General features: G+C 71.9%; 51 protein-coding genes and 1 pseudogene (3 of these 52 running past the window's edge). 17 read left to right on the plus strand and 35 right to left on the minus strand.

The annotated features are described in order from the left end of the window. Positions 1-1599, plus strand: the 3' portion of a protein-coding gene (locus ACIRVK_RS25440; RefSeq protein ID WP_404250782.1) for a glycosyltransferase family 2 protein. It extends 384 nt beyond the left edge of the window; the window shows 1599 of its 1983 coding nt (coding positions 385-1983); its start codon lies beyond the left edge, outside the window; it ends in the stop codon at positions 1597-1599. A gap of 15 nt (positions 1600-1614) precedes the next feature. On the opposite strand, the gene ACIRVK_RS25445 is transcribed toward ACIRVK_RS25440, so the two are convergent. Both ACIRVK_RS25445 and ACIRVK_RS25450 read right to left on the minus strand, forming a co-directional pair. Next, positions 1615-3327, minus strand: a complete 1713-nt coding sequence (locus ACIRVK_RS25445) for a hypothetical protein (protein ID WP_404250784.1) — start codon at positions 3325-3327, stop codon at positions 1615-1617. 93 nt (positions 3328-3420) lie between these two features. Continuing rightward, positions 3421-4050, minus strand: a complete 630-nt coding sequence (locus ACIRVK_RS25450) for a hypothetical protein (protein WP_404250786.1) — start codon at positions 4048-4050, stop codon at positions 3421-3423. Between the two features lie 158 nt (positions 4051-4208). Between ACIRVK_RS25450 and ACIRVK_RS25455 the strand changes: the two genes are divergently transcribed. Together ACIRVK_RS25455 and ACIRVK_RS25460 are read left to right on the plus strand one after the other, a co-directional pair. Further along, positions 4209-6860, plus strand: a complete 2652-nt coding sequence (locus ACIRVK_RS25455) for a two-component regulator propeller domain-containing protein (RefSeq protein WP_404250788.1) — start codon at positions 4209-4211, stop codon at positions 6858-6860. Between the two features lie 247 nt (positions 6861-7107). Further along, positions 7108-8409: an alpha/beta hydrolase gene (locus tag ACIRVK_RS25460; RefSeq protein WP_404250790.1), complete on the plus strand. Its 1302-nt coding sequence runs from the start codon at positions 7108-7110 to the stop codon at positions 8407-8409. Between the two features lie 451 nt (positions 8410-8860). Here ACIRVK_RS25460 and ACIRVK_RS25465 read toward each other — a convergent pair whose 3' ends face one another. Further along, entirely contained in the window at positions 8861-9727 is an 867-nt protein-coding gene (locus tag ACIRVK_RS25465; protein WP_404250792.1) for an LLM class flavin-dependent oxidoreductase, read from the minus strand. A 261-nt stretch (positions 9728-9988) separates the two neighbouring features. On the opposite strand from ACIRVK_RS25465, the gene ACIRVK_RS25470 reads away from it, so the two are divergent. Then, positions 9989-10513, plus strand: a complete 525-nt coding sequence (locus tag ACIRVK_RS25470; RefSeq protein WP_404250794.1) for a hypothetical protein — start codon at positions 9989-9991, stop codon at positions 10511-10513. Here ACIRVK_RS25470 and ACIRVK_RS25475 read toward each other — a convergent pair. The 5 genes from ACIRVK_RS25475 to ACIRVK_RS25495 form a co-directional block, all read right to left on the minus strand. Next, positions 10506-10958 (minus strand): hypothetical protein, encoded by a 453-nt coding sequence (locus tag ACIRVK_RS25475; RefSeq protein ID WP_404250796.1) that lies wholly within the window; start codon positions 10956-10958, stop codon positions 10506-10508. The two genes, ACIRVK_RS25470 and ACIRVK_RS25475, sit on opposite strands and share 8 nt — an antisense overlap. Positions 10959-11028: 70 nt before the next feature. After that, positions 11029-12462, minus strand: coding sequence for an NAD(P)/FAD-dependent oxidoreductase (locus ACIRVK_RS25480; protein WP_404250798.1), 1434 nt, complete (start codon positions 12460-12462; stop codon positions 11029-11031). After that, positions 12455-13630: an MAB_1171c family putative transporter gene (locus ACIRVK_RS25485; RefSeq protein ID WP_404250800.1), complete on the minus strand. Its 1176-nt coding sequence runs from the start codon at positions 13628-13630 to the stop codon at positions 12455-12457. Before ACIRVK_RS25485 ends, ACIRVK_RS25480 begins: the two co-directional genes overlap by 8 nt. Then, positions 13627-14229 carry a toxin gene (locus tag ACIRVK_RS25490; protein ID WP_404250802.1) on the minus strand — a complete coding sequence of 201 codons (603 nt, stop codon included), beginning with the start codon at positions 14227-14229 and terminating at the stop codon, positions 13627-13629. Before ACIRVK_RS25490 ends, ACIRVK_RS25485 begins: the two co-directional genes overlap by 4 nt. A gap of 426 nt (positions 14230-14655) precedes the next feature. Further along, positions 14656-15342 (minus strand): ANTAR domain-containing protein, encoded by a 687-nt coding sequence (locus ACIRVK_RS25495; RefSeq protein ID WP_404250804.1) that lies wholly within the window; start codon positions 15340-15342, stop codon positions 14656-14658. 351 nt (positions 15343-15693) lie between these two features. Here ACIRVK_RS25495 and ACIRVK_RS25500 point away from each other — a divergent pair, with 351 nt between their 5' ends. Further along, positions 15694-16041, plus strand: coding sequence for an STAS domain-containing protein (locus ACIRVK_RS25500; protein ID WP_404250806.1), 348 nt, complete (start codon positions 15694-15696; stop codon positions 16039-16041). Beyond that, complete coding sequence (locus ACIRVK_RS25505) at positions 16038-16979, plus strand: anti-sigma factor RsbA family regulatory protein (RefSeq protein WP_404250808.1); 942 nt, start codon at positions 16038-16040, stop codon at positions 16977-16979. The genes ACIRVK_RS25500 and ACIRVK_RS25505 overlap by 4 nt, the downstream gene beginning before the upstream one ends. 12 nt (positions 16980-16991) lie before the next feature. On the opposite strand, the gene ACIRVK_RS25510 is transcribed toward ACIRVK_RS25505, so the two are convergent. The 4 genes and pseudogenes from ACIRVK_RS25510 to ACIRVK_RS25525 form a co-directional block, all read right to left on the minus strand. Then, a complete protein-coding gene (locus ACIRVK_RS25510; RefSeq protein ID WP_404250810.1) occupies positions 16992-18029 on the minus strand; it encodes a rod shape-determining protein in 1038 nt (345 codons plus the stop codon). 188 nt (positions 18030-18217) lie between these two features. Further along, the gene (locus ACIRVK_RS25515) at positions 18218-19672 is read right to left on the minus strand and encodes an acyl-CoA synthetase (protein WP_404250910.1); all 1455 of its coding nucleotides are present in this window, start codon (positions 19670-19672) and stop codon (positions 18218-18220) included. A gap of 237 nt (positions 19673-19909) precedes the next feature. Further along, positions 19910-20356 (minus strand): annotated as a pseudogene (locus ACIRVK_RS25520) (O-methyltransferase); the annotation flags it as partial. 20 nt (positions 20357-20376) lie between these two features. Beyond that, on the minus strand, positions 20377-21423 hold the full coding sequence (locus ACIRVK_RS25525; RefSeq protein WP_404250812.1) for a MerR family transcriptional regulator: 1047 nt from the start codon (positions 21421-21423) through the stop codon (positions 20377-20379). Between the two features lie 146 nt (positions 21424-21569). Between ACIRVK_RS25525 and ACIRVK_RS25530 the strand changes: the two genes are divergently transcribed. Next, positions 21570-22439, plus strand: a complete 870-nt coding sequence (locus ACIRVK_RS25530) for a RimK family alpha-L-glutamate ligase (RefSeq protein ID WP_404250814.1) — start codon at positions 21570-21572, stop codon at positions 22437-22439. Between the two features lie 14 nt (positions 22440-22453). On the opposite strand, the gene ACIRVK_RS25535 is transcribed toward ACIRVK_RS25530, so the two are convergent. The 10 genes from ACIRVK_RS25535 to ACIRVK_RS25580 form a co-directional block, all read right to left on the minus strand. Continuing rightward, positions 22454-23080, minus strand: coding sequence for a hypothetical protein (locus ACIRVK_RS25535; RefSeq protein ID WP_404250816.1), 627 nt, complete (start codon positions 23078-23080; stop codon positions 22454-22456). Next, the gene (locus ACIRVK_RS25540) at positions 23055-23858 is read right to left on the minus strand and encodes an FkbM family methyltransferase (protein WP_404250912.1); all 804 of its coding nucleotides are present in this window, start codon (positions 23856-23858) and stop codon (positions 23055-23057) included. The genes ACIRVK_RS25535 and ACIRVK_RS25540 overlap by 26 nt, the downstream gene beginning before the upstream one ends. 14 nt (positions 23859-23872) lie before the next feature. Next, positions 23873-24151, minus strand: a complete 279-nt coding sequence (locus tag ACIRVK_RS25545) for a Trm112 family protein (protein WP_404250818.1) — start codon at positions 24149-24151, stop codon at positions 23873-23875. Beyond that, complete coding sequence (locus tag ACIRVK_RS25550) at positions 24148-25053, minus strand: hypothetical protein (protein WP_404250914.1); 906 nt, start codon at positions 25051-25053, stop codon at positions 24148-24150. The genes ACIRVK_RS25545 and ACIRVK_RS25550 overlap by 4 nt, the downstream gene beginning before the upstream one ends. Positions 25054-25074: 21 nt before the next feature. Further along, positions 25075-25815 (minus strand): class I SAM-dependent methyltransferase, encoded by a 741-nt coding sequence (locus ACIRVK_RS25555; protein WP_404250820.1) that lies wholly within the window; start codon positions 25813-25815, stop codon positions 25075-25077. Further along, complete coding sequence (locus tag ACIRVK_RS25560; protein ID WP_404250822.1) at positions 25812-27206, minus strand: condensation protein; 1395 nt, start codon at positions 27204-27206, stop codon at positions 25812-25814. Before ACIRVK_RS25560 ends, ACIRVK_RS25555 begins: the two co-directional genes overlap by 4 nt. Next, complete coding sequence (locus ACIRVK_RS25565; RefSeq protein ID WP_404250824.1) at positions 27203-31660, minus strand: alpha-(1->3)-arabinofuranosyltransferase; 4458 nt, start codon at positions 31658-31660, stop codon at positions 27203-27205. Before ACIRVK_RS25565 ends, ACIRVK_RS25560 begins: the two co-directional genes overlap by 4 nt. Beyond that, positions 31657-32382 carry a class I SAM-dependent methyltransferase gene (locus ACIRVK_RS25570; RefSeq protein ID WP_404250916.1) on the minus strand — a complete coding sequence of 242 codons (726 nt, stop codon included), beginning with the start codon at positions 32380-32382 and terminating at the stop codon, positions 31657-31659. Before ACIRVK_RS25570 ends, ACIRVK_RS25565 begins: the two co-directional genes overlap by 4 nt. A 113-nt stretch (positions 32383-32495) precedes the next feature. Next, positions 32496-33644 carry a glycosyltransferase family 4 protein gene (locus ACIRVK_RS25575; RefSeq protein WP_404250826.1) on the minus strand — a complete coding sequence of 383 codons (1149 nt, stop codon included), beginning with the start codon at positions 33642-33644 and terminating at the stop codon, positions 32496-32498. 194 nt (positions 33645-33838) lie between these two features. Beyond that, entirely contained in the window at positions 33839-34816 is a 978-nt protein-coding gene (locus ACIRVK_RS25580; protein ID WP_404250828.1) for a DUF3068 domain-containing protein, read from the minus strand. 163 nt (positions 34817-34979) lie between these two features. Here ACIRVK_RS25580 and ACIRVK_RS25585 point away from each other — a divergent pair, with 163 nt between their 5' ends. Beyond that, positions 34980-35132 carry a hypothetical protein gene (locus tag ACIRVK_RS25585; RefSeq protein WP_404250830.1) on the plus strand — a complete coding sequence of 51 codons (153 nt, stop codon included), beginning with the start codon at positions 34980-34982 and terminating at the stop codon, positions 35130-35132. A gap of 3 nt (positions 35133-35135) precedes the next feature. Next, positions 35136-36377: a helix-turn-helix domain-containing protein gene (locus ACIRVK_RS25590; RefSeq protein ID WP_404250832.1), complete on the plus strand. Its 1242-nt coding sequence runs from the start codon at positions 35136-35138 to the stop codon at positions 36375-36377. On the opposite strand, the gene ACIRVK_RS25595 is transcribed toward ACIRVK_RS25590, so the two are convergent. Next, a complete protein-coding gene (locus tag ACIRVK_RS25595) occupies positions 36378-37412 on the minus strand; it encodes an NAD-dependent epimerase/dehydratase family protein (RefSeq protein WP_404250834.1) in 1035 nt (344 codons plus the stop codon). It abuts the gene before it with no gap. A 165-nt stretch (positions 37413-37577) separates the two neighbouring features. Here ACIRVK_RS25595 and ACIRVK_RS25600 point away from each other — a divergent pair, with 165 nt between their 5' ends. Next, complete coding sequence (locus ACIRVK_RS25600) at positions 37578-38351, plus strand: IclR family transcriptional regulator (protein ID WP_404250836.1); 774 nt, start codon at positions 37578-37580, stop codon at positions 38349-38351. Then, on the plus strand, positions 38348-39199 hold the full coding sequence (locus ACIRVK_RS25605) for an SMP-30/gluconolactonase/LRE family protein (protein WP_404250838.1): 852 nt from the start codon (positions 38348-38350) through the stop codon (positions 39197-39199). The genes ACIRVK_RS25600 and ACIRVK_RS25605 overlap by 4 nt, the downstream gene beginning before the upstream one ends. 23 nt (positions 39200-39222) lie before the next feature. On the opposite strand, the gene ACIRVK_RS25610 is transcribed toward ACIRVK_RS25605, so the two are convergent. The 4 genes from ACIRVK_RS25610 to ACIRVK_RS25625 all read right to left on the minus strand — a co-directional run bounded on the left by ACIRVK_RS25610 (position 39223) and on the right by ACIRVK_RS25625 (position 42050). Then, positions 39223-39927 carry a Clp protease N-terminal domain-containing protein gene (locus ACIRVK_RS25610; protein WP_404250840.1) on the minus strand — a complete coding sequence of 235 codons (705 nt, stop codon included), beginning with the start codon at positions 39925-39927 and terminating at the stop codon, positions 39223-39225. Further along, the gene (locus ACIRVK_RS25615) at positions 39924-40145 is read right to left on the minus strand and encodes a helix-turn-helix domain-containing protein (RefSeq protein ID WP_404250842.1); all 222 of its coding nucleotides are present in this window, start codon (positions 40143-40145) and stop codon (positions 39924-39926) included. The genes ACIRVK_RS25610 and ACIRVK_RS25615 overlap by 4 nt, the downstream gene beginning before the upstream one ends. 70 nt (positions 40146-40215) lie before the next feature. Next, positions 40216-41460, minus strand: coding sequence for a DUF6545 domain-containing protein (locus tag ACIRVK_RS25620; RefSeq protein WP_404250844.1), 1245 nt, complete (start codon positions 41458-41460; stop codon positions 40216-40218). Next, entirely contained in the window at positions 41457-42050 is a 594-nt protein-coding gene (locus ACIRVK_RS25625; RefSeq protein ID WP_404250846.1) for a toxin-antitoxin system, toxin component family protein, read from the minus strand. Before ACIRVK_RS25625 ends, ACIRVK_RS25620 begins: the two co-directional genes overlap by 4 nt. 218 nt (positions 42051-42268) lie before the next feature. Between ACIRVK_RS25625 and ACIRVK_RS25630 the strand changes: the two genes are divergently transcribed. The 4 genes from ACIRVK_RS25630 to ACIRVK_RS25645 all read left to right on the plus strand — a co-directional run bounded on the left by ACIRVK_RS25630 (position 42269) and on the right by ACIRVK_RS25645 (position 46044). Next, positions 42269-43783 (plus strand): alpha-N-arabinofuranosidase, encoded by a 1515-nt coding sequence (locus ACIRVK_RS25630; protein ID WP_404250848.1) that lies wholly within the window; start codon positions 42269-42271, stop codon positions 43781-43783. 61 nt (positions 43784-43844) lie between these two features. Beyond that, the gene (locus ACIRVK_RS25635; RefSeq protein WP_404250850.1) at positions 43845-44303 is read left to right on the plus strand and encodes an RrF2 family transcriptional regulator; all 459 of its coding nucleotides are present in this window, start codon (positions 43845-43847) and stop codon (positions 44301-44303) included. Positions 44304-44476: 173 nt separating this feature from the next. Further along, positions 44477-45127, plus strand: coding sequence for a DUF4360 domain-containing protein (locus tag ACIRVK_RS25640; RefSeq protein ID WP_404250852.1), 651 nt, complete (start codon positions 44477-44479; stop codon positions 45125-45127). A 593-nt stretch (positions 45128-45720) separates the two neighbouring features. Next, positions 45721-46044, plus strand: a complete 324-nt coding sequence (locus tag ACIRVK_RS25645; RefSeq protein ID WP_404250853.1) for a hypothetical protein — start codon at positions 45721-45723, stop codon at positions 46042-46044. A 68-nt stretch (positions 46045-46112) separates the two neighbouring features. Here ACIRVK_RS25645 and ACIRVK_RS25650 read toward each other — a convergent pair whose 3' ends face one another. The 7 genes from ACIRVK_RS25650 to ACIRVK_RS25680 all read right to left on the minus strand — a co-directional run bounded on the left by ACIRVK_RS25650 (position 46113) and on the right by ACIRVK_RS25680 (position 51485). After that, positions 46113-47042 carry a sporulation-delaying protein SdpB family protein gene (locus tag ACIRVK_RS25650; RefSeq protein ID WP_404250855.1) on the minus strand — a complete coding sequence of 310 codons (930 nt, stop codon included), beginning with the start codon at positions 47040-47042 and terminating at the stop codon, positions 46113-46115. Next, positions 47039-47641 (minus strand): SdpA family antimicrobial peptide system protein, encoded by a 603-nt coding sequence (locus tag ACIRVK_RS25655; RefSeq protein WP_404250857.1) that lies wholly within the window; start codon positions 47639-47641, stop codon positions 47039-47041. The genes ACIRVK_RS25650 and ACIRVK_RS25655 overlap by 4 nt, the downstream gene beginning before the upstream one ends. A gap of 93 nt (positions 47642-47734) precedes the next feature. Further along, entirely contained in the window at positions 47735-48394 is a 660-nt protein-coding gene (locus tag ACIRVK_RS25660) for a sporulation delaying protein family toxin (RefSeq protein ID WP_404250859.1), read from the minus strand. Between the two features lie 229 nt (positions 48395-48623). Next, positions 48624-48989, minus strand: a complete 366-nt coding sequence (locus ACIRVK_RS25665) for an SdpI family protein (protein WP_404250861.1) — start codon at positions 48987-48989, stop codon at positions 48624-48626. Between the two features lie 761 nt (positions 48990-49750). Next, positions 49751-50461: a hypothetical protein gene (locus ACIRVK_RS25670; RefSeq protein ID WP_404250862.1), complete on the minus strand. Its 711-nt coding sequence runs from the start codon at positions 50459-50461 to the stop codon at positions 49751-49753. Between the two features lie 44 nt (positions 50462-50505). Beyond that, a complete protein-coding gene (locus tag ACIRVK_RS25675) occupies positions 50506-50703 on the minus strand; it encodes a DUF397 domain-containing protein (protein ID WP_404250863.1) in 198 nt (65 codons plus the stop codon). Next, positions 50700-51485, minus strand: a complete 786-nt coding sequence (locus ACIRVK_RS25680; RefSeq protein WP_404250864.1) for a helix-turn-helix domain-containing protein — start codon at positions 51483-51485, stop codon at positions 50700-50702. Before ACIRVK_RS25680 ends, ACIRVK_RS25675 begins: the two co-directional genes overlap by 4 nt. 459 nt (positions 51486-51944) lie before the next feature. Between ACIRVK_RS25680 and ACIRVK_RS25685 the strand changes: the two genes are divergently transcribed. After that, on the plus strand, positions 51945-55730 hold the full coding sequence (locus tag ACIRVK_RS25685) for a carboxypeptidase regulatory-like domain-containing protein (protein WP_404250918.1): 3786 nt from the start codon (positions 51945-51947) through the stop codon (positions 55728-55730). 266 nt (positions 55731-55996) lie between these two features. Continuing rightward, positions 55997-56456, plus strand: partial view of an ATP-binding protein gene (locus ACIRVK_RS25690; RefSeq protein ID WP_404250865.1) — the 5' portion only. It continues 11 nt past the right edge of the window; 460 of the gene's 471 nt are visible here — the first part of the coding sequence; its start codon is at positions 55997-55999; its stop codon lies beyond the right edge, outside the window. After that, positions 56451-56456 carry the 3' end of a DUF4328 domain-containing protein gene (locus ACIRVK_RS25695; RefSeq protein ID WP_404250866.1) on the minus strand. 615 nt of this gene lie beyond the right edge of the window, so the window shows 6 of its 621 coding nt (coding positions 616-621); its start codon lies off the right edge, out of view; its stop codon occupies positions 56451-56453. The genes ACIRVK_RS25690 and ACIRVK_RS25695 overlap by 17 nt on opposite strands.

Raw genomic sequence — 56456 nt, forward strand, 5'->3', positions numbered from 1 at the left:
GTGCCGCGGGAGCTGTTCCGCAAGAACCGGCCGCGCGCCGACGTCGGCAACGCGCCGCTGATCGACAGCCTCACCCCGCACAAGATGTTCCGCAAGGAGTTCCTCGACCGGCACAACCTCCGCTACCTGGAGGGCCGCCGGCGCCTGGAGGACCACGTCTTCGTCACCGAGGCCTATCTGAGGGCGAAGAACGTCGCCGTCCTCAGCGACTACCTCTGCTACTACCACGTGAAGCGGGACGACGCCTCCAACGCGGGCTTCCAGCGCTTCGACCCGGTCGGCTACTTCAAGAACCTCCGCGAGGCCCTGGACGTCGTGGAGGAACTCACCGAGCCCGGCCCGCTGCGGGACAGGCTCTTCCGCCGCTGGCTGCGCAACGAGATGGTCGAGCGCATGCGCGGGCAGCGGCTCCTGGGGCTTCCCGAGGACTACCGGAAGGAGCTGTTCGACGAGATCCACAAGGTGGTCGTCGAACGCTTCGGGCCTGGGGTCGCCGCCGGTCTCCCGCCCACGCAGCAGATCGTCGCCGCGCTGATCGCCGCCGACCGGCTCACCGACCTCGAGGAGTTCGCCCGGTGGGAGTCCGGGATCAGGGCCACCGGCACCCTCAAGGCCCTGACCTGGGACGACGGCGTGCTGACCGTCGGCTTCACCGCCGCCCTCACCTCGGCGGGCGAGCCCCTCACCTTCCGCAACGACGGCGACACGGGCCTGCTGGTCCCGCCGCTGTCCGAGGCCGCCACTCAGGCCGTGGTCGCGCGGGGCGCGGACCTCTCCGCCCCGCTGGGCAGATCCAGGGCGGACCTCGTCGTACGGGAGCGCGCCTCGGGCGCCGAGTTCTACCAGCCCGTCGAGGTCACCCGCGAGCAGGTCGCGGTGACCGGCCAGGACGGCCACTTCCAGCAGGTGCTGCGCGCGAGCGCGCGGATCGACCCGCTCACGGCGGCGGGCGGCCCCGCACTCCACGCGGGCGTCTGGGACGTCTTCGTCCGGGTCGTCTCCTGCGGCTGGAGCAAGGAGACCCGGCTCGGCGCAGCGCGAGCCGACGGCATCGGCGACGGCCCAGGCGCCGCGCTGCTCGGCACTCCCGGGCGCCTGGTGCTCCCGTACTGGACCGACCCGCACGGCAACCTGTCGCTGGACGTGGACGGGCGGACCGACCACACGCCCGCGTTCTTCCAGAAGGTCACCCGCAGGGACGTCACCGTCACGACCGACCCCGCCCGGCTCACCGCGCGGCTGCCCCTGCACCTGCGGGGCCGCAGCGAGGTCCCCCTGAGGCTGACGGACACGGCGTCCGGGCGCGCGGTCGCCATGGACGCGGTGGTCACCGAACACGCCGAGAGCGGCGCGGAGCTGACCGCCGACCTGCCGCTCGGCGAGCTGCCCGGCACCCCGCTGCGGCTGGAGCTGGCGCCGTCCGCGGCCGGGGAGGAGAAGCCGGTCGCGCTGCCTCTCGCGCTCCGGGTCCGCGCCCGTGGCCGCGGTGTCGCCGTCACCCGCGTCCAGACGACGGCCAAGAAGGGCGCCCGCCGTGGCCGGCGCTCCCTCCCGCGCCGCGTGCTCGGAAGGATCCGCCGGGCCCTGCGGAAGAAGTAGCCGGGAGCCGTCCGCCTACCGCTTCGGTACCCGGATGTCGGCGCTGCTCAGCGTCTGGGGCTTGTCGGTGAACACCCGGAGCCGGACCCGCACGTGCTTGCGGTCCGGGACGGCGAAGCGTCCCTGGGCGGGCATCAGGACATAGCGCGCCGACTGGTGCGGGCCCAGCACGGAGGGGCCGCCGCGCACTTTCCAGAACGAGGACACGCTCTCCCCGGTACCGGTCGCGAAGTGCGGGGTCAGCGCGGTGCCCCCCGTGTTCGTCGCCTGCACGGTGACGCCGTCGATCCCGCGGCTGTCGCCCCGCACGTCACTGACGGCGAGCCGGATCGGCGGCCCGCTCGCGGCGGCGACGGCCACGCACAGGGCGGCCGGTGCCAGCACCGCCGCCGCCAGGCCGACGCTGAAGGCGCGTCGCCGTCCCAGGGTCGGCCGGGGTTGCCAGGCCGAGGTGAAGGCGGACACGGGGGCGGTGGCGGCGGCCGCGACCCACAGCGGGGTCATCAGCAGGTAGTAGCCGTCCTGCGAGCGGGTGGCCAGGTAGAACGCGCACCACGGCAGCACGGTGGCGGCGGGGCCCAGCCGTCGCACGAACAGCCCGAACAGCAGGAGCAGCCCGGTGGCCAGCAGCATGCTGGCGTACGAGTAGAAGTCCAGCCGGCTGCTGCCCTCGGTGAAGTAGTACGACAGGCCCATGATGCCCTGGCCGTGCAGGACCCCGTGCTGGGTGAACGGCAGGGTCAGACCGTTGATCCAGGCCCGGGGGCCCTGGGCGATGAAGTACGCGTTGGCGGCCAGCGCCACCACCAGCGCGATCCCGGTGAAGCGCGCGACCACGCCGAGCGCGGCCCGCGCGGGCAGCTCACCGCGCCGCAGCGCGTAGATGCCGACCAGCAGGAACGGGGTGAGGAACCAGGGCAGTTGCTGCGTGGCGCAGGCGGCACCGAGGAAACCCGCGCGCACGAGGTCCCAGCGGCTGAGCCGCCCTCCCGCACCGGTCGAGGGCCAGCGGATCACCACCGGGATGAGCAGCACGAGCGCGGGGATCGCCGGGTAGCCCATGGCCGCGTACCCCTTGAGCATGGGGAAGCCCAGGCAGACCGCGGTCGCCGCCGACCGCCACGGGATCGGCAGCAGCCACCACAGCAGCGCGGCGCCGGCCACCAGCAGGAGCGTCGGCACGAGCGTGACCGCCTTGGTGCCGATCAGCGCGTAGAGCGGGGCGTTCAGCAGCACCGCCAGCGGCGGGTACGCGAAGGAGTAGTCGGCGCCGCCCGACATGGTCTTCGTCACTCCGACGCCGCTGTGCGCGAACACCCACGGCCACTCCTGCCCGTACACCGCCCGCCCGTGCACCAGTTCGTGCGTGGCCTGGGTCATCAGCACCGTCTCGTCGTTCATCGGGCTGCCGAGAACGTACGAGCACAGGGCCAGCACGATGCCGAGGAGCAGGATCCCCGCGTCGACCAGCACCAGCGTGCGCCGGGCGCGCACCGTGAGGGCCAGGACGCCCAGGACCAGGATCCCGGCGTACCCGAGCATGATCACGCCACCGACCAGGGGGCGGGTCGCGATCGCGGTGGTCCAGTCGTCGCGCATGCCGATGAACAGGCTGATGACGGCGAGCAGGGTGATTGCGCGGTGCAACGGCGTGGGGGTGGCCGGGGCGGGGGGATCCGGGTGGACGGGCGTGGTGTCGGTGGCAACGGCGCCTGCCGTCTTGTTCATGCTGGGTGCACCTCGGACAGGCGGGTCATGATCACAGAACGGGGATCGTGGGGGTAGGGACTCGCCAGTTTATCCGTACCGGTTCAGGGGGTTTCAGGGGGTGAGGCGGGCGGTGGCCGTCGTCAGGGGATCCGCGAGATAGGGGGCGGGCGTGGACGTCAGCGGGTTGCTGATCGGCTGCCGGGACATGACGATCTCGACGCGGTAGAGCGAGGGGTGCGACCGGACCTGCGGCCAGGTCGTTCCGGGGCAGAGTCGGTCGACGCTCAGGGACGAGACGAAGGGGTGCCGGCCGATGGGCCGCCCCTCGGCGGGCCGGCCGTCGACCGTGCCGGACGCCGGCGGTGTCTGCCGTCCGACGACGCGTCCCGCGCGCGTCAGCAGGATCGTCGGCGGGGTGGGGGAGACGGGGTAGGTGAGGACCGTCCCGGCGTGCGGAGAGCTGATCTCGTAGCCGGCGGTGACGCGGTCGCCCGGGACGCGGGTTCCGGTGACGGAGAGCCGGACCTGATCGCCCGGCGCGGAGGGCCGCGCGGGTGGGGCGACGGTGGTTCCGCAGCCGTAGGCGCGCTGTTGGACCACCTGCGGCGGCGAGGTGGGCCACAGCGCCACCGGCGCCACCACGGTCGGCCTGGCGTCCTTGGTCCCGCACCCGGCCAGGCCTACAGTTGCGGCGATCAGCATCGCCGTTCCTGCGGCGATGCGACGGTTTCGTCCGGACATGGCACCCCCTTCGAGGATCGCCCTCCTGGGACGCGGGAGCGGCCGTGAACGTTCGGTGTCAGGTTCTGGTCAAAGTTTTGGCCAAGCGCAGGACGTCTTCTTCGCGCCATGATCGGGTCTTTCCCGACGGCTTGACGATGCCCGTTTGGGAGGCTCTGGTGCCAGCTCCAACCCGAAGAAGACGATGGCTCACGATCTGTGCCATCACCGCGACGTCCGGACTCCTCGCCATCCCCGCGAGTGCCGCGTCCGGCGGCGGAAACAGCAGTCCCTTCGGGGTCCGCACGCTCAATCAACTCGCAAGCCAGCGGACCCATTCCGTCGGTTCCATGAGCCCCAAGGCGAAGGCCTCGTCCGCCAAGGACGGGGACGGCGGCGAAGGGGCGGACGAGATCGCCGAGGGCGCCGACCAGTTCGCGGAGGCCCGCACCTCGCCCGGTGTCGTAGCACCCGGCGCGTACGGCGCCGCCTGGAACAGCCTCAGCAACCTCCCCAGCACGGGCGGCACCTGGCGCAACGTCACCAACCTGCCGTACAACTCGGACGACCCGCGCTACCGCGACATCGACTCCAACTCCAGCGGCGGGTCCGGCAATGTGACGGGCCGGATGGCCGCACTGGCCGCCGACGACGACGGGTACGTGTACGCGGGCAGCGCCGGCGGTGGCGTCTGGCGGTCCAGGCGCGGCGGCGGGCACTGGAAGCCCATCAGCGACAAGCTGCCCTCGCAGTCCACCGGCGCGCTCGCGCTGGACGGGGACGGCCGGCTGTGGCTCGGTACCGGCGAGGCCAACACCAACGCGGACGCCTACCTCGGCAGCGGCGTGTACGTGCTGTCCGACCCGCACCACGGCAGCTTCTCCACCCGCAGCCGGGTCGGCGGCGACGAACTGGAGTCGACCACCGTCCGCCAGCTCCGGTTCGCGGGCGGCAAGGTGTGGGCGGCGACCAGCGAGGGCGTGTGGAGCCACTCCACCAGGACGCTGAAGGGCCACTGGAAGCTGGAGTTCGCGCCCAACCCGGACTACCTGCCGGGCGGTTCCAAGGGGAACGTCGCCGGTTCCGCGTACAAGAACATCACCAATGACATCGCGATCGACCCGAAGGACCCCTCGAAGGTGATCCTCGCGGTCGGCTGGCGCAGCGGCGACGACTACAACGGCTTCTACACCAAGGACGCCAAGGGCACCTGGACGCGGATCACCAGCGGCTTCGGCGACCTGCCGACCGACGCGGCCAACGTCGGCACGGTCACCTTCGCCCGCGCCGCCGACGGCTCGCGCTACTACGCCATCGACCAGTCGCCCGCGCAGATGGCGGCCAACCCGGACAGCGGCCTCATGGGCATATACAGCGCCGCCTCGCCGTTCGGGCCCTGGACCAAGGTCGCCGACTACAAGCAGCTCGCCGCCGACGGCTCGGCGCTGACCTCCAGCGGCTACATGCCGGGCGTGCAGGCCTGGTACAACCAGTTCCTGACCGTCGACCCGGCGGACCCGAAGCACGTGTACGCGGGTCTGGAGGAGGTCTACGAGTCCAAGGACGGCGGCTCCACCTGGTCGACCGTCGGCCCGTACTGGAACTTCAACTTCTCCTGCTGGAGCATCGACCCGGCCAAGCAGACCGGTGACTGCAACCAGACCACCCACTCCGACCAGCACGGCGTCGCGATCGGCAGCTACCACGGCAAGAGCTTCGTGTACGTCGGCAACGACGGCGGCGTCTACCGGCGCCCGGTCAGCGGCTCCCAGGACGCCTCCGGGCACGCCACCGACTGGACCTCCCTCAACGACGGCACCATCGACACCCTCCAGTACTACTCGGTGGGCGTCGGCAAGGACCTGACCTACGGCGGGGTCTCCGTCACCGGCGGTCTGCAGGACAACGGCCAGTCCGTGCTGCGCAGCAACGACACGGTGATGGGCTCCAACTTCGGCGGCGACGGCGGCGACACGCTCACCGACCCGGCCAACGGCTGCAACATCGCCGAGGAGTACGTCTACCTCGCCGTCCAGATCACCCAGAACTGCGCGGTCAACGACGGCAGCTGGGTGAGCGACGCGACCAAGGCCACGTCGTACAACGTCGCCCCCGCCGACAACGCCACCAGCGAGGCCCGCTTCATCGCCCCGCTCGCCGCCGACGCCAAGGACAGCAACACCTGGATCGCGGGCGGCCGGCACATCTGGGTGCAGACCCACGGCTACGCCATCCGCAGCGGCTCCGAGTGGAAGAGCGTGTACGACCTCGGCGCCGGGCACACCGCGACCGCCGTCGCCGCCTCCGGCGGCAAGGTGTACGCGGCCTGGTGCGGCCCCTGCAACGAGCAGGGCTTCGCCCGCGGCATCTCCGTCGGCAACGCGGACGGCACCGGCTGGCACGACATCGCCCTGCCGGTGAACGGGACCGTACCGAACCGTTACCTCAGTGGCTTCGCGATCGACCCGAAGAACGCGAACCACGTCTTCCTCGCCGTCAACGGCTTCTCCCGGCACTGGACCGAGGGCCCCGGCGCGGGCGTCGGCCACGTCTTCGAGTCCACCGACGGCGGCACCACCTGGAAGGACGTCTCGGCGAACCTGCCCGACGTGCCGACCGACTCGGCGCTGGTCCTGCCGAACGGCGGCCTCGCCGTCGCCACCGACCTCGGCGTCGTCTACCGCGCCCCCGGCCACACCCGGTGGCAGCGGGTCGGTTCGCTCCCCGCGGTCGGCGTGCTCCAGCTCAAGCTGAGCCCCGACGGCCGCACCCTGTACGCGGCGACCCACGGTCGCGGCATCTACACCATCAAGGTGCGGGACTGCGACTGACCCGACCAGCAGGCAAAAGCGGCGGTGACCTCGGCTTCCGGGGTCACCGCCGCTTCGTGCTCGGCCCGCGTCGCGCCGCCGGCCGACGTACCCTGGCCTGTGCGTGACCCCCCGCCTGAGGCCAACGTCACATAGCGGAAGGGGGCATGTCTTTTACTTAAAGGGCTCGTTACGGAACGCGGAAGGCTTATCTGCCCTCCTTCTGTTCGTAGGAACGAGCTCGGGCAGGAAAGTCAGGGACTGAGACATGGGTTTGACCAGTCAGACAACCGTTTACGCGATGGTGGCACTGGCCGCGGTCTGTGTCGCGCTGCTGGTCTGGACGTGGCCACGGTTCGCGAAGCCGGGGGTGCTCCACATCCTCGGGCGGCTCGGCGCGATCGGTGTGACGCAGATCGCGATCGTCGCCGCCTTCGCGTGTGCCGTGAACTCCTCGTACCAGTTCTTCGGATCCTGGAACGAACTGCTCGGCAACGGTGACACCTCCGCGGTGGGCGTGACGGGCGCGGCCGCGGACGCGAACGGGGGCGCGGCGGCCGGCATAAGCACCGCCGCCGGCTCACTCGTGCAGCCCAACGGCACCGACCAGCTGAACCGGGTCAGCGGACTGCCCAACGGGCCGGCCGCGGTCGTCGGACGGGTGCAGTCGGTCAAGGTCATCGGAAAGACCACCGGCGTGGTCGACCCGGCCTTCGTCTACCTGCCGCCGCAGTACTTCCAGAAGGCCTACGCGCGCCAGCGCTTCCCCGTGATCGTCGCGCTCAGCGGCTACCCGGGCAGCATCTTCAACCTGGCCCAGTACCTGCGCGTCTCGCAGACGGCCGGTGACCTGCAGAAGAAGGGCCAGATGCAGCCGACGATCATGGTGATGATCCGGCCCACCGTCGCCCCGCCGCGCGACACCGAGTGCGTGGACGTCCCCGGCGGCCCGCAGACCGAGACGTTCCTGGCCAAGGACCTCCCGACGGCCATCAAGTCCGCCTACCGGGCCGGCCACGACTCCACCGCCTGGGGCGTCATGGGCTACTCCTCCGGCGGCAGCTGCGCCCTGCAGCTCGCGATGCGCGACTCGAACGTCTACACCACGGCCGCCGGCCTGTCGCCCGACTACTACGTCAAGGACGACCCGACGACCGGCAACCTCTTCGGCAGCGGTCCGGGCCGCCAGGACCGGGTCAACGGCCACAACCTGATGTGGCGGCTGGCCCACATGCCCGCCCCGAACATCTCGGTCCTCGTCGCCAACAGCAAGCACGGCGAGAGGGGCTACGCGAACACCCAGGCCTTCATCAAGGCCGTGAAGCCGCCCATGCGGGTCGCCTCGATCGAGCCCGACAACGGCAGCCACAACTTCCCGACCTGGGTGCGGGAGATGCCCGCCACCCTGAAGTGGATGAACGACCAGCTGACCTTCCCGCAGGACGTCGTGCCCCGGCACATCCCCGGCAAGAAGCCCGCCGGGGGCAAGCCCTCGCCGAAGCCCGGCCACAGCCCGCTGCGCGCGGAGGGCACCGAGCCCCCCAGGGCCACCGCCACCTCGCGCAAGTAGCAGCAGTCTCACACGCAGGGGCCGGAGCGACCACTCCGGCCCCTGCGGCGTTCCCACGGCCTCGGCCTCCTCCGGCCCCCCCAGCCACGAGCCAGCACCGCCGCCAGCCGCCACAAACGGGCCCGTCCCGGCGATCCGCAGGACGACCGTGTCCGCGCCTTCCCACGGCCGCGGCTCTTCCCTCGGCTCCGCTCAGCGCCGAGCCAGGACGGCCTCCCGCTGCTGCAGCGGCTCGCTCCCCGCGATCCGCAGCGTGACCGGGTCCGGGTTGGCCTCTGTGGCGTTTGCCGAGGCCCTGGCTTGTCCTGCGGACGTGTTCAGCGTGGGGCCAGGACCGCCTCCAGTTGCTGCAGCGGGTTCGCCCCCGCGATCCGCAGCGTGACCGGGTCCGGGTCGGCCTCGTCGGCCTCTGTGGCGTTTGCCGAGGCCCTGGCTTGTCCTGCGGACGTGCTCAGCGTGGGGCCAGGACGGCCTCCAGTTGCCGCAGCGGGTTCGCCCCCGCGATCCGCAGGACGATCGTGTCCGCGCCGGCCTCCGCCAGTTCGCGGACGCGAGCGGCGGCCTGGGCGGGCGTGCCCGAGACCGTGAACACCTCCTCCCGAGGGCGGCCCAGCCAGGCGGCGTGGCCCTCCACGTGCGGGGCCAGGGCCCGGCTCACCTCCTCGGGGTCGTCGTCGACGCAGGCGAAGGCCAGGACCGTCAGGGTGTGGTCGGGTCCGGCACCGCCCTTCACGGTGAGCGCGCGGGCGTTCGCCAGGTCGCCCGGGCCGTGGCCCTCGGTGATCACGGTGCCGTCCGCGACCCGGCCGGACAGCTCCAGGGAGCGGGGCCGCACGACGCCCGTGACCACCGGCGGGACCTCGGCCGGCGGGTGCACCAGTTCGACGCCGTCCAGGTGGACCTCGCGCCCCGCCAGCTCCACCCGCCCGCCGCGCAGCAGCGTGCGGACCGAGGTGACCGTCTCCTCCAGGAGGGCGAGCGGAGAGCGGGGAGCGACGCCCGCCCGGGCCATCCACTCCGGGACGCCGTGCCCGATCCCCGCCACCAGGCGGCCCGGGAAGACCCGGGCCAGCGTGGCAAGTTCCATCGCCAGCAGCGCCGGGCTGCGCAGCGGGGCCGGGGCGATGCCGATGCCCACCCGCAGGCGCTCCGTGGCTCCCAGGGCCACGGCCGCCGCCGACACCCCGCCGCCCCACCCGAGGTCCTCCACCACCCACAGGTCGTCCACCCCGAGCGCCTCGGCCCGCCGGGCGAACCCGGGCAGCTCCTCCGGCGCCCAGTCGCGGTCGTACATCACACCGATCCGTACGTTCGTCATGCCCGGGAACCTATGCCGCGCGGGCATGACGATCAACGGCGTATCGGGGGCGGGGAGTTCGGCTCTCGGGCGGGCCCGGTGTCCGGTGGGTTACCTGACGGCCAAGGGGGGCCCGGGCGTTGGGCAACCGCCTGCCATGCGCTGGTAAGGGTTCGGTGCGGTAGTTGATTCTTTGGCCAACGGTTCTACCCGCATAGACGCCCGCAGTGCTGTCATGCCCACGACTGCCCGGAATCCCCGGGCCGATCGTGGGAGACCCCCATGCGTGCCACGCGCCGCCTCACCGCCACGACCACGTCCCTCAGCCTCGCCGTCGCCGGTCTGATCCTCAGCACCGGCTCGGCCGCCCACGCCGCGAGCTGCTCGCAGGACTACCTGCCGCTGCCCGACCCCACCTGCCAGCCCGGCGACTACAACCCCGACGTCACCCAGTCCACGATCGACTCGACGATATGCGTCTCCGGGTGGACCGCCACGGTCCGCCCGCCGGCTTCGTACACCAACGCCCTCAAGGTCAAGCAGATCTCCGAGTACGGCTACTCCGACACCAGCACGGCCGACTACGAGGAGGACCACCTCGTGCCGCTGGAGCTCGGCGGCGCCCCCAGGAGCGAGCAGAACCTCTGGCCCGAGCCGCGGTACGGCAGCGAGACCGCCGCGAGCAAGGACTCCGTGGAGAACAAGTTGAAGAAGGCCGTCTGCAACGGCACGGTCTCCCTCGACGACGCGCGCTCCGCCATCGCGAGCGACTGGACCACCGCGCTGTCCTCGCTCGGCCTCAGCTGACCTCGGCGCGCAGGCCGTCACGCAGGCGGCGCAGGTCGTCGGCGTGCCGGCCGAGCCCGTTGAGGCGCTGCCGGGCCTCCTCGGTACGGGCGTCCGGGCGGACGGTGAAGGCCAGGTCCAGCGACTCGCGCAGCATCCACAGGTCGAAGGAGAGCAGCCGTGCCGCCTGGTCCTGGGTTCTCGTCAGGTCCGGGTCGGTGAGCCGGAGGTCCTGCAGACGGGTGCGCAGGCGGTGCAGGGCGATGCTCTGCAGGGAGCAGGCGCGCGCCGTCTGGCAGGACACGGGGCCCGGCTCGCCGCAGGCGGCCACCGCGGCGTCGGCGGGCCGCTGCGCGGCCACGGCCTCGTCCAGCACGGCGACCAGCGCCCGCACCTGGTCGGGGCGGGACGGCTCCGGCGGGACGGGGTGGCGTCGGGTGCGGGGAGAAGGTCGGGGAAGGCGCATGGTTCCCTCCTGGTCGGCCTCCAGTGTGCGCCCTTTCCGGCCGGAGCCGGACCTGGTGTTCTCCGTGTGGTCAGTCCCGGGCGGCCTTGCGCTCCGCCTCGGTGAGGGGCGGCCCCGCGAGGTGCGGCTTCTTCGGGCCGAACAGCATCGGGACCAGCATGTCGGGGGAGAAGAGGCGGGTGGCCGGCTTCTCCAGGCTCATCACGTCCAGCAGGGCGCCGAGGGCCCGCGGGTTGCGGGCACCGGTGGCAACGGCCCGGTCGACGAAGCGGGTCAGGAAGCGTTCCAGTGCCGTGGGCGGGGTGTCGGTGGCGCCGGGGTAGAAGGCGTCCTGGCCGACGGCGAGGTCCCAGGCGGCGGCGACCGGACGGGCGGCGGCGCGCTGCAGGCGACGGGCGGTGCCGGGGGCGGCCAGGGGGATGGAGCGCAGGACGCCGCGCAGGGCCAGGGCGGACTGCGCGGCGACGGTGATGCCGTGGCCGTAGACCGGGTTGTAGCCGGCGACGGCGTCGCCGAGGACGGTGAAGCCGTCCGGCCAGTGCGGGAGTTTCTCGTAGTAGCGGCGGACGTTGGCGGTCGAGCGGGTGGTGGCGACGTCGCCCAGGGGCTCGGCGTCCTTGATCAGCTCGCCGATGACCGGGTCGCCCAGGCTCAGGGCGAAGTCCGCGAACGCGTCGGCGTCGGCGGTGGGTCGGCCGCCGCGGGTACCGGAGAGGGTGACGATCCAGCGGTCGCCCTCCACGGGCAGGATGATGCCGCCCCGGCCGTGGTCCTGGGCGGGGTTCGCCTGCACGTTGACCAGCGGGAAGCCGGCGCCGGCGGCCCTCCCTGGGGCCCGGTACACGCGGGTGGCGTAGGCGACCCCGGCGTTCACCTCCCGCTCCACGACCTGCGGCAACCCGAGCCCGACAAGCCACCGCGCGGCCCGCGACCCCCGCCCGGACGCGTCCACGGCGAGCTCGGCAGGCAGGACGGCTTCGCTCCCTGTACCGCCCCCCGTACCGCCCTCCGATCCAGCGCCCCCGGCCCGTACCCGGACCCCCGTCACCCGGTTCGCGTCCCCCTCCAGAGACAGGGCCGTGGTGTTCTCCTGGAGGGTGATGCGGGGGTCCGTCAGGACGTGGGTGCGGAGGGTCGCGTCCAGGAGGTCGCGGGAGCAGACCAGGTTGCGGTGGTGGGTGGTGGTGAAGCGGCGGAACCAGATCTCGTTGGGGGCCCGCGAGACCATGTCGCCCATGACGTGGATCAGCCGGCCGCCCCGCGCCACGACGTCGTCGACCAGGCCCGGCAGCAGCTCCTCGAAGGCCTTCACCCCGCCGCTCCACACCAGGTGCGCGTGCCGGGCCTGCGGAACGCCCCGCCGCGGCTCGGGCCCCGAGGGCAGCGTGTCGCGCTCCACGACCGTCACGTCGGCGAACTCGGCGAGCGCGGCAGCCGCGAGCAGGCCGGTGACGCTGGCGCCGATGACGACGGCTCTGGGCCGGGCGGGGAGTCGGTCAGGCATGGGCGATCGGGCTTTCTGTGCTGGTCACCCGCCGGCGGAGGGTGTCGACGGTGCGGGGGTGCGCGAGGGCGCGGGAGACGCCCTCGATGTCGTCGGAGAGCTGAGCACCCGGTCCCACGGAACCGGCCGGGAGGCCCGCACGGTGGGCGTCGAGCGCGGCGCGCACCGCGACCGCACCGGCCGCCGCCCGGCCCCGCACCTCGCCGTGATCGGGCAGCGCGGCCTCGTAGGCCCTGTCGTACAGCGCCCGGTCGAGGTACGGCCCGAGCATGCGCAGGGCGTCGTGGATGTCCTGCCGGCGCTGCATCAGCCGCAGGTCGAGCGGCGCCCAGAAGCCGAGCCGGGCCGGTGCCGCCGACGCCCCGAGGACCCTTACCGCCCGCCACAGCGGCCGTAGCCGCCGGTGCTCGCGCCGGTCGCGCACCCAGCGCTGCAGGAACGGGCCCACCTGCGGCACCAGGAACCCGAGCGCCACCAGCGCGGCCTCGAGGAGCGCGAACGGCGGGGCGGCGGTGGTGCTCAGCCCGTCCCAGTCGGTGCCCGACCAGCGGGCGCCGATCGCCGTCAGCTTCACCGCGTCGAACAACAGGCCCGAGGCGTAGCCGAGTTGCAGGAAGACGACCCCCGCCCGCAGCCAGCGGTCCACGATCTGCGGGAACCACCTCCACAGCATGAACGCGGCCACCAGCGACGAGACCATGTGCGCGGTCAGGTAGAGGAGGATGTGCTCGCGCATCCAGGGCGTGGAGGCGTAGTAGGTGTCGAGGTCGTAGATGCGGGGCTCGGGGGCGTGGGCGAGCAGGAACGTCACCCACAGGGCCACGACCACCCCCGCGTACGCCCCGTAGATGCGGCGCATCCGGCGCGCGCGGCGCTCGGACGGCTCCTCCCGCCAGCGGATGATCATCGTCAGGCCGGTGGCGCAGAACGCCGTGAGGAACGAGTACGCCCACGGCGAGGCGATGTTGGGCACGCCGGTCAGCCGGTTGAGGCGCTCGATGTTGACCGGGGTGATGACGACCAGGACGGCCGTCGCCGAGGTCAGCAGGACGGTCGTGGCGCGCACGTCCGGATCACGCCAGGACCGCGCGAAGGTGGGGAGCTTCGCGGCGAGCGCCGTGGCCAGCAGTGCGGTGGGTATCCAGTACGGGATGTGCGGGATCGTCACAGCAGGCGTCCGCCGCGGTTTCCCAGCGACAGGTTGATACGGCCCTCCACGGTGGTGGGACTGACGGGTCCCCGTGCGTAACGGCCCGTCATCCAGGTGCGCACCTCCCGGCCGAACAGCAGGCCGAAGGTCTCCGCGTCCACCTCGTGGTCGTCGGCGTGGCCGGACCGGGCGGCCACCGCGAGGCAGGCCTCCCGCGGCACCTTCGACGCGGCGAGGATGTCCCGCGCGGCCCGTTCCAGCATCTCCTGCGTCTGGCCGGGGGCGAGCGCGCGGGCGGCCGCCGCCCCCGGGGCGTGACCGCAGGAGCCCTGCTCCTCGTGCCACAACTCATGGCCGAGGATGACCAGTTGGGCCTCGGGTACGGTGCCCTCCTCGACGACGACCACCGACCGGTCCCCGAGGTCGAGGCGCAGTCCCGACACCGGTACCTCCGTCGGGAAGGCCCGGAAGACCAGCTCGACGGGCCTGCCGACGCGGACGCTCATCGCCCGGCAGAACGCCTCCATCACGACCCTCGGCTCGGCGGGCCGCCGGATCGTCCTGGACGCCTCCCGGCCCAGGTCGGCGAGCAGGGACCTCATCGCCTTGGTGGTCATCGGGCGGTGTCCCTCTCCTGCGGGCCTCGACGGCGGACAGCGGCGTCGTCAGTCTTGTCGTCAGTCGTGTCGTGCTTGTCGTGCGCACGCAGCTTATGCGCGGCGGCGGGCTCCCGGTGCTCGGTTATCGGCCAAAAACGAACGTTGACAGTCCGGGATGTCTCGGGGTCGACCTCATCCCGGAGAGGTAGCGGCCATGCTCCGTGTCCTGCTGGGGAGTTAGGAAAGGCGCCTTCGTGGGCACGATGTGCCGGGACGGCGCGGGGACCAGGCTGGTTCACGTCAGCCGGAGGGACTTCGAGGTCCGAGGAGGGCGTCATGAACCGCCAGATCCGCGTCCGTGTCAACCGCCGCCCCAGCACGCCCCGCGACACCACCATCGACCGCAGGACTCCGTCGGGACGGATCCTGCCGTACTGATGGGCGTCATGAACTCCCCTGCAGACGGCGCGAGATCGCCGTCCGCAGGGCGTCGCGCACCGTCGCGGGGAGCGGCGTGCCCTGCGAGCCCGCCGTGGCCACGACCGCCGCGGCGACCTCACGCAGCTTGGTGTTGGAGTGCTGGGAGGCCTCCCGAAGGACGTCCCAGGCCTGCTCCGAGGTGCAGCCGTGAGCGGCCATCAGGACGCCGCGCGCCTGGTCGATGACGGGGCGGGAGACCATGGCCTGACGCAGCTGCTCGACCTCCTCGCGCAGCACGTCCAGCTGTTCCGCGCGCTCCCTGGCGACCGCGGAGGAGGTCCGCGTACCGACGCTCCGGGCCGCCCCGGCCCGCAGCGGATCCTCGGTGTCCAGGCCGACCAGCTCCAGGATGCGGCGCGGCTGCCCGTTCCAGCGCGTGGCCCGCACCGGGATCCGGTGCCGGTGGCCGAATGCGTCGAGCACGTCCAGGAACTGCAGCCCCGCCGTGTCCATGAAGAAGACGCCCGCCATGTCCAGCTCGATCCGGCTGAGCCGGGGCGGCAGCTCGTCCAGGGTCCTGGCCACGGTGTCCGCACAGCCCCGCACGAGCTCGCCGCGCGGCGCGAGCATCGCCCTCCCCTCCGCCACACGGCCGTCGATGACCAGGGTGTCCAACCGCCCTCCGAGCGGTACGCCTGCCGCTGAGGTCATGTCCGCCTCGCTGCTCCCGACCTTCGTCTCGACGTTGAGTCCCCGAGGGGCGTGTCCGGCAATTCCCGCGTGCTTCGCGGCGTCTGGCACTCACTCCCCCGGAAGGGGGCCCCATGTCGCCGCGGAGCCCGCCCTGCGGGCGGACGACGGGAATGGTCAGACACGCCCCAGCACCGGGCGCGGGACCGCGCAGCGAACTCCGCGGGGACCCGGCGGCGCTGACCGACGCCTGCCCGGCGCGCGGGCGCGTACACCCCCTTGGCGGGGAATGACCGGTCCGCGTCGGGGTACAGGATTCTCGTCCGCAACCATGGCGGACACGGGACCAGCGACGGGAGAGGAGCCCTGCACATGCATCGCCAGACTCCCGTCCCGGCCCAGAGCCCGCCCCCGTGGCTGGAGGTGTCCCCATTGCCGGGGCGCACGGGCCTGCGCGTGGCAGGGGAGGTCGGACTTTCTACCCGCGCGGAATGGGAACGGGCATTGGAACGGGCCGTGCGAGAAGGCGGCCGGGTCTACCGTCTGGAGCTGTCGGCGGTGACCTTCGTCGACGTCGGTGGCGTCGGCGCTCTCGCGACCACCGCGCAGACTCTCGAGGACGGCAGGAGGATCGTGTTGCAGCAACCGCCGCCGACCCTGCGCCGCCTGCTGGACCTGTTCTGGCCCGGCATCCCGACGATCGAGGTGTCGACCTCATGACCGCCCTCACCACCGAGCTGACGGCCCCCTTCGTCCACCCCGCCCTCTTCTACGAGGACGAGACCGAGTACCTCGAAGGCACCGTCCCCTTCGTGCGCGCGGGCCTCAAGGCCGGCGAACCCGTCGCCGTCGCCGTGCCCACGGAGAACCTCCGGCTGATCCAGGAAGTCCTCGGGGACGAGGCCGACGCCGTGCGCTTCCTCGACATGCGCGAGGCCGGCCGCAACCCCGGCCGGATCATCCCCGGCGTGCTGCGCGCCTTCTTCGACGCCCAGCCGCCGGGCACCCGCGTGCGCATCATCGGCGAGCCGATCTGGGCCGGCCGCTCCCCGACCGAGTACCCGGCCTGCGTCCAGCACGAGGCGCTGATCAACGCGGCCTTCCAGGGCCGTACGGCGACCATCCTGTGTCCCTACGACACCCGGCGACTGGCCCCGCGGGTCATCGCCGACGCGTACGCCACCCACCCGACCCTCGTGCGGGGCGGCGGGGTGGAGGAGGACAGCAGCGCCTACGCCCCCGCGGACGTCGTCGCCCGCTACAACGAACCCCTGCCGGCCGTCCCCGACGCCCCCGTGTTCCCCTTCGCGGCCGCCTCCCTCAGCGAGGTCCGGCACCTCGCCGTGGCCGAGGGCAGCCGCCTGGGCCTGTCACCGGCCCGACTGGAGGACCTGGCGCTGGTCACCGCCGAGCTGACCACCAACAGCGTGGTGCACGGCGGCGGCTCGGGCGAGCTGCGGGTGTGGGCCGAGGGCGGCCACCTGCTGTGCGAGGTGCGCGACCGGGGCCACCTCACCGACCCGCTGGCCGGCCGCCGTCCGGCCCCCCGCGACCAGCGTGGCGGCCGCGGGCTCCTGCTGGTCAACCTGGTCGCCGACCTCGTACGGCTGCACAGCGACCGCGAGGGCACCACGGTGCGCTGCTGGTTCGCCCGCTGAGCCGCGCTCGCCTCAGCCGGCCAGCGGGTCGAGCACGAGGGGCTCGATCTTCCCCTCCAGCATGTAGCCGAGGCCCTGTACGGCACACACGTCCGGCCGCTCGGCGATGTGCACCGGCATGCCGGTGGCCGCGCGCAGCATCTGGTCCAGGCCGGGCAGCAGGGCGGAGCCGCCGACCATCATGATCCCGCGGTCGGCGAGATCGGCGACCAGGTCGGGCGGACAGTCCCGCAGGACGCGTCCGATGCCGTCGAGCACGGCGGTCAGCGGCGTCTCGATGGCGTCCCGTACGGCGGCCGTGTCGACCTGCACGGAACGGGCGAGGCCGGTGGCGACGTCCCGCCCGTGGATCTCGGTGGAGGCCGGTCCCTGGAGGGTGAGGCCGTTGCCGGCCAGGGCGAGCTGCAGCGGCCGTACGGACTGGCTGGGCAGCATCAGCTCGTGCTCGTGCCGCAGGTGCTGGACGATTGCGTGGTCCACGGCCTCACCGCCCACGGGGATGCGCTCGGCGGTCACGATGGATCCCAGCGACAGCACGGCGACCTGAGTCGCGGCGGCCCCGCACACCATGATCATGGTCGCCTCGGGCCGCTCGACGGGCAGCTCGCACCCCACGGCGGCGGCGATGAGGGTGTCCACCAGCTCCACGCGCCGGGCACCGAGCCCCACCAGCGTCTCGATGGCGGCCCGCTGGGCGAGCGGATCGGCGTCGTGCGGGGTACAGGCTGCCGCGCGCAGGAAGGGCTTGCGGCGCAGGGTACGGCGGATCTTGTCGCCGAGCAGGTGCCGGAGCATGCGCTGCGCCATCTCGATGTCGACGACGGTGCCGCCGGAGACGGGACGGACCACGCGGATGTAGTGGGGGGTGCGCCCCGTCATCCTCTCCGCGAACTCGCCGACCGCGATCAGCGCGCCGGTCTTCGTGTTCACGGCGGCGGCGGAGGGCTGGTCGACGACGAGTCCGGAGCCCTTCACATAGACACGGGTCCGGGCCGCCCCCAGGTCGACGGCGAAATGGCAGCGGCGCAACTGCTCCAGACTGGCGGTCATGGCGGGTCCTCCCGAGAGCGCAGACCTTGGCGACCGCCGACGCGGGGCGGGCCTCGATTCCGACGCCCGCCGGACGGCGGGCCTCAGTGGAATCGTGCGGGGACCGGGCCGGGGGTGCCGCTTGTGGGGGGCCGGGTGGGGAGCGGCTGAATGGGGGGTCTTGGTTTCCGCTCGTGGGGCCCGGCCCCTCAGTCCCGCACCAGAGCCCGCTTCATGATCTTGCCCATGTCGTTGCGGGGCAGCGAGCCGAGGTGGTGCACCACGCGGGGGCGCTTGTGCGGGGCGAGCCGCGCGGCCACGTGGTCGGCCAGTTCGTCCGCGCTCGGCGGGGCCTCCGGATCCGTCGGCACCACCCACGCCACGATCCGCTCGCCGAGGTCCGCGTCCGGCTCCCCAGTCACCGCCGCCTCGCGCACCCCCGGATGCTCCAGCAGCGCGTTCTCGATCTCACCGGCCCCGATCTTGTACCCCCCGCTCTTGATCAGGTCGGTGGCCTTCCGGCCGACGATCCGGACATACCCGTCAGGATCGCGCACCGCCATGTCGCCGGTGCGGAACCAGCCGTCGGCGGTGAAGGCGGCGGCGGTGGCGTCGGGCCGGTTGAGGTACCCCGTGAACAGGTTCGGGCCGCGCACCTGGATCTCGCCGACACTCTCGCCGTCGTACGACGTGATGGGCGTCCCGTCCTCCTCCACGAGCCGCAGGTCCACGCCCGGCAGCGGCACGCCCACGGTGCCCGCGCGGGGCTCGCCGTCCGCCCGGACACTGGTGTTCATCAGGGTCTCCGTCATGCCGTACCGCTCCAGGACCCGCCGTCCGGTCGCGGCGGCGATCCGTTCGTGGTCGTGCACGGGCAGGGCGGCGGAACCGGAGACGAGCAGCCGGGCCCCGCCCAGCGCCTCGGCCAGCTCCGGCTCCTCGGGCAGGGCCTGGGCGATCCGGTGGTACATCGTCGGCACCGCGAACAGCATGGTCGCGCCGGTCGCCAGCGCACGTGCCACACCCTGGGTGCTGAACCGGCCCAGGTGCCGGACGGTGCCACCACGCCGGAGCGGGCCGAGGATGCCCAGCACCAGGCCGTGCACATGGAACAGCGGCAGCCCGTGCACGAGCACGTCGTCGCCGGTCCACCGCCAGGCGTCGGCGAGCGCGTCCAGCGTGTGCGCGACGGCCCGGCGGGGGATGACGGCACCCTTGGGCGGGCCGGTGGTACCGGAGGTGTAGACGACGAGGGCGGGGTCCTCGTCGGCGACGGAGGGCGAGGGAAGGGCGCCCCCGACCCCCCCGGTGGCGCTGACCTCGACGTCGACGCGCGGCAAGTCCCCTACCGGCGCGGGGAGTTCGTCCCCCGGCGCCGCGAGAACCAGGACCGGGGCACTGTCGGACAGGATGTGCCCGAGCTCCTTCTCGCCCGACTTCGGGTTGAGCGGCACCACGGCCACCCCGGCGCGGAGCCCGGCGACCACGGCCACGGCGGTCTCCAGCTCGGGCGTGGCCCACACCGCGACCCGCCCGCCCACGGGCAGCCGCCGCGCCACCGCGCCGGTCGCCGCCGCCAGCTCCGCATACGTCAGCGACCGGTCGCCGAACCGCAGGGCGACCTTGCCGCCCGGGCTCTCGAGGGCCGGGAAGAGAGACGACACGCGATCACCTGTCCTTGTGCACGCGAGTTGAGTCCGGTCAGAACTGGACCTTATACACGCACGGCCACCCAGGACCGCTCCCCTGCGACGCCGGGTACCGACCAGGGCGGCCAGGTCGGGGGCGAGCGGGAGTTCGACCGTGTGCAGGGCGGGGTGCCGAAGCCAGTGCAGGCGGGGGACGTCCGGTGCGCCCTCGTGCAGCGGTGGGTCGTCGGTGGCGGGGGTGAAATCGTCGACGACCAGCGTGCCGCCCGGGGTGAGGAGGCGCGCCGGGTCGGCGGGGGTGTCGCCGGGGCTCTTGCCGGTGCCGCCGCCGTCGAGGACGAGGAGGTCGTACGGCGCCCGGTCCCCGATGCGGCGCCAGTCGCCGGTGATCACCTCGACCTCGGGGCGGTCGGCGAACACCTCGGTGGCGAGGCGGGCGCGTTCCGGGTCGCGCTCCACGCTGACCAGCCGTACGCCCGCCCGGGCTCCGGACGCCAGCCAGGCAAGACCGACCCCGCAGCCCGTGCCGGTCTCACCGATGGCCGTCCGCGCGCCGCCCGCCAGCGCGTACAGCAGGCGGCCCTGCTCCGGGCGGCAGGAGTACGGGAAGCCGTGGGCGCGGGCCGCGGCGAGGGCCCGTTCGACGAGCGGGGGCAGGCGGGGCTCGTCGTCGTACGCGTCCGTTCCCGAGATCGCCATGGCGGTGATGATGCCCGGGGTCAGGCCGGCGTCGCCACCACGTCCGCCACCACGCAGCTGACGTTGTCCGGGCCGCCCGCCGCGTTGGCCTCGGTGACCAGGGCGCGGACCGCCTCCTCGGGGGTCTGCGCGGTGGTGAGGACGGTGCGGGCGCGGGCGTCGGGGACGACGGTGGACAGGCCGTCGGAGCACAGCAGGTAGCGGTCGCCCGGACGGGCGTCGTGCAGGCCCAGGTCCGGTGTGCCGGTGGTGAGGGCCTTGAGGAGCAGGGCCCGCTGCGGGTGGGCCGTCGCCTCCTCCGGCGTGAGACGGCCCTCGTCGATCAGGGACTGGACCATCGTGTGGTCGTGCGTGATCCGGAACAGCCCGCCGTCACGCAGCAGATAGGCGCGACAGTCGCCGACGTGGACCAGGGCGAGCCGGGAGCCCGTCAGGAGCAGGGCGGTGAGGGTCGTGCCGTTCTCGTCCGACCCGAGGCCCCGCACCGCCTCGCTCGCACCCCGTACCGCCTCCTCCAGGAGGTTCAGGACGTCGCCCGCCGGCAGCTCGCCCGTGTCGAGGAAGCGCAGCGCCTCCACCGCCGCGCTGCTCGCCGGCGCCCCCGCAGGCCCGTAACCGTCGGCCACCGCCAGCAGCCGTGCCCCCGCGTACGCCGTGTCCTGGTTGGCGGGGCGGACCCGGCCGGGGTCGGAGTGGGCGCAGTAGCGCAGTTCGAGCATCGGGGCGTCCTTCCGGGAGGCATTCGACAGGTGGTCCACCAGGAACGCGGCGAGGTCCCGCCGTACCGCCGTCTCCGCCTCCACCTGGGACCAGTACGCCCGGATCTCGCTCGCCGCCCGGGTCGGTTCCAGCGCGCAGACCTCACGGATGCGGGCCAGCGGCATGCCGATCCGGCGCAGCCACGCCACCAGCCGTGCCTGTTCCAACTGGGCTGGGGCGTAGTGGCGGTAGCCGGTGTCCGGGTCGACGTGGGCGGGACGCAGCAGGTCCAGCTCGTCGTAGAGGCGCAGGGCCTTCGGGGACAGCCGGCTCGCTCTGGCGAAGGCACCGATCGTCAGCGTCTGCACATCCGTCTCCTGTCCACGGGCGCGCCCGTCCCCGTCCTCGCACCGATGCTCGGCCTTTCCGCAGGGGGAAGGTCAAACGGGTTGGAGTGGTTGCGTCCGGCGCGGTTAGCCTGCGGTGGTCCGTCCCGCAGTGAATGGAGTTCCCCGTGCCCCGCATAGCCCTCGCCACCTACGACCCGCGGCCGGAGCCCAGCCGAGACCGCGATCTGCCCGTGCTGCTGGCGGCGCTGCGGGAGGCCGGGGCCGAGGCGGACGCCGTGTACTGGGACGACGCCGAGGCCGACTGGGCCGCGTACGACCTCGTGGTCATCCGGTCGACCTGGGACTACAGCTGGCGGGCGGCCGAGTTCGTGGCGTGGGCGCACAAGTGCGGCACCGTCACCCGGCTGGCCAACCCGGCCGAGGTGGTGCGCTGGAACACCGACAAGCGGTACGTCGGCGACCTCGCGGCGGCCGGCGTGCCCGTCGTCCCGACCCGCTACCTCGCCCCGGGTGACGCCCCCGCCCTGCCCGAGGATCAGGAGTACGTCGTCAAGCCCACCTCCGGCGCCGGCGCCCGCTATGCCGCCCGCTACACGCCCGGGCAACGGGAGGAGGCCGGACGGCATCTCGCCCGCATGCACGAGGAGGGGTTCACGGCGATGGTGCAGCCGTACATGCGGGGCATCGACGCGTCCGGCGAGCGGGCGCTGCAGTTCTTCGGCGGCCGTCTGCTGCACGCCAGCCGCAAGCGCGCCGTCCTCAAGCCCGGTGCCGCCTACGACGCCGACAAGGTGCCGCACCCGGACCTCGAGCCCTGGACCCCGACGCCGGCCGAACTCGCGGTCGCCGAGCGCGCCCTGGCCGTCGTACCCGACGCACCGGAGCTGCTGTACGCGCGCGTTGACCTCGTGGACGGCGACGACGGCGAGCCGCGGGTGATGGAACTGGAGCTGGTCGAGCCGAACCTGTTCCTCTTCCTGCACCCGGAGTCGGTGGCGAAGGTGGTCGCGGGGATTCTGGCGGCGGCCGGCTGACCTGCCGCGCCGGGTCACCCGTCCACGGCCACCCGCTGCAGCAGCCCCCAGGTGAACTCGGCGACCACCTCCCGTCGCCTCCCCTCCTCGTCCGGTGCCGTGAACGCCAGGCCCCAGCGGGTCGGGGCCGTGCCCTCCAGGGGGCGGGCGGGGGCGAAGGCACGGGCCGCCTCGTCGACCGTGCAGGACCAGGGCGTGAGGTCGGCGAGCGTCCGCAGCACCGGTCCCGGGGCCGCCGGGGCGCGGACCAGCCACTCGTTCCAGACCGCGCCGTTCGGGGCGAGCAGCACCTCGAAGCGCAGGTCGGGCCAGAGGGGGACGGGCCAGAGCAGCGCCTCGCAGTCCAGGTCGCCGATCCTGCGCCGCACCACCGACTCGGGTGCGCCCAGCACCGAGCGGATGAGGGTCCCCCCGCCCGAGCGAAGCCGAGAGTGGGGGAGGGAGGCGACCGCACGGGATCTGGGGGAGTGGAGCATCGCCTGCCAGCGCTTGTTCGCCTCGCGCATGTCCGCGATGGAGACGCCCAGTGCGTGCCGGGCGTCCTCCACCAGGTCCGGGTTGTGGTCCGCCATGCGGCGCAGCAGGACCAGTTGGAAGTCGAGCGGGGTGAAGGGACTAGCGGAGGGCGGCATGCGAACCATGGTCTCCCACACCACTGACACCGGGCCGGCGGCCGTCGGGGAGGAAGAGCACCGAGTTGACGTACCGCTGGTGCTTGCGGAAGGGCAGGACGCGGCCCAGCAGACCCTGGGCGACGACGTACTCGGCGGACGCCTGGTGGGCCTCCAGCGGGAACTGGGCGAGCGGCACCCAGGTGGCGCCGGGCAGCACCCAGCCGGCGTAGCCGAGCAGGGACAGGTACGTCACCACCGGCGCGACCGGCTGGATGCGGGACTCGAGTTCCACGAACAGGGCCGGGCGGTCGCGGGACAGGACGCCCGTCGCGCCGCGCAGGACGGCCAGTTCATTGCCGTCCACGTCGATCTTCATGAAGCCGACCTCGCGCAGTCCGAGCTCGTCGAGCGTGACGCACCGGACGTCCAGCGCGCGGGCGTGGATGTCCCGGCGGACCAGGGAGGACACGCCCCGGTCGCCCGCGTCGTCCGGCGGCAGCCACAGGCGGGCGGTGCCGGGACGGTCGGAGGCGGCGGCCTCGACGACCCGGACGTTCGGCGGCGCGGCGGAGGTGAGCAGCCGGGCCAGGTGCGGGACCGGCTCGACGGTCACCACCCGGCGGGCCCGTCTCGACAGCCGGCGGGTCCAGGGGCCGTACCAGCCGCCCACGTCCACGGCCGTCCCGCAGCCGGCCGGGCACAGGTCGCCGAGGCGTGCCAGCTCGGGCTCGAAGCGCGGGTAGACGGCCCGGGCGACGGCGGCGACCAGGCGGACGGGGAGGAGAGGGGCCAACCGGGCGGCCATGGTACGGGGGGCGGTCACTGGGCCATCCCGGGGGTCTGGGGCCCGCGGCGGACGCCGCCTGTGTCGCTGCCCCCAGAAAGGCGCAGCAGGAGGGCTTCGTGTTCGTCGTCCGGGACCTGCTCCCCGGAGGAGGGCAGCAGCTGCGGGATGCCGTCGACGATCGGGTAACGGCGGTGCAGGCGTGGGTTGTAGAGGGCCTCGGGAGCCGCCGGCCCCTCGGCGGCGAGCAGGTGGAGCGGGCCCTTGTCCAGCGGGCAGGCCAGGATCCGCAGCAGCGGGTCGTCGGGGTTCATGGTGTCAACTCCTTGGCACCGATGGGGGTTTGTCGGGGAGTGGTGTCGTGCTTGGGCATCGCCAGCAGGACGGAGACGGCGAGCACCGTGCCGGCCAGGCGCAGCGCGAGACGCAACGGGTCGTGCGGCAGCGCCTCGCCGAACGACAAGGTGCCGAGTACGGCCGTGTACAGACAGGTCACCGTCGTGCACACCGGCACGATCAGCGAGGCCCGGCACCGCTGCAGCGCGGCCTGCGACATGACGAGGCCGAACGCGCCGGTGAACAGCAGGATGTACGGGTACGGGGAGCGCAGCACACCGGCCACCGCACCCCCGAGTCCACTGGTCGTCAGATAGCTCGACACGCCCTTGATCGCCAGCGAGCTGACGCCGTAGAGCAGGCCCACCGCCACGCCGTACTCCACGCCGGTGGTCGGGGCGCGGTGCCGGTGCCGGGTACGGCGCTCGGCGGCGCCGTACAGCCACACGCCGCCGGCCAGCGACGGCACGCACACCAGCAGGATCAGCTGGTACGGGGCGCCGCGGCTGACCGTGTCCGAGCCCTGCTTGAGCGAGAGCACGACCATCAGCAGTGCCGCGAGGATCGCGCCGAGGGCGTAGCGCTCGCGTCCCGTGGTCTCCTCGCCCAGCAGCCGGGCGGAGAGCAGGACGAGCAGCACCAGGCCGGAGACGAAGATGCCCTGCGCGGCGGCGATCGGCAGCGTCCGGTAGACGACGAGCTGCGCGCCGAAACCGGAGGCGAGGGCCAGGGAGCCGCCGATCCACAGCGGACTGCCCAGCACCAGCCGCAGCAGCCGGGCGGGCTCCCGGATCGACACCTCGGGAAGCGAGGTGAGGGCCCGCTTCTCCAGGACGAAACCGAGACTGTAGAGGGTGTTCGCCAACAGGGCCGCGGCCACTCCCCACCACATGCCGGCCCCCTAGGTCTTCCGCGCGTGCAGGAGCAGGATCGAGGCGAGCGACGGTCTCGAACAGGCCAGCCGGTCGAGCGGACGCAGCGGACGCGGTACGCCGTGGAAGGGCGCACCTTCCAGCCGTACGACCTCGAAGCCGGACGCGGCGACGAACTCCCGGAGCGCACGGGCGGTGTAGAGCCGCAGATGGCCGACGACCTCCGTGCCCGGGCGGCCGTGGATCCCGCGCAGGCTCACCTCGGAGAACACCGGCTGCACGCCCGCCGCCAGCAGGACGCGGTTGTACCAGGCCGCCAGGTTCGGCGTGGACAGCATCAGATGGCCTCCCGGACGCAGCACGCGCCGGATCTCCTCCAGCGCCGCGTCCGGGTCCACGAGGTGCTCGATGACCTCGCTGAACAGCACGGCGTCGGCGGCTGCGGTCCTGAACGGCAGTCCGCCCCCGCCGAGTTCGCCGCGGACCGTGGACGACAGGTGGGTGCGGGCGCGGCTGAGGGCGTCCTGGGACCAGTCGACGCCGACGACACGGTGGCCGCGCAGCAGCGGGGCCGCGGTGGCGGCCGCGGTGCCGTCGCCGCAGCCGATGTCGAGGACGGTGAGCGGGGTGGTGGTGGCCGGGCCCAGGGCGGTGGCCAGCATGCGGGCCTGGCGCAGGCTGCGGGGGGCGCCGGAGGCGACGGGGACGGACGGGTCCTCGTAGAAGTCGCGGAGGTCCTTCGGGCGGGGGTGGGGGGCGGTGGTCGTCATGGGGTGACCTCCGTCGTGTGCAGGTAGTGCTCGAACAGGTCCCGCAGATGGGCGCCGTCGCCGTGGCCGAGCAGGGAGCGGGACCAGCGCAGGGCCAGGTGCAGCCGTCCCGCGGTGGACGCGGTGGTGACGGTGAGGCCCCGGGGCATGCGGGCCGGGGCCGAGAACCAGACGGCGTGCGCGCGGCCGGCCTCCTCGCCGAAGTCCAGCGGGTAGGGGATGCGGCCGATGTTGCTGAGGAGGGTGGTCGAGGTCCACGGGGCGGCGGCTCTGCGCAGCCCGCGGGTGAGGGCGGCGCGCCAGGCGACCGGGGTGACCGGGGCGGTCAGGAGGGCCGCCCCGTGGCCGAGTTGGGGACGGGGCAGGGACTTCAGGGCCCGGGTGCGGGTTGCCGTGCGGTGCAGGAGGGCGGGCATGTCGGTGGGACCGTGCGCCGCCAACTCCTCGGGGGCGAAGGGCACTTCGACGAGCCGGGTGCCGTTCCCGATCGGCATGCCGGCGTCCCGGGGCCGGTCGTCCACCGGCATGGTGATGCGCAGGGGGCGGGGCTGGGCGCCGTGCTCCCTGTTCCAGTGGGTGATGGTGAGGGCCGTGGCGATCATCAACTGGTCGTTCACGGTGTAGGGGGAGCCCTTGGGCCGGTGGGGCAGCGGCAGCTCGGTGACGAGCATGCCGTTGCCCGGCGAGGGCTCGGGGGTGCCGGGGGCGACCCGGGCGGGCCGGGACCAGTTGGAGGGCGTCTCGACGGGGGGTTGGGGCGCGGTGGGGGTGCGTACGGGCGGCGCGGCGGGGGAGTTGTCCTTGCCGCCGTAGATCTCGGCGGCGGTGGCGAGCACCCGGAGGCAGGCGGGGCCGTCCAGGGCGGTGTGGTTGATGGTGAGGAACAGGACGGTGCCGTGCGCCGTGCCGGGAGGCCCGCCCGTGGTGGTGCCGGGCCGGCGCCCGGCGCCCACCGCGTCCGTCGCCTCGCTGCCCTCCACCCGCCCCGGTCCCGCGACCACCTCCAGGCGTATCGGCGGTGACAGGGTCAGGGGCGGTGCCGTCGTCAGGGCCCGGGTGCGGGCGTCCCGCAGCGCGTCCCGTCCGCCCGCCGGGAAGCCGACCACCTCCACGTCCGGCTCCGCCGTCAGCTCCCACTCGTACCGGCGCCGGTACCAGCGCCCCGGGGCCTCGCGCATCAGGATGCGGGGATGCCGGCGCAGCGCCTCGGTGAACGCGGCCCGCAGCCGCTCCCGGTCCAGCCGGCCCGGCAGATGCACCTCGATGTGCACCGTCTCCGGCTCCTCCTCCTGGAGGCAGTGCCGGGCGACCTCGTCGACGACGGGGAACGGTATCCGTCCCGACGGCAGCACCGGACCACCGGCGCGCGCGGAATGCTCCAGTGCGGTCATGTCCCTTCGCTCCCCCTGTTGTCCTCCGGTTCTGGCGCGGGCTTGCGGAAGGCGATCCGCGCGGTCGGCGGGTCGGACTCGCCGCCGGGCCCGCGCGCGGACACGGTCGGCCCGGATGCGCGGGGAGGCAACGGCTCGGAACCCGCGCCACCACCGTCCGCCCCCTCATCGCCGGGCAGAGACTCCTCCCGTTCTGCGCCTGCGGGCCCCCTCAGCCTCCGTCGTCGCCTGGGCACTGCCTGGGTCGGTGCCTCCGAGGCAGGTGTGGTGCCGGCCCCCAGTTCGGCCCTGCCGCCGGCTCCCACCGCCGGCAGGACCGCCGTGGCACCCGGTCCCTCGTCGGGCTCCCGTACGCTCACCACGCCGGCGAACAGGCCGATCAGGGCGAGGAGTTGGGCCGGGTGGCCGAACGCGCCGTGGCCGGCGCCCGGGGGCTCGCCGGCGCCGGTCGCCGCCGCGATCCCCGCTCCCGCGAGGGCGAGGAACGCGATCGGCACGAGGAGGGCGTGCCGTCGGTGGGCGAGCAGTGCCAGCGCCGGGACGAGGAGGGCGAACCAGCCGGCGATCAGGATGCCCACCACGGTCAGGACCACCGTGCCGAGCCACAGCCCCGGCAGCGGCGGCACCGGCTGCGGTACGTCGGGGTTGGGTTCGCGGCGCCGCCAGACGACCAGCCCCACCAGCACCGCCAGTCCCACCGCACCGCCGATCAGCCCGCCCTGGTACGTCGTCGCGGGCTCGTACGACAGCTTGACGGTGCCGCCGGAACCGGCCGGGATCCGCCAGCCCTGCTGCCAGCCGTCGAGCCGGACCGCGCTGAGCTCATGGCCGTTCAGCGTGGCCTTCCAGCCGTCGTTGTAGTTCTCGTACGTGGTGAGGTAGCCGGCCGCACCCGACCCGATGCTCACCTCGCGGCGGTCGCCCAGCCAGTCCCGCACGGTCAACTGGCGGCCCGTGCCGGTCGAGGCCGCCTCGACCGTCCCCCGGGTGAGTGTGACGTCCGTGAGGGCGAGGGGACCGGCGTCCCCGGCCTCCAGCCGGTGCGTGCCCGCCGTCAGCTCCAACCCCGCGTCGGAGCGGCCTTGTTGGCACAGGGACACGTCGACCTGTCGGCGTTGCACCAGGTCCCGTACGGTCCCCTTCGCGCTGGTCTGGAACAGCTTGCCGTCCGCCGCCACGTCCGGCCCCTGCCCGCATGGCAGCGAGAAGGGCCGGCTCGGGCTCGGCTGCCGGGTGCGGTACTGGTCCAGCGCCGGGATGTACGCCTCGGAGAAGCCGACGGGGAGTTGCAGGTCCTCGTCGGCGACGGGGTTGTGCAGGGTCAGCGGCGCCGTCTTGGTGACCGTGATGTCGAGGTGGTCCGTGGTGATCGGGTCGAAGCGGACCACGCCGTTCTCGTCGACGCCGGCGATCGTCGCGCCGTCCGGGGAGCTGATGTCGACCTCGGTCGCCCGCGTCGACAGGCCTCCCGCGGGCGCCAGCACGACCTCCCCGACGGGCTGCTTGCCGCTCCAGGAGAGGTGGATGGTGGGCCGGTCGCCCGCGATCCACGCCGTGGTCAGGTCACCGTCGGTGAGGTTGCGGGCCGACAGCCCCGCGCCGAGGGCCGCCGTGGAGTCGGCGGTCGCGACGATCCGGTTCGGCTGGTCGGGGGCGACCTGGTAGAGCAGCTTGTCCAGCTCCGCACCGGTCACCGGCACCGCGCTCGCCCGCATCGTGTACGTCCCCGCGGCCGACGTGGTGAACCGGCGGTGCAGCCCGTTCTCCGTGCCGGTCGCGGACAGTCCGGTGGGGTCGGGCGTGCGGTGCAGGGAGATCTGCGTGGCCGAGGCGTTGGCGCTGTCGGCGTCGGTCGGCAGGCGGAGCAGCCGCGTCACCCGCACGTGCGGAAGGGCGATCTCGGAGAAGCCCGCGCCCGTCAGACCCGTGCGCCGGGCCACCGACTCGACGATCGTCAGCTTCATCCAACGCGTCGCCCCCGCCGGGGCCTTGATGGTCTGGGTCTGCCCGTCGGGCTGCAGGAAACTGGTCCGCGTGCCGTTCTCCGTCTCCACCCGCACCTTCGTCGCCGCCGACCGCACGCTCTCCTGCGGCAGCGGGGTCACCTTGAACGACGACGGCATGTCGTAGCTGCCCGTGAAGTCGATCCGCAGCCACTGCCCGTTCGGCGAGCCGGGCGCGCCCTCCGTCCAGGCGGTGTCCGGGCTGCCGTCGAAGGCGTTCACGGGGTCGTACTGGGGCAGGTAGAACAGCCAGCTCCCGCTGGAGGAGGCCGTCACCGAGCGGGCGCCGCGCAGTTGGGCCACCGTCTGGTGGTCGAGGCCCTTGGTCGGCAGGATCTGGTGCGGTTTCCTCCCAGGGTCCTGCACGGCGTCCGGCGCGTTCCGCTCGGAACTCGTGTACGTGTAGGACGTGTTGGCGCCGACCAGCCCGAACCGGGTGTCCGCGCGGCGCAGCCCGTCACCGACGATCTGCAGCGCCGGGGTGCCGAGACCGGGGGTGTTGTCGCCGGTCAGCACGGTCGCCCGGCCACGCAGCTCGGTGGCCAGCGGCAGCAGCGCCTCGGGTCCGCCGGAGACGACGGCCGTGTCGGACACGGGCAGCAGACGGGCCTGCCCGGGGCGCGGGACGTCCGTGCCGGTGGGCTCGTAGATCTCCACGGCGCGCTGACGTGGGTACAGCCCCTCCACCTGGAGCGGCGCGTCATGGGCGATCACACCACCCGTCATCACCGGCCCGAAGCCGGTGACCCGTTGGTACCCGGACTGCTCCAGCGTCCGCTTCACGGTCGAGGTCGGCACCGAGCCGATCTGGTCCGGGTCGAGGTCGTTGCGCACGACGACGTAGTAGATGCCGGCCCGGCTCAGGTAGTCCGCGAGACCCGGGACGTCGCTCCCGGAGGCCAGCGCGTTCTCGACGGCGTCCATCGCGCGCCGGTTGCCGGGGGTGCCGAAGGGCACGTAGTCCCGTTGCGCCCAGCGGGACTTGGCGAGGACGTCGAGGGGCTGGTCGATGGGGGAGCCCCAGCTGTAGATGCCGTGTGCGGTGGCCGGGACCACCAGGGCACGCGAGTCGGGCGAGTACTTCGCCAGCCAGTTCGCCGTCGTCTTCCAGTACTGGGGCAGCTCCTGGAAGGACCCCGGGTTGAGGATCGAGCCGTTCAGGTACGGCCACAGCAGCCCCGGCAGGATCAGCACCGCCGCGACCAGCGGCGCGAACCGGCGCCCGCGCACCGGCCGGGCCCCGCGCGGCTCGACCGCCACCCCCAGCAGATGGGCGAGGCCGAGGACCAGCGCCAGAGCGAGCCCCGTCTGGAACTTGTAGATGTTGCGGAAGGGGACCAGAGCCCCGTTCAGCAGGTCCTGCACGACCCCGTGGAAGGGCGCGCCGAACGCGCCGCCGTACCCGGCCAGCAGCACCAGCACGCACGAGACCACGGTCAGCACCAGCCACCGCCGCTCCGGCATGTCCCGTCTCGCCAGCCCGGCGAGGCCGAGTCCGGCGGCGAGCGCCGAGCAGAGGATGACGATCACCGACGCGGCGACCGTCCACCCGGCAGGCAGCCACGCCTGCCCGAAGTGCAGGTACGCGACCCAGTTGCCGGCCCCGCGCAGCGCCTCCGTGGCCGGCATGGTGGCGGTCGTGGTCTGCGAACTCTCCACATAGGGAAGGAAGTTCTCCCCGTACACCCCCAGCATCAGCAGCGGGATCCACCACCAGGCCGTCGCCACGATCACCCCGGGCACCCACCACGCGATCAGCTTCCGCTGCCGAGGCCCGGGCGGCCGGGAGAGCAGATACAGCCCGACGGGCAGCAGCGAGGCCAGCGTGGAGGCGCCGTTGACGCCGCCCATGAACGGCACGACGAGCGCCGAGCGCAGAGCCGCGACCCGCGCGCGGTACCGCTCGTCGGTCAGCGGCAGCAGCACCCACGGCAGGAAGGCGCCGGGCAGCGCGGCAGCGGACGTGGACCCGACGACGATGGTGAACATCGGCCACAACGCGTACGCGATCCCCGCGAGCAGCCGCGACCCGCCGCTCCCGATCCGCAGCCGCTCGGCCAGCCGCAGCGCGCCCCAGAAGGCCACGGACAGGATCACCGACAGCCACAGCCGCTCGGCCAGCCACACCGGCAGATGCAGCACGTGCGCCAGCCAGTAGAACGGCAGCATCGGCCACAGATAACCGGCGTACTGGTCCTGGATCCCGCCGAAGGACCCCTGGTCGTGCCACAACTGGCCCAGATCGGAGAAGAACGCGCCCGGGTCGGCCGTCACCCCCAACTTCGTGTCGAAGGTCTGCCGCCCCGGGTGCACCACCAGGAACAGGACGAACACCACGGCCCAGAACCCCGCCAGCCAGCGCCGCGACCGCGGCCCCTCGGGCGGACCCGAGGTGGCCGCGGTGGTGGGGACGGCTGCCGGAGGGGGAGCCTGGACCGTGGTCGTCGTCATGGTGGACACCGCCGGAGGATGAGGAGGAGGTTCCAGGTGGCCAGCTCCCTGATGCCGGGCGCCTTCACGACGGTCTCGGCGAGGAACGGCCAGTAGCGGGAGCGCGCCGAGACGACCGTGACGTCGTCCCGGGCACGCACCTGCCGCAGGGTGGCGCCGATGTGCACGGCGAAGAGGTTCTCGCCGAGGGTGTGCTTGGCCGGCTTTCCGGTACGGCGCCGGTAGCGCGCGCGGGCCCGCTCGGCACCGAAGTAGTGCCACGGCGCCCACTCGTGACCGCCCCACGGCGACAGCCAGTTGGTGAACGACACGTAGATCAGCCCACCGGGCCGGGTCACGCGCGCAAGCTCGCTCAAGAACGTCTGCGGATCGGCGACATGCTCCAGCACGTTGGAGGAGAAGGTCACATCGGCGACCCCGTCGGACAAGGGCAACAGATACCCGTCGGCGATCACGGCCCCCTCGGGCGGCTTCTCCCCGAGCTCCCGCACATCCGGTTCGAACAGGTAGGCGTGCGCCCCCCGACGCCGGAACTCCGCGGTGAAGTACCCTCCACCCCCACCGACATCGACGACGGTCCGCCCGGCGACGGCCCCGTCATAGGCCTCCACCTGGTCGGCCGCGTCCCGGGCGAGTAGCTGGTAACACGCTTCTGGATCATCCTGCTCATGCCGAAAGGCCCGAAACAAGGCAAGGGACCGTCGAAACGAGGGGTCCCGCATCGCCGGGTAGGGGCGCGGGGCTGTGTCTGATATGCGGCTACCGCCGCGTGGGCGCGACAAGCCACGACGCTCCAGCAGCCGCAAGCGACCCAAACCCCCCCTCTGATGAGGCGTCATGGCCCGCCCCGAACCGCCTCCGCAGCCACCGCCCGGAACTGTCTCACCGTCCGATGCCAGCGGAAGCGCGCGGCACGATCCCGCGCAGCCTTCCCCATCGCCGCACGCCGGTGCCCGGACAACGCCAACGAACACCACGCCGCGGCGAACGACGACTCCCCGTGCGCGAGCACCCCCGTCTCCCCGTCCACGACGGAATCCCGCAGCCCGGGAACGTCGAACGCGATCGTCGGCGTCTCACGCGCCGCCGCCTCCGTGACGACCAGCCCCCATCCCTCCACCGCGGAGGGATGCAGCAGCAGCCAGGCCGCGCACAGCAGCCGGTGTTTCTCCGCCTCCGAGACATGGCCGGCGAACTCCACACCGGGACCGGCGAGTTGTTCCAGCCGTTCCCGCTCGGGCCCGTCGCCGACGATCACCAGCCGACCGCCGGTGACCGGCCGCACCCGTTCCCAGAGTCTGAGCAGCAGGTCGATCCGTTTGTACTCGACCAGCCGGCCCACCGCCACGAACAGCGGCTCGGGCGAACGGTCGGTGCGCGGGCCGGGTTCCTCCACGCCGTTGTGGACGACACGGATCCGGTCCCGCTCCACCCCGATCGCCCGCAGCGCGTGCGCCGTGGACGGGGAGACGGCGACCAGCAGGCTCCGGTGCTGCGCCCCGGTCAGCGCCCACTGCTCCAGTCTTCGGCCGAGCCGCGCGGCCGGCGCGAGGGGCCCGCCGAACCGCATCCCCCACAGGTCGGAGTGGACGTGGTTGACCAGGCACAGGGTGGGTCCGTGATGCCAGTAGGGCGCGAGGTAGGGCATCCCGTTGCAGACCTCGACCAGCAGATCGGTCTCGCCGACCTGCCGGGCGAAGGCGGACCGGGCGCGCAGGAAGTGGGCGAACTCGCCGCCGGCCGAAACGACGCGGTAGTCCCGGTAGGACGCGGGGCCGCCGCAGATCAGCGTGACCTGGTGGCCGAGGTCGGTGAGCCCCTCGGCGAGCCGGTCGACCAGCAGCTCGGAGCCGCCGGCCGCCGGGTTGTCCAGGTCCCGGTGGGCGAGGAAAACGATGCGGCGCGGTTGTGGGGGGAGCGCCGAGAGGTGCTGCGGCGCCCAGGGGGACGTGGCGCGCAGCGACGAAGGCACGTGCTGGGGCATGCGTGCTCCAACTCGTCTCAGGGTGCGGAACTCAGTGGTCGCTTTCCGGACTTGTCGTGGGGGGACTGAGCTCTTCCTTGGCAGGGGGTGTGGACGGGGTGTGCTCGGGTGGGGCTGGACAGTTTTCGCCGAGCCGTCCGTCACGGCTACTCACGGAGGTGACAATTTCCGGCTTTATTAGAACTGACGTCATGTCACATCGTGAGCTGAGGCTGGGAGGAGTCGGGCGAATCGGAGCGCCTCCGTCCTCGTACCACCAAAACGGCACCTACCGCCGCCAGTACGAATCCGGCCACAGCGGCACCGATCGGCAACGTCTCGCCCACCAGGCGCAGTTGGCCGCTCTCCTTCTTCGCCAGTTTCACCTGGGTCTGCTGCGTCCCGGTGGTGAACCCGAGTTTCCGGGCGTCGAGCAGCACCACCGCGTCCTTCGTCGCGCCGGGGGCGCGCAGGGTCCGGCGCGGGCCGACCTGGGCGTAGAGCACCCGGCCGGTGCGCTGGTCGACGACCAGCTCGATACCGTGGTTGGAGTACCACTCCTCGGCCAGGACCTGCGGTGTGTTCTTCCGGCCGACGATCGCGCCCGGCACCAGCCGCGTCCCGATCTTCGTGGGTGCGACGGTTCCGGTGAACCGGTAACCCGTGTACCCCTGGACCTTCTTCGTACCCCCGTAGTGCAGCACCACGGTGTCGCCGAGCGAGTTGTCCCACCAGGTGTAGGACCGTTTGTGCACGTCGAAGGGGAACTTGAGGTAGGCGTCGCCCTCGAAGTAGGGGTTCTCCTTGCAGCAGTGGACGGGCTGGTTGGTCTTCCGGTCGGTCACCCAGCGGTTGAAGAAGAACTCCAGTGCGTCGTGCGGGTCGGCGGCGGGCAGCGACTTGTCCGTGTCGACGGTCGTCGTCACGTCCCACACCGCGTCGCCGCTCTTCTCGCTGTCCGCGACGTTGCCGCGCACCTGCTGGGTCACGGTGATGCGCTGGTCGGGCACGGTCCGGATCTGGTCCTGGTCGAAGTAGCTGCCGGTGCCTTGGTACACGGCGGTCGTGTCGATGTCGATCGGGTTCACGGCGGCCCGCGGCTCGACGTACCAGACCAGCATCGCCGCAAGGACCAGCAGAAACGTGCCGATTCCCAGCAGGGTCAGAGAGAGGGGTGAGGCTGTACGGCGCATCCGGATACTCCAGGGAAGAGGGATGACGGAGTTCGGGCCGCTCTATGGGCCGCAGACCGTAGGCGCCTCTTGACGGGGTGTCAATGGTTGTCGAGACTGGGCCGACAGGCTGGGTGGGCTTCGGGGTGGGGACGACCTTTCGGACGGAGAGGCTGACCCTGCGATGTCCAGACTGCTCGCCGCCGCGCTGACCGTCGTCGCCGCCGCGGCCCTCGCCGTGGGCGCCGCCCTCGGCATCGTCGCCCTGCTCGACGCCACGCCCCACCAGCCCAACACCCCGCTGATCACGTACGAGCAAGCCGGGCAAGGGAGTTGACCGGTGGGGCCGGCCCGCTCACCCGCCACCACCACCCGCTCGGCCTGGCACGACGTCCCCCGTCTCCAGGTCCGCCGGTTCGCCGCCACCGCCATGGCGGAGGCGCCCGCGCTCGCCGAGGAGATCATGCGGGAGATCCGCCGCGAGTACCCGCACCTGCCCGTCGTCCTCGACGAGTCCGGCGAGCCGATGGCGCTGGTCGGCATCCGCCGCGCCATCGAGGTCTTCGTCCAGCACCTGGAGACCTCGGAGGGCCGCCCCACGGTCCCGCCGGGCGTCTTCCAGGAGTTCGGCCGGGGCGAGGGCCTGCACGGCCGCAGCCTCGACTCGCTGCAGGCGATCTACCGCATGGGCGTACGTCTCGCCTGGCGCCGTTTCGCCGAGATCGGCCAGCGCGTCGAGATTCCGCCCCCCGCGATGTACGAACTCGTCGACGCGGGCTACGAGTACCTGGACGGCCTGGTCGACCAGTCGGTGCGCGGCTACGCGGAGGCGGCGGCCCGGCAGGCCGGGGAACGCCTGCGCCTCCAGCGCCGCCTGATGGAACTGCTGCTCGCCGAGCACCACCGGGGCGAGGCGGCCGACGCGCTCACCGAACGCGCGGCGCGGGTCGGCTGGCCACTGCCCCGCAAGGTCGCCGTCGGCGTCCTGCTCCGCCCCGCCCGCGAGGCGGTCGCGCCGGCCGTCGGCCAGGGGGTGCTGCTCGACATGGAGTACGAGCAGCCCCGAATGGTCGTCCCCGAGCCCGACGCGGCCGGCCGCTCCGACCTCCTGCACCGGGCCCTGACCGGCTGGTCCGGGGCGATCGGCCCGCCCGTCCCGCTCGCCGACGCGGCGAAGTCGCTGCGCTGGGCCGAGGCGGCCGTACGCCTGATGGAACGGCGCCTGCTGCCCGCCGGGGACGTCCTGTACTGCACCGAGCACACCGAGGCGCTGGTGCTCCTGCAGCCCGAGGAACTCATCGACGACCTGGCCCTGCGGTGCCTGGCCCCCCTCGCCCACTGCGGTCCCACGCACGGCCGCCGGCTGGCGGAGACGTTACTGGCGTGGCTGGAGACGCGCGGCGGGGCGCCGGAGGTGGCGGCCCGCCTCGGCGTCCACCCCCAGACGGTCCGCTACCGCCTGCGCCAGATCCGCGAACTGTGGGGCGACGAGATCGACGACCCCGACCGCCGCTTCGAGCTGGAACTGGTGCTGAGGGCCCAGAGGTTGAGGGGGGTGCTGGGGGAGACGGGACGCCGGTAGCTACCGCTTCTGCGCCCGCCATGCCTCGTAGTGATCCAGCACGGTCTCCTCGATCGGCCGGTAGGTGATCCCCAACTCCCTGACACCGCGGCTGTTGTCGACCCGGAACCTGATGCCGAGGTGCTTGTGGATGTAGTCCTGGGTCAGCCCGAAGGCAGGACCGAGGACGCGAACGGGCCAGTGGGGCAGGCGGGTCCGGGGCAGCCGCAGGTCCTTCGGATACCGCCCCCGGATGATCCGGGCCATCTCGTGGAAGGAGGTCATCTTCTCGGCGGCGACGATGTACCGGCCGCGCGCCTCAGGCTTCTCGGCCGCCGCTATGTGGGCGTCCGCCACGTCCCGCACGTCGGCCGTGGTGAAGCTGAAGTCGGGGGCGCCGTAGAAGAAGTACCCCTTGAAGAGCTCTTCCAGGAGGAAGAGGCTGCCGGACTCGGATGCGGGTGTGAGCGAGGGGCCGAGCACCAGCCCCGGATTGACGGCGACCAGACGCCACCGGTCCTGCCCCTTCTCAGCCTCCCAGGCGGCCTGCTCCGCGACGGTCTTGGCGTAGTGGTACGGATTGTTGCGTACGGTGCTCGTCGTGTTGACGTACGCCTCGCTCAACACCTGCCCCTCCATCTCCAGCACATCGGCGTAGTCACCGAAGATCGCCCCGACGGTGGAGGTGAACACCACCCGCCGCACGCTCGGCGTCCGCTCGACACTCGCGAGGACGTTCCGCGTCCCCGTCACCGCAGGGTCGACCATGTCCCGCTGCCCGTCCTTGATCTTCTCCGGCATGAAGAAGGGCGAGGCCACATGGAAGACGACCTCGCACCCCTTCATGGCCTCGTCGAAGGACCCCTCGGCCAGCAGATCGGCCTCGAAGAGCTCCAGCCGACCGGGACGACCGTCCTGCAGGGCCCGCAGCGGCGCCACCTTCGCCGTACTCCCGACGCTGCGCACGGTGGTCCGCACGCGGTACCCGCGCTCCAGCAGCCGCCGCACCAGATGACTCCCGACGAACCCGCTGCCTCCGGTCACCAGCACATCCATGCGCACTCCGTCCCTGTTCGGTCACTTCGGGGCACCCTGAACCAGGCGTTCCGCGCAGAACCATTGCCCGGGCAAACGCTGTATGACTAGCCTGTGTTCGTCATGCCGATCGTCTGTTGAAATATCGAACACAGACGCCCAGATAATCAAGGGAGGGGGCCGGTTGTGGGACGCCTCGTACCTGCCGTGACCCGGGCTCTCGACATTCTCGAGCTCTTCCTCGACGGAGACGGGACGCTCTCCGCCCCCGACATCGTGCGCAAGCTGCAGCTGCCGCGCACCACCGTGCACGAGCTGGTCACCACCCTCGCCGCCCGGTCGTACATCGTCCAGGTGCCGGGGCAGCCCGGACGCTACCGGCTCGGCGTACGGCCGTACCAGCTCGGCAGCCGCTACGCCGAGCAGCTGGACCTCGCCGCCGAGGGCCAGCAGGTCGCCCGGTCTGTCGCCGAGACCTGCGACGAGACCGTGCACGTGGCGATCCTCGAGGGCACCGACGTCATCTACATCGCCAAGGTCGACTCCACGCACGCGGTGCGCATGGTGTCCGCCGCCGGCCGCCGGCTGCCCGCCCACTGCACGTCCGTCGGGAAGATGCTGCTGGCCTCCCTCCCGGAGCAGGAACTCTCCGCGCGCATCCCGGACGACGCCGGGCTCGTCGCGATGACACCCAACAGCATCACCGAGCCGGCCGCGCTGCGCGAGGCCCTGGCCCAGATCCGGCAGCGCGGGATCGCCGTCGAGAACCGGGAGTCCAACCCGGACGTGAGCTGCGTGGCGGCCCCGGTGCGGGACCGTACGGGGCAGGTCGTCGCCGCGCTGTCGATCTCCATCCCCATGATCCGCTGGAGCGAGGAGCGCCGCGCCGAGCTGGAGCAGCTGGCCGCCAAGGGCGCCGCGGAACTGTCGGAGCGCCTCGGCCACCGGAGCGTCGTATGACCGGCCGGTACGAGGTCGCCGTCCGGGCGCAGGCCGAGCTGGGGGAGGGCCCCACCTGGGACGCCGAGGGCGGGCGGCTCATCTGGGTCGACATCCTCGGCAGCCGTGTGCACACCTACGAGCCCGGTTCGGGGCGGCGGACCGTCCGCGTCACCGAGCAGCACGTCGGCGCCGCCAAGCCGCGCGCCGGCGGCGGGCTGGTGCTGAACCTGCGGGACGGGGTCGGGCTGGTCGACCCGGACGGCGCCTTCCGCTGGCTGCACCACGAGCCCGTCCCGGGCCGCCGCGGCAACGACGCCGCCGTCGCACCCGACGGCTCCCTGTGGGCCGGCACCATGCGCTACGACGAGGCACCGGGCGGCGGCACCCTGTCCCGGTTCACCGGGGACGGAGCCCTGCAGACCGTCCTCGACGACGTGGCCGTCAGCAACGGCACCGGCTGGAGCCCCGACGGACGGCTCCTGTACTACGTCGACTCGCCGACCCGCCGCGTCGACGTCTTCACGTACGACGGTGAGGGCCGCGTCGGCGACCGGCGCCCGCTCGCCGAGATCGAGGACGGCGCCGGCTTCCCGGACGGGCTGACGGTCGACGCCGACGGCTGCGTGTGGGTCGCCCTGTGGGACGGCGGCGCGGTACGGCGCTACACCCCCGCCGGCGACCTGGACCAGGTGATCGAGCTGCCGACCCGCCGCCCCACCGCGTGCGCCTTCGGCGGCCCCGACCTGACCGACCTGTACATCACCACGGCCCGCACGGGCCTGGACGCCCCGATCCCGCTCTCCGGCTCGCTACTGGTCGTACCGGGCGCGGGCAAGGGCCTGCCCCAGCCGGCCTTCGCGGGCTGAGCCCCCGCCGGGCGGGTTCGGGTTCAGCTCGCCCGGCGGTAGCGGTCGACGATGGCGGCGCGCAGCGCCGGGGCCGACGCGCCGAGCGCTGCCAGGACGAAGGGGGCCCGCCCGCTCTTCATCGCGATGAGGCCGAGGGCGAGGTGCTGGGGGCCGATCGGCTCGTGCCGGCCCTGTGCCTCGTGGACGGCGTTGGACAGGCTCTCCTTGGCGTCCGGGGTGAAGGGGATGTGGCCGGTGGGGCGGGCGCCGTCGGTCTGGTAGAGGCCGGCCGGGGCGGGGGTGCGCGCCGTGAGGACGGTGCGCCGGGCGCGGCGCCGGCTGCGCCAGTGGCGCGGGGGCACCGCGCGCTTGGGGTTGAGCCGGGAGGGGCGGGGTGGCCGGTGGACGGCCCGGCCGGCGCGGGCGAGGGCTTCCGGTCCGAAGGATTCCTCGATCCTGGCCCGTACGGTGTCGAGATCGATCCCGATCGAGGCCAGCGCGTCGCGGTTGAGGGTGCCGAACAGGAGGGACCCCGCACCGAGGCCGACCTGGCGGACGATCTCCTCCTCGACGCGCTGCGGCGTGAGTCCGTGCTCGCGCAGGACGGAGCTTGCCGGCTGTTCGGTCAGGACGAGGGCGAGCAGGAGGTGTTCGCCGCCGATGTGGTGGTGCCCGAGCCGGCGGGCGTGGTCCTGGGCGTGCGCCACGACGGTACGGGCGTCGGGAGTGAAGTGTTCGAACATCATCGCCTCCCGATCAGCGGGCCGTACTTGCGGTGCACGGTCTGCTTGCTCACGCCGAGCCGCTGGGCGATGTCCTGCCAGGACCAGCCCAGTTTCCGTGCGTTGTCGACCTGGAGGAGTTCCAGCCGTTCGCTGAGTTCTCGCAGGGCGGCCACCGCGCGCAGTCCCACGTCCGGGTCGTTGCTGGCGGCGCCCTCGGCGATTTCGAGTGTGTTCTGCATGCCCGTCAGCATATGCTGACGACCGGGGTGGCGTCAACATATGCTGACGACGCGCGGCGGACCCCGAGACTCAGCTCCGCGCCGCCTCCCGCTCCGTCACCCCCGCCCGTACCGCCCGGAGTTCGTCCGGCCTGCGCAGCGCACGGGACACCGGCTCGATCTCGCGGAGCAGGTCCGTGGTGTCGGGGACGGTGCCGGGGTCGTGGCCGGTGTCGGCCGCCGTCGACCCGCGCCGGGCCTGGATCGCGTCCTGGATGGCCAGCGCGGAGGCGAGGGCCCTGGCCTGGTCCGGGGCATGGCCGAGGGCGAGGGCGGCCTCGTGGAAGCACCGGCGGGTGTCCTCGTCGATGTGCCGGGCGAGGGGGAGCAGGACGTCGCGGATGAACGTCTCGCGCCGGATCAGCCGCAGTTCCGGCGTCGCGCGCAGCACGAAGCCGACGCCGCCTCCGTGGACCGTGCGGGTCAGCAGGTACAGCGGCCGCAGACGGTGGTGGGCCACGCGGACGCGCCAGCGGTCGTGCAGGTACTGCCCCGCGTGCGGCAGGATGAAGCCGACCGCGATCAGCAGCGCGGACAGACACGCGAGCGGCGGGGCCACGCCCGTGCTCAGCCAGTCCAGGTCGTTGCCGGTCAGACGGGCGACGACGGCGGGCAACTTGACCGCGTAGAAGGAAAGTTGGGCCGCGTACCCGACGCCGAGGAACTTCAGCCCCCAGCGCAGCCACGCGTCCAGCCCGTCGGTGCGCACCCAGTTCCAGATCAGCGCCGAGGTGATCACGGTGGCCACGGCCTGCGCGGAGAGGTACAGCAGGATCATCTCGCGCATGTACGGCGTGTCGGCGTAGTACGTGTCGAGGTCCCGCAGCCGTTCCACCGGAGCGTCCGCCAGCGCGAACAGCACCCACAACGCGAGGATCACCGCGCAGGTGCCCGCGATCACCCAGCGCACCGCCCGCACGGTCGCCGCCGAACGGTCGGCAAGTCCGTTGCGCCAGGCGATGATCAGCAGCAGACAGGAGCCGCAGAACGCGGTCAGCAGCGAGTACACCCACGGCCCCGAGATGTTCGGCACGCCGGTGATCCGGTTGACCCGGGCGATCGTCGACGGCGCCACGAACACGAACACCGCGCAGGCCAGCAGCAGCACCCCGCCCACCGCGCGCAGCAGCGGGTCGCTCCACAGGCGGACGATCGTCGGCAGCTTGATCGCGAGCGCGGCGGTCAGGACGGCGGCGGGGATCCACCAGAAGGACGGGTAGAACTCGTTGACGAAACCGGCTGGGGAGAAGGCGAGTTGCAGCGGGACGCCGGTCACCGCGCCGTTCCCCCGCGCCCGCGGTAGCCCAGGGACCGGTGGACGGGCCCGAGCGGAGCGTCGGTCGCGGGCGTCGACAGCAGGGGCCGGAACAGGGCGGCGAGCCGGTGCCCGAAGTCGTCCGCCTCCGCCTCGTCGGCCGCCCGGGAGCCGTCACGCGCGGCCACCGACAGCGCCATGTCGGCCCAGTCGGGCCGTCCGGCCAACGCCGCCCCCGCCACATGGTGATGGCTGTGCCCGGCGTGCAGATGCCACAACTCGTGCCCGAGGATGACCAGTTGCTGCACCGCCTCGGCCCGCTCCTCGACGATCACCAGGTCGAAGTCCTGGAACTCGACCCACAGCCCGGTGACTTCGAGCTCGTCGGGGAACCGCTCGAAACGCAGCTCCAGAGGCCGCCCGCCGCGCCGTACGCTCATCTCCTCGCACAACGCCCGGCACAGCTCGCCCGCGTCGGCCGGCGGCCGCGGTCTGGCCCGCACGGCCGCACCCAGCGCCTCGGTCAGCTCCCGCATCCCGGAAACCCGCCGCGAGCGCCGCAACCCGGCCGCGATCCGGGCCGCCTTCCTCCGCGCGCCCGCGATGTCCATGGCTCCCCCTCACGCAGCAGGCTCTCCGAGACTACGCCGTCGCTCAAGTCCTGGGCATAGCATTGACCGGCAAGCGCTTCCTATCTACCGTCTCGTTCGACGTCACGAGCGAAAGCCGATATGTCGAACGCAGGCAATGGGCGACGGCCGGCCGGAGGCCTCTCAGGGGCGCGGGGCTTTGTCCATGCACTGCTGAACCACCCCTTGGAAAGGCGAACATGCACACCGCCCGCTTCACCCTCGACCCCGCCTTCACCGTCGGCCCGGTCAACCCCCGTGTCTTCGGCTCGTTCGTGGAACACCTGGGCCGCTGCGTCTACACCGGCATCTACGAGCCCGAGCACCCGTCGGCAGACGACAATGGCCTGCGCCAGGACGTCCTCGACCTCGTCCGCGAACTCGGCGTCACCGCCATTCGCTACCCCGGCGGCAACTTCGTGTCGGGATACAAGTGGGAGGACTCCGTCGGCCCCGCGGCCGAGCGCCCCCGCCGCCTCGACCTCGCCTGGCACTGCACGGAGACGAACCGTTTCGGCCTCTCCGAGTACATCGACTTCCTGCGCAAGGTCGGCCCCCAGGCCGAGCCCATGATGGCCGTCAACCTCGGCACGCGCGGCGTCGCCGAGGCCCTGGAGCTCCAGGAGTACGCCAACCACCCCGCCGGGACGGCCCTGTCCGACCTCCGGGCGGCCCACGGCGACAAGGAACCCTTCGGCATCCGGATGTGGTGCCTGGGCAACGAGATGGACGGCCCCTGGCAGACCGGTCACAAGACCGCCGAGGAGTACGGCCGCCTCGCCGCCGAGACGGCCCGCGCGATGCGCCAGATCGACCCGAAGGTCGAACTCGTCGCCTGCGGCTCCTCCAGCCAGTCCATGCCCACCTTCGCCGAGTGGGAGGCGACGGTCCTGTCGGAGACGTACGACCTCGTCGACTACGTCTCCCTGCACGCCTACTACTGGCCCGAGGACGGCGACATCGACTCCTTCCTCGCCTCCGCCGTGGACATGGAGTCCTTCATCGACAACGTGGTCGCGACCGCCGACCACGTGGGCGCGAAACTGAAGTCGAAGAAGAAGATCAACCTCTCCTTCGACGAGTGGAACGTCTGGTACCTGCGCGAGTGGGAGGAGCACGCCCGCGCGATCGAGCAGAACGACTGGCCCGAGGCCCCCCGCCTGCTGGAGGACAACTACAGCGTCACCGACGCCGTCGTCTTCGGCTCGCTCCTCATCGCCCTGCTGCGGCACGCCGACCGCGTCACCGTCGCCTGCCTCGCCCAGCTGGTCAACGTCATCGCCCCCATCATGACCGAGCCCGGCGGCCCGGCCTGGCGGCAGACGACCTTCTTCCCCTTCGCCCAGGCCTCCCGGTACGGCCGCGGCGAGGTCCTCGACGTACGGGTGGACTCGCCGACGTACGAGACGAAGAAGTACGGCGAGGCCGACCTGCTGCACGCCACGGCGGTCCGCGCCGAGGACGGCACCGTCACCGTCTTCGCCGTCAACCGCAGCCGGACCGAGGCACTGCCCCTCGAGGCCGCCCTGAACGGCCTCGACCTGACGACCGTCGTCGAGCACAGCGCCCTCGCCGACGCCGACCCGGACGCCCGCAACACCCTCGCCGAGCCCGAACGGGTCACCCCCCACGGCGTCGAGGGCACCAAGCTGGAGGACGGCACCCTGGCCGCCGTCCTGGAACCGCTGTCCTGGAACGTGATCCGCCTGGCCTGAGGCTCCTGCCCGACCCGCAAACCCGCGCGGGCCGGGGCGGGCGGACCGGCAGAATGGTCCCATGAGGATCTCGGCGCGGGCGGATTACGCGGTACGGGCGGTGCTGGAGCTGGCCGTGCGCCAGGCCGACGGTTCGGTGAAGGCGGAGACCGTCGCCGCGGCGCAGGACATCCCGCACAAGTTCCTGGAGGGGATCCTCGGTGATCTGCGGCGCGGCGGCATCGTCGACAGCCGGCGCGGCGGAGGCGGCGGCTACCGGCTGGCCCGGGAGGCTGCGAAGATCACGGTGGCGGACGTGATCCGGGCGGTGGACGGCCCGATCGTGTCGGTGCGCGGCGAGCGCCCCACGGGCCTGGAGTACACCGGCACCGCCCAGCCGCTCCTTCCCCTCTGGATCGCCCTGCGGGCCAACGTCCGCCGCATCCTGGAGGGCGTCACCATCGCCGACATCGCGGCGGACGCCCTGCCGGAGCCGGTGCGGGAACTGGCGGCGGAACCGGCGGCCTGGGAGAACCCGTAAGGCCCCTCTGCCCTGCCCTGTGAAATCCCCTCCTGTGAATGGCCGGAGTTAGTCCTGTCCATGTCATGTGGGCGTCCCTACGATGCGGATCGCCTCCCGCCTTCACAGAAACCCCACGGTTTCTCCCAAGGTTCGGGGGCGTGCCACCCCCCACTCACAGAACCGGAGAGACCATGCCTGGTGGACTCCTGCTGGGCGGCGCCGTAGCCGCCCTCCTCACCACCGCACTGCCCGCGCACACCACGTCCCCCGTGTTCGACAACCCGCCCCCGGACAAGATCGTCATCGACGTGGCGACGGTGAACGGCTCCGGCTGTCCCCAGGGCACGGCGGCCGTCGCCGTCTCCCCGGACAACACGGCCTTCACGGTCACCTACAGCCAGTACCTCGCCCAGGCGGGCGGCAACTCCGACCCCACGGCCTTCCGCAAGAACTGCCAGCTCAACCTGATCGTCCACGTCCCGCAGGGCTTCACCTACGCGATCGCCAGCGCCGACTACCGGGGCTTCCTCTCGCTCCAGCCGGGGGCGTCGGCGACCCAGAAGGCCTCGTACTACTTCCAGGGCTCCCCGAACACGGTGCCCAAGACCCACCCCTTCAGCGGCACCTACAACGACGACTGGCAGGCCACCGACTCCACCGACTGGGCCCAACTGGTCTGGGCGCCCTGCGGAGTCGAGCGCAACTTCAACATCAACACCGAGCTGAGAGTCAACGCGGGGACGACGAACCCCGACAAGGTCAGCTTCATGACGATGGACTCGACCGACGGGAGCATCAGCACGATCTACCACATGGCGTGGAAGCAGTGCCCGACGTCCTGACCCGGTTACCCGGACGGGGGCGGCCCGCATGATGCCGGGCCGACTCCGTCCGGTCAGGACAGCAGGCCCGTGAACAGGGAGGCGGACAGCGCGGTGGCCGTGGCTGCCGCCAAGAAGGTGCTGCGTCTCATGGTGGTCCCCCCAAGAGAATCGGTGACTGCGCGCAAGAGCGTGAGGATCGAACAGAAGGGTTGTGCCTGGTGAGGAGCCCGCGCGTTTCGCCCTTCGCGCGTGGGCAAGCGATCAGGTGATCGAGAACTGTAGCGGAGCCACCAGCAAGGCAGAAACGCGGTGATTTCGCACGGCCGTCCTGCGGGTTGATGGATCTCGAGAGCCGGAGAACCGAGAGGCCACGGCCCGCGAACCAATTCGCGTCCTTGTGAACTCGACTGGCGCTCGACAGGGTGCCCCGATCGAGCGCCACCACCCTCGCTGGTGATCAGTCGAGTTGGGTGACGGCGGGGTCGTAACCGGTCGCGTCGGCGGAGTGCAGGGCAGTGTTGTAGAGAGCAGTGTCGATGCCCGTTGGTGGCCATCCGGAAGTGGCTCGGCTCGGGCGTGTGGTGGCCGGGCTGCGTTGCTACGATCAACTCATGAGTTCTGACGGGGCAGTTCTGTCGGTGACGGTCAAACCGTCCTTGTCAGCCGCGTGGTTCCATCATCTGCTGACCCGGCCTGTTGTGGAGGTGGACGGGCGAGAGTTCCCTGCTCGCTGGGGGACCGTTGATGTGCCGGTCGGCGGGGGCGAGCACCGTGTGGCTGTGTTCTTCCGCTACCGGTGGCAGCAGGATGCGCGGCTTGCCGAGTCGAGTGTCGAGTTCAGCGCGGACGCGCATGCGCGCCCTGTGTCTCTCACCGCCCGGCTCGGCGCACGCAATGGCAGCCGGTTCCGTATTGGTGCGCCGGGCGCCGGGTGAACGACGGCAACGGACAACGCCCCCTTCCGAACGGGCGTTGTCCGTTGCCGGCCTTCGGCCGTCATGGCTCAGGCCGTTGTCACCAGCGGTTCTGTCATGGCCGGTGTGGTGAGTGGTGGGGATGGTTTGCGCTCCGGGGTCGCGCAGACGATCGCGGAACCGATCATTACCGTGGCGAAGCTCCACAGGCCCATGGTGAGGATGATCGAGCCGTGGAGCACGATGTCCATCGCCAGTGCGGCCTTGCGCCACCGGTCCGATGCGAGGACACATACACCGATGGCGAGTTCGATGATGAGCGCTCCCCAGGTGAGTGCGACCACCACCAGGGAGCTCTTTGACATCGAGAGGAACAGTGAGTCCCAGGGCCGGGCCACGCCGAACATGTTGTCGCGCAGGAAGTAGTACTCCGCGGTGCCGTTGGCCCAGTCCGCCACTCCGAACTTGCTGATGGCACTGTCGAGGTAGAGGTAGGCGACCTGCACCCGGATAGCGAGGAAGGCGGCGAGGGTGACGGCTTGCCAGGACTGTCTCGGTTCGGTGGTGGGTGTTTGCCAGTGCCAGGTGCGGTCGTCCGCCAGAGCGATGGGAGTCATGAGCAGAGCCATGATCATTCCGATCGACTCGCCACCGTCCGGTACGGCGATGCTCACGGCCACCGAATAGGTGGCCCAGGCATGCGGAATGGCCGTCCAGCGCGGCTGGTATCCGCTGGCCACGACCGCGAAGACGACGATGAGCAGCCACCGGCGGGGCTCAGTGCCCACCGCGTCGTTTCCGATGCACAGTGCGGAGGCGGCCCGCACCCCGTCGCAGCGGGGGTATTCACCCATCGAGACCACCGGGATGAGCAGGGCCTTGACGGGGGTGAGCAGCAGGACGCTGAGCTGGGCCGCGGCCATGACCGTGCGGCCGGCCCCGAACCACCGGCTGCGCAGATCGTGCCGGGCGGTGCGGGCTGCCAGCCAACTGGCAGACGACTGCAATGCGTCGCTCACCCGCATCGGACGTCCAGATGAGCGACTTTGAGCACGCGCCTGACGTAGGGAACCTGATTGCGGAAACTCCACGGAACTGTTTCTTCCTGGGTGAGGTACGCATCGCCGCACACGGTCGGCACCGGATTGGTGTTCTTCACCTGGACCGCCGGTTTGGCGGCGGCCTCTTTGACGCAGTCGTCCAGATAGCCGGCGCAGTCAGCCCACTTTCCTGCAGCGTTGGCGTTCAAATAGCCCAGCTCTGGTCCTTGGGCGCGTTGCCTGCGTGAGAGTCCGAAGAAATTCGACGGATCGCCCTGTGGCGTTCTGAGGAGATTCCGTATCGAGCCGTCCGCACGCTGAGCGTAGACACCGGTCTGCGTGGTCTGCGGATTACGGGTGAAGAACGCCCAGTTCTCCGGGACCAGAGTGTTGAAAACCGGGCGTGCACCTTTGGAGTGTCGGCTGCTCAGCGCGTTGCTCGGCAGTGTGTAGAACAGACCGGCGGCGAGATAGCCGAATAAGACGAGGCAGGCTACGCAGAACAGGGTGAGCGGCCGTAGTGATCCGGCCTTCGGACCGGCCGGTTCAGACGGGACATCGGTGGCGTTGCTTGCCATCGGGGCGCGATCCTCTGCGGTGGTAACGGTCTGACGGACGCCGGGGGTTCAGCCGCGCCGGGGACGCAAGGTGCCCCGGCGCGGCGCGAATGCCTACAGGGCCGTCGCTACCGAGGACACCAGGTTGTCGGCGTCCAGGCTGTTGGGCTGGCGCAGGTCGAAGCCGTAGCTCACGGCGGACGGGACCACCACGAGGGTGACCACGGCTTCGGTCGCGCCGGCCACGTTGGCGTAGACGACGCCGTTGATGGCGCCGACGGCGTTGACCTCGATCACGACATTGGCGTCGTGCCAGAGCCAGCCGTTGGCCCGGTCCGGACTCTTGACGCCGGCCTGCTTTATCTTGGCGAGGAACGTCGTGATGTCGTCACCGAGCCGCTGCATGCCGGCCTTGGCGGCGAACGGGTCGTTGATCTGGACCGACGTCGTCACCTTGGCGTGGAAATCGTTGTCCACGCCCTTGAGCGCCTTGGTGAACTGGGCGATCTGTGGGAGCGTCACCTTGTCGTTCTCGACTGACCGGTGGGAGCGGATCTGCTGGGCGAGGTCGGGGTGGTCGTCCGCCGCCTTGCCCTTGCCGAAGACGAGCAGGCCGACGATGTCTTCGTCGGAGTACTTCACGTGGTGCTGCGCCGGTCTGACCGCCGTGTGGGCGGCCGCCGGCGCACTGAATGCGGACGCCGAGCCGTAGGCGGCACCGACGCTCAGCACAGCCGCCGCAGCGACGACCGCACCGGTCTTTTTCAGGTTCATGTGAGGTAACCTCAAATCGTCGTCGTGTACGTGCTCCACCGCTTCGGGGCAGGCCGGCCAGCGCTCCGCCACGTGACCTTGCGACGGCGAACGAAGGCGAATCGCTGGTTCATGCCAGCGTTGCGGTGGGTCCCGTCGGTACCGCAGGGTGCCGGACCAACGGCGCCAGAGCCGGTGGTGGAGAGCCGTCCACTTGCGGCCTCCGCCACCGGAGCCTGAAAGGGTGGGGTCAGGAGCGGCGCGCGGCTGCGTTTGCCGCTGAAACGGAGCGGGCCGCGATCACGATGTCGATGACGCCGCTCACCCCGACGATCACCGCGAAGCCCCAGAAAGGGCCCTGTGCGAACGCGTTGACCAGTACCGCGATCGCGCCTGCGACCAGTACCGGAATCAACAGCACATAATGGCGCCGGGCTTCGTGATGCCCCGCGCGCCAAGCGGCGTCGTCAGAGAGCGTCGCGGACGTGCGCACGCCTACCAATGTGTTCCGGCGCAGGGTGCCGTTGCGGCTAGCGCGGACGGTGGTCAAGACGCCGACGCCTACCGACAGATACAGCACGGTCAAAACAATCCCCACCACGAGATGGGTATTCATCAGTTCGACTCATCTCCCCCAGCAGAGTCCTGTGATGCTGTGATGCCATCATTGCACAACCGTTCGGTTCACTCAAACAGGAATCGGGCCCAAACCCTGCTGCATTAAACGGAGTTGGCAATACCGCTATTCGGTAGCCATGGCGACCGGAAGGGGCCCAGGGCCCCGTTGTTCTCGCGATCGGTCGGGAATGATCACGTGAGTCCGAGAGTCGTCAGCGACCGGGTCGTGTCCCCCCGTGATGGCGCAGGCCCTCGGCGATGTTGTCCCGCCCCGCCAGGTGGAGCGCGCCGATGGCCAGGCTTCGCCGGGAGGCCATCGCCGGGGTGCACTTCCGGTGCGCACGCGCGAGTCATCCTCCCCGAACGTCACGTCCCTGACATGGTGCTCACGATTCCCCATCGCCCAGTGCGGTGCCCGCGAACGCCTTCCGCCAGGTCAGCGGGTGTCGCCTGGTGTGCTGTCTGGCTGGCGACCGCGTAGACGCGTTCGAGCGAGACCTTCCCAAATGCGTACGGTGCGTCGCCGGTGGACGATCACAGGCCTGCTCAGCGTGCGGGAACGGCAGATGGGGCACGGTGACGGCCTTCAGGCGGCGGATTTCGTCGTGGCCGTGCGGGTGCGGTCCGTCAGACGGTGACCAGGGGACGGGCGGTGGTGGTCCAACCGGTCGCGTACGCAGTGCGGTTGGAGCCCGTGCCCAGGGACGCAGTCGCGTGCAGCGCGCCTTGGTTCCTGCATCGCGTTCCGGACGATGGGGATCAGGCGATCGGCTTCATCATCTCGGAGCGGATCTGGAGGGTGTTCCGCGCGGTGGCCTGCAGGTCGAGGTTCCTTGCGGCAATGAGGGTCATGTCTGCCACCCGGCCCCAGGTGTTGCCGTCCGCCCAGACGCAGACGGGGTAGGTGAGTGTCGATCCGTCGGGCCAGGTCCGGGTCAGCGCCTCGCAGCTGATTTTGATGCGGGAGCCGGAGGGGGTGTCATCTTCCGGAGGCGTGAGCACCTTGACCCGGTTGTACTTGGAGGCGTTGTCTGCCAGGACGCGGGAGCGCACCTCATCGGTGTTCTTGAACCGGCCGTACATGCCGGTCACTACGAGATCACCCCGTTCGATGCTTGGGGGCCGGTAGACGGCGGAGACGCCGTGGACGGCCTCGGCGTCCCAGCTGTGCCTCCAGATCCTTTGCAGCGCCGGCCCCTCGGTCAGGGAGTTGTCCTGTTCCAGCGTGAAGCGGCCATCGACCAGGGTCTGCGGCACGGTCAGGGAGAACTGCCCTCGGGGATACCCGCTCTCGAGTGCCTTCCCTATCAGCACCAGCGTCACCAAAAGTACAACGACCAGGAGGACGACCCCGCCGATGATCGCGGCCACGAGGGGGGCCCGGCTCTTCGCCGGCGGGGCAGGGGGCATAGCGCCCCAGGGGGAGACAGGCGTCTGGTACGGCGATTGCGGCGCCGGAGGCATGGACACGCCAGAACGGTACCCAACGGCCCCGAGACGGCTCACGGGCGCCCCTACGCCAAGGGACAGGCCCTTCCCGCGTGTGTCACGAAGTCCGACCACGTCCGTGGGGAAAGGGTGAGGTGCGGGGCCCGGCGGTTCTTGGAGTCGCGGATGTGGATGGTGGCGGGGGTTACGGCCACCTCGACGCAGTCGCCGGATGCGCTGCTGCTGTAGCTGCTCTTGAACCAGGTCAACTCGGGCGCGTTCATAGGTCTCCTCGCATGCGCTGCAGCAGGCTTACGGAGTCCTGCATGGTGAGAGCCTGCGAACGCATCCTGGCATACCGCCTCTGGAGCACGCTTACTACTTTCCGATCGGAGATCGGCTGGCCGCTCTCCTGCCCTTCGAGGTAGGCGAACCACTGATTCTCGGGCGTTTCCAGCAACTGCAGGGGCCCTTGCAGCCCGGAGTGAGACTCCTGGACCAGCGGCATGATCTGGACCTCGACGTTTCGGAGTTGGGCGATCTCCAGGACGTGCTCGATGAGTTCGCGCGTGACCTCCGGCCCGCCCGTGCGCCGTAGGAACAGGTGCTCCTCGACGGTGAAGCCGAACGCCGTGTTCGGACGCTCCCGCAGCAGCCTCTGCCGCTCGGCACGTGCCGCCCACCGCTCCTCGATCTGCGCGTCGGCGAGCGGCGGCAGGTGGTCCGCGGCCAGGGCCTGTGCGTACGTCTCCGTCTGCAACAGCCCCGGAATCAACCGGCATTCGTACGTGTACAGCGTGATCGCCACCTGCTCCAACCGCGCCCACCGCCGAAACCAAGCCGCCAACCCCGGCTGCCGAGCCAGCGTAGGCAACGCCTTCCGCAGCGCGCCCGTGTTGCCCAGCAACTCCTCCGCCCGCTCGACGAAGGCCTGATCCGGCATCCGGCGGCCCAACTCCACCGACGCCACCGTGTGCTTGGAGAAGCGCACCAGGTCGGCGTGCTCCTCCCGGCTGATCCCCGCGTGCTCCCGCAACGCCTGATGCACGGCCCCGAAGGTCCGCATACTGTCCGACGACTCCGGCTCACCGCCACCATCGACCACGGTCGGTCACCTCCCGCACCCATGGTCACGGTTGGTCACGCGTACTGTCCAGTCCGTAACCGCGTACGCCCCGGCAGCGTACGCGCGCCCGACCTGGTGAAGTGCCGTGCAGGAGCGTCAGATTGGGGCCACGACCGCACCGTTCACTTCTCAAGCGCCGGTTACCGTACGTGTGTTCAGGCAGCGTCTCAGCTCCACCCGCGCGGCGCCCGGCTCGCCCTGCACTTCGCCCTGAACCGGCTGCGCAATCCCATCAATCAAACAGCGGCGTACAAATTCACACACGTGACATGTTCATGATTTACGCTCCGGACTGATCGTTTTCTCTTCTACCCATGAAGGTCTGAGAGGACCCGGATGATCAAGGCAGGACTGTTCCGTAGCCGACTGACAACGTTATCGGCCCTGTTGGGCCTGTTGGTGACACTGGTCTGGGCGCTCCCCCAGACCGCCACCGCCACCGCCGACGCCGCCGCCACCACCGCGGCGACGGCCCCGACCGTGCCGACGCGCCGCCTCTGCGTGAAACCCGACAAGCCCGGCGAGATGGCCTGCTTCGCGGTCGCCCGCGACGACGTCCGGCAGACCGGCCAAGGCCTTCAACCACTGCTGGCTCCCGCCGGATTGGGTCCCGCCGACCTCCAGAGCGCCTACGACCTGCCCTCCGACGTGGCCGGGGCCGGGAGCACGGTCGCCATTGTCGACGCCTTCGACAACCCGAACGCGGAGGCCGACCTGGCGGTCTACCGCTCCCAGTTCGGCCTGCCGCCCTGCACCACCGCCAACGGTTGCTTCCGCAAGACCGACCAGCGTGGCGGCACCAACTACCCTGAGCCCGACGCGGGCTGGGCCGGCGAGATAGCCCTCGACCTCGACATGGTCAGCGCCGCCTGCCCGCTCTGCCACATCCTGCTGGTCGAGGCCGACGACCCGGCCATCGGCAACCTCGGTGAAACGGAGAACACGGCGGTCGCACTCGGCGCCAGATACGTCTCCAACAGTTGGGGCGGGAGCGAGAGCGCGATCGGCGACCTGCCCGACGACACCTACTACAGGCACCCGGGCGTGGCGATCACCTTCAGCACCGGCGACAACGGCTACGGCACCAGCTACCCGGCCTCGCTGCCGTATGTCACGGCGGTCGGCGGGACGTCGCTGAGCCCGGACAGCAGCACCACCCGGGGTTGGAGCGAGTCCGCGTGGACCGGCGCGGGCAGCGGCTGCTCGGCCTACTACCCCAAGCCGTCCTTCCAGACCGGCCGGGACTGCCCCAACCGCGCCGTCGCGGACGTGTCGGCCGTCGCGGACCCGGCGACCGGGGTCAGCGTCTACAACACGTACGAGGACCGCGGCTGGGGCGTCTACGGCGGCACCAGCGCGTCCGCCCCGATCATCGCCGCCACCTACGCGCTCGCCGGAACGCCGGGCGCCAACACCTACCCCAACGCCTACCCCTACGCTCACACCGGCGCCCTCAACGACGTGGCCTCCGGAACCAACGGCACCTGCGCGACCGCCGACCTGTGCACCGCCGGCCCCGGCTGGGACGGCCCGACCGGCCTCGGCACCCCCAACGGCACCGTCGCCTTCACCACCGGCCCGTACGGCAGGCTGACCGGCAAGGTCACCGACCCAGCCACCGGCGCGCCGGTCGCGGAGGTGCGGATCACGGCCGGTGCGAACGCCACGACGACCGGCGCCGACGGCACGTACGACATGACGCTCCCGGCGGGGAGGTACGACGTGGCGGCCGTGAAGTTCGGCTACGGCAGCGCCGACTCGGCCGCCGTCGAGGTCGGCGACGGCGCGACCGTGTCACGGGACTTCACCCTCACCGCCCAGCCCCTCGTCACCGTCAGCGGGCGGATCCGGGACGGCTCCGGCCACGGCTGGCCGCTCTCCGCGGGCATCCAGGTCGCCGACGAGCCGTCCACCCGGACGTACACCGACCCGGCGACCGGCCGCTACACCCTCAAGCTGCCCGCCAACAGCACCTACAGCCTCCAGGTCGACCCGGTCTACCCGGGCTACCAGGTCACGACGTCCGACCTGACGCTGGGGGCCAAGGCCGGCCGCAAGGACTTCGACGTCCCGGTCGACGCCGCCGCCTGCGTGGCGCCCGGCTACCGGCAGACGTTCAGCAACCGCACCGAGACCTTCGACGGCACAGGCGCTCCCGACGGGTGGAGTGTCACCGGCAGCGGCAACACCTGGCGCTTCGACGACCCGGCCGGGCGCGGCAACCTCACCGGCGGTTCAGGCGGATTCGCCATCGCCGACAGCGGCTACTTCGCCGACCGGCAGAACACCTCCCTCGTCTCCCCGGTCCTGGACCTGACCGGCTACGACACGCCCGCGGTCCGCTTCGACACCTTCTACAGGCGGTTCTCCGACGCCTCCAAGGCGGACGTCGACCTCAGCGTCGACGGCGGCAAGGTCTGGTCCACGGTGTGGCACCACGACACCGTCTCCGCCGGTCCCGGGCCGCAGAGCGTCGCCCTCCCGGCTGCGGCCGGGAAGTCCACTGTCCGGGTGCGGTTCCGCTATACCGGCGACGACGCCTACTACTGGCAGGTCGATGACGTCGCCTTCGGCGGCATGACCTGCGCTCCGGTGCCGGGCGGGCTGCTGTACGGGACGGTGACGGACCGCAACACCGGCCGGCCGGTGAGCGGCGCGACGGTGAGCGGCAGGTCCGGCGCCACGGCGAACACGGCCGGCGACGGTACGTACGTACGCTTCGCGCCACGGACGGGCCGTCAGCAGGTCGCGGTGAGCGCCGAGCACTACACCACGGCGACGAGGAGGGTGAGCGTCAAGGCCGACCACGCCACCCGCCTCGACGCGGTGCTGCGAGCCGGACGACTGGCGATCAGCCCGGCGGCGGTCGACAGGACCGTACGCAGGGGGAAGGCCACCACCGCCCAGATCACCCTGCGCAACACCGGCTCCGCCCCGCTCACCGTCACCCTCACCGAGCGGTCCGGGGACATTCCGACGTCGACGGCAGCCGACGCCCCGTCCCCCCGGTACGTGCCCGGTGACTACAGCCCCGACCGGCTGACGAAGGCGAGAACCACGGCAACGGCCAGGACCGAGGGCGCTGCCGCTGCGACTGATGCGACCTCCGCCACCTCGGGCTGGACCTCCGTCACCGACTACCCCACCCCGGTCATGGACAACGCCGTCGCCACTGGCCCGGACGGCCGCGTCTACTCGGTCGGCGGCACGGACGGCACCTCCGTCCTGTCCGGCGGCTACGTATACGATCCCCTCACCGCCGCCTGGACAGCGATCCCCGGCGGTCCCGCCACGCCCCGCGAGGCAGCCCAGGCCGCCTTCCTGAACGGCAAGTTGTACATCACCGGCGGCTGGACGGCGGACGGCGGCACCGTGCCCACCACCGAGGTCTACGACCCGCAGCACCACACCTGGTCCACCGCCGCCCCGGCGCCAGCCGGCTACGCGGCAGCGGCCTCCGCCACCCTCGACGGCAAGTGGTACCTGGTCGGCGGATGCGGAACGGGCTACTGCACCGGCTCCACCGCGGTGCGGGTCTACGACCCGGCCACCGACACATGGGCCGCCGCCACCCCCTACCCCGAGGCCGTCTCCTGGCTCGGCTGCGGCACCGTCTCGGACACCCTGTACTGCGCGGGCGGCACCACCTCGATCGAGGGAACACGGCACGGCTACGCGTACGACCCGGCAACCGCCGCCTGGACCCCGATCACCGACCTGCCCACCGACCTGTGGGCCTCGGCGTCCGCCACCGCCGATGGCCGCTTCCTCCTCTCCGGCGGGGTCAGCGACCTCCTCGGCGCCATCACCAGCGCCGGCTACGCCTACGACCCGGCCGCCCGCACCTGGACGGCCCTGCCCGCCACCGCCACGCCCCTCTACCGGGCCGGCGGCGCCTGCGGGTTCTACCGGGTCGGCGGGGCTCCGAGCGTCTGGGACGCCCAAGCGAACGTCGAGCAGTTGCCGGGCCTCGACAGCTGCGTCCCGGCAGCCGACGTCCGCTGGCTCTCCGCCACCCCCTCCACCCGTACGCTCGCCCCGGGCCGGCGCCTGACCGTCACCGTCCGGCTGGACGCGGGTGTGAAAGCGGTGGACGTGGCCGGGGCCTACACGGCCGCGCTCGCGGTCGGCACGGACACGCCGTACACGTACCCGGCGGTGCCGGTGCGGATGACCGTGCGCTGACAGTCCACCGTCCGACAACCAACCGGCGGTGCTCCGCCGCTCCGCCCGCGACCGCTATGGCCGCGGGCGGAGCGGCTTCGCACAGACCGTTCATGGGCTGTCCAGCCCGCACGGTGGTGCTGCCCGAGGTCAGGCGCTGGACGCTGGTCGGTCACCTCCCGCACCCCATGGTCACGTGTACTGTCCAGTCCGTAGTCGCGTACGCTGCGGCAGCGTACGCGCGCCCGACCTGGTGAAGTGCCCTGCGCTGACGCCAGATTGGGGCCATGACCGCACCGATCACTCCCCAAGCGCCGGTTACCGTACGTACGTTCAGGCAGCGCCTCAGCTCCACCCCGCGCGGCGCCCGGCTCGCCCGGCACCTCGCCCTGAACCAACTGCACGCCTGGGGCATCCCGCACGGCAGCGACGTCTCCGAGGCCGTCGCCGTGATCGTCGCCGAGTTGGCCGCCAACGCGGTGACCCACGGCCGGGTGCCTGGACGGGACTTCGAGCTGCGGCTGTCCCTGCCGACGGGCAGCGTCCGTATCGAGGTCACGGACACCCGTACCGAGCCTCGACATCCGAAGCCGGGTGACGTACGGCCGTCCGCTCCTCTCGACGAGCGCGGCCGTGGGCTGGTCCTCGTGGACGCGCTCGCCGACCGGTGGGAGGTGCTGGATCGGGAGCCCCTCGGGAAGACGGTGCGTGCCGAGGTCGACCTGCCCTCAAGGCTGCGGATCAGGC

Source organism: Streptomyces sp. NPDC101152 (assembly GCF_044768275.1).
Taxonomy (GTDB): Bacteria; Actinomycetota; Actinomycetes; order Streptomycetales; family Streptomycetaceae; genus Streptomyces.

Coding starts and splice junctions, on each gene's coding strand:
- ACIRVK_RS25445 (WP_404250784.1), bottom strand. CDS start 3,327: ATGAACAAGACGGCAGGCGCCGTTGCCACCGACACCACGCCCGTCCAC.
- ACIRVK_RS25450 (WP_404250786.1), bottom strand. CDS start 4,050: ATGTCCGGACGAAACCGTCGCATCGCCGCAGGAACGGCGATGCTGATC.
- ACIRVK_RS25460 (WP_404250790.1), top strand. CDS start 7,108: ATGGGTTTGACCAGTCAGACAACCGTTTACGCGATGGTGGCACTGGCC.
- ACIRVK_RS25465 (WP_404250792.1), bottom strand. CDS start 9,727: ATGACGAACGTACGGATCGGTGTGATGTACGACCGCGACTGGGCGCCG.
- ACIRVK_RS25470 (WP_404250794.1), top strand. CDS start 9,989: ATGCGTGCCACGCGCCGCCTCACCGCCACGACCACGTCCCTCAGCCTC.
- ACIRVK_RS25475 (WP_404250796.1), bottom strand. CDS start 10,958: ATGCGCCTTCCCCGACCTTCTCCCCGCACCCGACGCCACCCCGTCCCG.
- ACIRVK_RS25480 (WP_404250798.1), bottom strand. CDS start 12,462: ATGCCTGACCGACTCCCCGCCCGGCCCAGAGCCGTCGTCATCGGCGCC.
- ACIRVK_RS25490 (WP_404250802.1), bottom strand. CDS start 14,229: ATGACCACCAAGGCGATGAGGTCCCTGCTCGCCGACCTGGGCCGGGAG.
- ACIRVK_RS25495 (WP_404250804.1), bottom strand. CDS start 15,342: ATGACCTCAGCGGCAGGCGTACCGCTCGGAGGGCGGTTGGACACCCTG.
- ACIRVK_RS25500 (WP_404250806.1), top strand. CDS start 15,694: ATGCATCGCCAGACTCCCGTCCCGGCCCAGAGCCCGCCCCCGTGGCTG.
- ACIRVK_RS25505 (WP_404250808.1), top strand. CDS start 16,038: ATGACCGCCCTCACCACCGAGCTGACGGCCCCCTTCGTCCACCCCGCC.
- ACIRVK_RS25510 (WP_404250810.1), bottom strand. CDS start 18,029: ATGACCGCCAGTCTGGAGCAGTTGCGCCGCTGCCATTTCGCCGTCGAC.
- ACIRVK_RS25535 (WP_404250816.1), bottom strand. CDS start 23,080: ATGGTTCGCATGCCGCCCTCCGCTAGTCCCTTCACCCCGCTCGACTTC.
- ACIRVK_RS25540 (WP_404250912.1), bottom strand. CDS start 23,858: ATGGCCGCCCGGTTGGCCCCTCTCCTCCCCGTCCGCCTGGTCGCCGCC.
- ACIRVK_RS25545 (WP_404250818.1), bottom strand. CDS start 24,151: ATGAACCCCGACGACCCGCTGCTGCGGATCCTGGCCTGCCCGCTGGAC.
- ACIRVK_RS25555 (WP_404250820.1), bottom strand. CDS start 25,815: ATGACGACCACCGCCCCCCACCCCCGCCCGAAGGACCTCCGCGACTTC.
- ACIRVK_RS25560 (WP_404250822.1), bottom strand. CDS start 27,206: ATGACCGCACTGGAGCATTCCGCGCGCGCCGGTGGTCCGGTGCTGCCG.
- ACIRVK_RS25565 (WP_404250824.1), bottom strand. CDS start 31,660: ATGACGACGACCACGGTCCAGGCTCCCCCTCCGGCAGCCGTCCCCACC.
- ACIRVK_RS25570 (WP_404250916.1), bottom strand. CDS start 32,382: ATGCGGGACCCCTCGTTTCGACGGTCCCTTGCCTTGTTTCGGGCCTTT.
- ACIRVK_RS25575 (WP_404250826.1), bottom strand. CDS start 33,644: ATGCCCCAGCACGTGCCTTCGTCGCTGCGCGCCACGTCCCCCTGGGCG.
- ACIRVK_RS25580 (WP_404250828.1), bottom strand. CDS start 34,816: ATGCGCCGTACAGCCTCACCCCTCTCTCTGACCCTGCTGGGAATCGGC.
- ACIRVK_RS25585 (WP_404250830.1), top strand. CDS start 34,980: ATGTCCAGACTGCTCGCCGCCGCGCTGACCGTCGTCGCCGCCGCGGCC.
- ACIRVK_RS25595 (WP_404250834.1), bottom strand. CDS start 37,412: ATGGATGTGCTGGTGACCGGAGGCAGCGGGTTCGTCGGGAGTCATCTG.
- ACIRVK_RS25605 (WP_404250838.1), top strand. CDS start 38,348: ATGACCGGCCGGTACGAGGTCGCCGTCCGGGCGCAGGCCGAGCTGGGG.
- ACIRVK_RS25610 (WP_404250840.1), bottom strand. CDS start 39,927: ATGATGTTCGAACACTTCACTCCCGACGCCCGTACCGTCGTGGCGCAC.
- ACIRVK_RS25615 (WP_404250842.1), bottom strand. CDS start 40,145: ATGCAGAACACACTCGAAATCGCCGAGGGCGCCGCCAGCAACGACCCG.
- ACIRVK_RS25625 (WP_404250846.1), bottom strand. CDS start 42,050: ATGGACATCGCGGGCGCGCGGAGGAAGGCGGCCCGGATCGCGGCCGGG.
- ACIRVK_RS25630 (WP_404250848.1), top strand. CDS start 42,269: ATGCACACCGCCCGCTTCACCCTCGACCCCGCCTTCACCGTCGGCCCG.
- ACIRVK_RS25635 (WP_404250850.1), top strand. CDS start 43,845: ATGAGGATCTCGGCGCGGGCGGATTACGCGGTACGGGCGGTGCTGGAG.
- ACIRVK_RS25640 (WP_404250852.1), top strand. CDS start 44,477: ATGCCTGGTGGACTCCTGCTGGGCGGCGCCGTAGCCGCCCTCCTCACC.
- ACIRVK_RS25645 (WP_404250853.1), top strand. CDS start 45,721: ATGAGTTCTGACGGGGCAGTTCTGTCGGTGACGGTCAAACCGTCCTTG.
- ACIRVK_RS25655 (WP_404250857.1), bottom strand. CDS start 47,641: ATGGCAAGCAACGCCACCGATGTCCCGTCTGAACCGGCCGGTCCGAAG.
- ACIRVK_RS25660 (WP_404250859.1), bottom strand. CDS start 48,394: ATGAACCTGAAAAAGACCGGTGCGGTCGTCGCTGCGGCGGCTGTGCTG.
- ACIRVK_RS25665 (WP_404250861.1), bottom strand. CDS start 48,989: ATGAATACCCATCTCGTGGTGGGGATTGTTTTGACCGTGCTGTATCTG.
- ACIRVK_RS25675 (WP_404250863.1), bottom strand. CDS start 50,703: ATGAACGCGCCCGAGTTGACCTGGTTCAAGAGCAGCTACAGCAGCAGC.
- ACIRVK_RS25680 (WP_404250864.1), bottom strand. CDS start 51,485: ATGCGGACCTTCGGGGCCGTGCATCAGGCGTTGCGGGAGCACGCGGGG.